At 70.8% G+C, this 43,461-nt stretch carries 30 protein-coding genes, 1 tRNA gene and 2 pseudogenes; 9 read left to right on the forward strand and 24 right to left on the reverse strand.

Annotation, left to right across the window (positions count from 1 at the left end; translation table 11 throughout):
* Positions 1-40 precede the first annotated feature (40 nt).
* The 3 genes and pseudogenes from D3105_RS09540 (at position 41) to D3105_RS09550 (ending at position 7,268) form a co-directional block, all read left to right on the forward strand.
* Positions 41-3,367 (forward strand): FtsX-like permease family protein, encoded by a 3,327-nt coding sequence (locus D3105_RS09540; protein ID WP_118902094.1) that lies wholly within the window; start codon positions 41-43, stop codon positions 3,365-3,367.
* 1 nt (position 3,368) lies between these two features.
* Positions 3,369-6,230 carry an ABC transporter permease gene (locus D3105_RS09545; protein WP_118902096.1) on the forward strand — a complete coding sequence of 954 codons (2,862 nt, stop codon included), beginning with the start codon at positions 3,369-3,371 and terminating at the stop codon, positions 6,228-6,230.
* Positions 6,227-7,268, forward strand: a pseudogene (locus D3105_RS09550) (ABC transporter ATP-binding protein). Before D3105_RS09545 ends, D3105_RS09550 begins: the two are co-directional and overlap by 4 nt.
* A gap of 88 nt (positions 7,269-7,356) precedes the next feature.
* Here D3105_RS09550 and D3105_RS09555 read toward each other — a convergent pair.
* From D3105_RS09555 to D3105_RS09585, 7 genes are all read right to left on the reverse strand, one after another.
* On the reverse strand, positions 7,357-8,073 hold the full coding sequence (locus D3105_RS09555; protein ID WP_118902099.1) for a hypothetical protein: 717 nt from the start codon (positions 8,071-8,073) through the stop codon (positions 7,357-7,359).
* The gene (locus D3105_RS09560) at positions 8,070-8,492 is read right to left on the reverse strand and encodes an acyl-CoA thioesterase (RefSeq protein ID WP_003969105.1); all 423 of its coding nucleotides are present in this window, start codon (positions 8,490-8,492) and stop codon (positions 8,070-8,072) included. Before D3105_RS09560 ends, D3105_RS09555 begins: the two co-directional genes overlap by 4 nt.
* Positions 8,493-8,497: 5 nt before the next feature.
* Complete coding sequence (gene ettA, locus D3105_RS09565; protein ID WP_118902102.1) at positions 8,498-10,162, reverse strand: energy-dependent translational throttle protein EttA; 1,665 nt, start codon at positions 10,160-10,162, stop codon at positions 8,498-8,500.
* 125 nt (positions 10,163-10,287) lie between these two features.
* Positions 10,288-11,781 (reverse strand): Cys-Gln thioester bond-forming surface protein, encoded by a 1,494-nt coding sequence (locus D3105_RS09570; RefSeq protein ID WP_118902105.1) that lies wholly within the window; start codon positions 11,779-11,781, stop codon positions 10,288-10,290.
* A 198-nt stretch (positions 11,782-11,979) separates the two neighbouring features.
* Positions 11,980-12,441: a single-stranded DNA-binding protein gene (locus tag D3105_RS09575; RefSeq protein ID WP_118902108.1), complete on the reverse strand. Its 462-nt coding sequence runs from the start codon at positions 12,439-12,441 to the stop codon at positions 11,980-11,982.
* A 102-nt stretch (positions 12,442-12,543) separates the two neighbouring features.
* Complete coding sequence (locus tag D3105_RS09580) at positions 12,544-14,385, reverse strand: YfjP family GTPase (RefSeq protein ID WP_118902111.1); 1,842 nt, start codon at positions 14,383-14,385, stop codon at positions 12,544-12,546.
* Positions 14,382-16,025 (reverse strand): ATP-binding protein, encoded by a 1,644-nt coding sequence (locus tag D3105_RS09585; protein ID WP_118902114.1) that lies wholly within the window; start codon positions 16,023-16,025, stop codon positions 14,382-14,384. Before D3105_RS09585 ends, D3105_RS09580 begins: the two co-directional genes overlap by 4 nt.
* A 306-nt stretch (positions 16,026-16,331) precedes the next feature.
* On the opposite strand from D3105_RS09585, the gene D3105_RS09590 reads away from it, so the two are divergent.
* Positions 16,332-16,404: transfer RNA gene (locus D3105_RS09590), tRNA-Arg, on the forward strand.
* Between the two features lie 143 nt (positions 16,405-16,547).
* On the opposite strand, the gene D3105_RS09595 is transcribed toward D3105_RS09590, so the two are convergent.
* The gene (locus tag D3105_RS09595) at positions 16,548-19,367 is read right to left on the reverse strand and encodes an ATP-binding protein (protein ID WP_118902117.1); all 2,820 of its coding nucleotides are present in this window, start codon (positions 19,365-19,367) and stop codon (positions 16,548-16,550) included.
* Positions 19,368-19,853: 486 nt separating this feature from the next.
* Positions 19,854-20,414 (reverse strand): NAD(P)H-dependent oxidoreductase, encoded by a 561-nt coding sequence (locus D3105_RS09600; protein WP_118902120.1) that lies wholly within the window; start codon positions 20,412-20,414, stop codon positions 19,854-19,856.
* 116 nt (positions 20,415-20,530) lie between these two features.
* Here D3105_RS09600 and D3105_RS09605 point away from each other — a divergent pair, with 116 nt between their 5' ends.
* A complete protein-coding gene (locus D3105_RS09605) occupies positions 20,531-21,205 on the forward strand; it encodes a TetR/AcrR family transcriptional regulator (RefSeq protein ID WP_118902123.1) in 675 nt (224 codons plus the stop codon).
* A 201-nt stretch (positions 21,206-21,406) separates the two neighbouring features.
* On the opposite strand, the gene D3105_RS09610 is transcribed toward D3105_RS09605, so the two are convergent.
* From D3105_RS09610 to D3105_RS09670, 13 genes are all read right to left on the reverse strand, one after another.
* Positions 21,407-22,456 (reverse strand): methyltransferase, encoded by a 1,050-nt coding sequence (locus D3105_RS09610; protein WP_118902125.1) that lies wholly within the window; start codon positions 22,454-22,456, stop codon positions 21,407-21,409.
* Positions 22,457-22,919: 463 nt separating this feature from the next.
* The gene (locus tag D3105_RS09615) at positions 22,920-24,356 is read right to left on the reverse strand and encodes an MFS transporter (RefSeq protein WP_206272698.1); all 1,437 of its coding nucleotides are present in this window, start codon (positions 24,354-24,356) and stop codon (positions 22,920-22,922) included.
* A gap of 34 nt (positions 24,357-24,390) precedes the next feature.
* Complete coding sequence (locus D3105_RS09620; protein WP_118902131.1) at positions 24,391-26,037, reverse strand: FAD-dependent monooxygenase; 1,647 nt, start codon at positions 26,035-26,037, stop codon at positions 24,391-24,393.
* Between the two features lie 211 nt (positions 26,038-26,248).
* Positions 26,249-26,932 (reverse strand): DsbA family oxidoreductase, encoded by a 684-nt coding sequence (locus D3105_RS09625; protein ID WP_240646852.1) that lies wholly within the window; start codon positions 26,930-26,932, stop codon positions 26,249-26,251.
* Positions 26,933-27,075: 143 nt separating this feature from the next.
* The gene (locus D3105_RS09630) at positions 27,076-27,609 is read right to left on the reverse strand and encodes a cupin domain-containing protein (protein WP_118902133.1); all 534 of its coding nucleotides are present in this window, start codon (positions 27,607-27,609) and stop codon (positions 27,076-27,078) included.
* Positions 27,610-27,641: 32 nt separating this feature from the next.
* Positions 27,642-28,319, reverse strand: a complete 678-nt coding sequence (locus D3105_RS09635) for an isochorismatase family protein (protein ID WP_118902136.1) — start codon at positions 28,317-28,319, stop codon at positions 27,642-27,644.
* A gap of 29 nt (positions 28,320-28,348) precedes the next feature.
* Positions 28,349-29,131, reverse strand: a complete 783-nt coding sequence (locus D3105_RS09640) for a 2,3-dihydro-2,3-dihydroxybenzoate dehydrogenase (RefSeq protein ID WP_240646853.1) — start codon at positions 29,129-29,131, stop codon at positions 28,349-28,351.
* 60 nt (positions 29,132-29,191) lie between these two features.
* Positions 29,192-30,397 carry an FAD-dependent monooxygenase gene (locus D3105_RS09645; protein WP_118902138.1) on the reverse strand — a complete coding sequence of 402 codons (1,206 nt, stop codon included), beginning with the start codon at positions 30,395-30,397 and terminating at the stop codon, positions 29,192-29,194.
* Positions 30,398-30,461: 64 nt separating this feature from the next.
* Positions 30,462-31,784, reverse strand: a complete 1,323-nt coding sequence (locus D3105_RS09650) for a phenylacetate--CoA ligase family protein (RefSeq protein ID WP_118902143.1) — start codon at positions 31,782-31,784, stop codon at positions 30,462-30,464.
* Positions 31,781-32,542, reverse strand: a complete 762-nt coding sequence (locus tag D3105_RS09655; protein WP_118902146.1) for an amidohydrolase family protein — start codon at positions 32,540-32,542, stop codon at positions 31,781-31,783. The genes D3105_RS09650 and D3105_RS09655 overlap by 4 nt, the downstream gene beginning before the upstream one ends.
* A gap of 13 nt (positions 32,543-32,555) precedes the next feature.
* On the reverse strand, positions 32,556-33,662 hold the full coding sequence (locus tag D3105_RS09660) for a 3-dehydroquinate synthase II (RefSeq protein WP_118902149.1): 1,107 nt from the start codon (positions 33,660-33,662) through the stop codon (positions 32,556-32,558).
* 71 nt (positions 33,663-33,733) lie between these two features.
* Positions 33,734-34,498 (reverse strand): 2-amino-3,7-dideoxy-D-threo-hept-6-ulosonate synthase, encoded by a 765-nt coding sequence (locus D3105_RS09665; RefSeq protein WP_412081014.1) that lies wholly within the window; start codon positions 34,496-34,498, stop codon positions 33,734-33,736.
* Between the two features lie 95 nt (positions 34,499-34,593).
* Positions 34,594-35,859 carry an aspartate kinase gene (locus D3105_RS09670; protein ID WP_165890993.1) on the reverse strand — a complete coding sequence of 422 codons (1,266 nt, stop codon included), beginning with the start codon at positions 35,857-35,859 and terminating at the stop codon, positions 34,594-34,596.
* Between the two features lie 278 nt (positions 35,860-36,137).
* Between D3105_RS09670 and D3105_RS09675 the strand changes: the two genes are divergently transcribed.
* From D3105_RS09675 to D3105_RS09690, 4 genes are read left to right on the forward strand one after another with little or no spacing between them, the layout of a single operon-like run.
* The gene (locus tag D3105_RS09675) at positions 36,138-37,769 is read left to right on the forward strand and encodes an FAD-dependent monooxygenase (protein WP_118902172.1); all 1,632 of its coding nucleotides are present in this window, start codon (positions 36,138-36,140) and stop codon (positions 37,767-37,769) included.
* Complete coding sequence (locus tag D3105_RS09680) at positions 37,766-39,736, forward strand: anthranilate synthase family protein (RefSeq protein WP_118902158.1); 1,971 nt, start codon at positions 37,766-37,768, stop codon at positions 39,734-39,736. The genes D3105_RS09675 and D3105_RS09680 overlap by 4 nt, the downstream gene beginning before the upstream one ends.
* 43 nt (positions 39,737-39,779) lie before the next feature.
* Complete coding sequence (locus D3105_RS09685; RefSeq protein ID WP_123947574.1) at positions 39,780-40,853, forward strand: hypothetical protein; 1,074 nt, start codon at positions 39,780-39,782, stop codon at positions 40,851-40,853.
* A 54-nt stretch (positions 40,854-40,907) separates the two neighbouring features.
* Positions 40,908-41,789 carry a 3-deoxy-7-phosphoheptulonate synthase gene (locus tag D3105_RS09690; protein ID WP_118902164.1) on the forward strand — a complete coding sequence of 294 codons (882 nt, stop codon included), beginning with the start codon at positions 40,908-40,910 and terminating at the stop codon, positions 41,787-41,789.
* Here D3105_RS09690 and D3105_RS09695 read toward each other — a convergent pair.
* Both D3105_RS09695 and D3105_RS09700 read right to left on the reverse strand, forming a co-directional pair.
* Positions 41,762-42,226, reverse strand: a complete 465-nt coding sequence (locus D3105_RS09695; protein WP_240646854.1) for an ABC transporter permease subunit — start codon at positions 42,224-42,226, stop codon at positions 41,762-41,764. The genes D3105_RS09690 and D3105_RS09695 overlap by 28 nt on opposite strands.
* Positions 42,227-42,433: 207 nt before the next feature.
* Positions 42,434-43,412: pseudogene (locus D3105_RS09700) on the reverse strand (ATP-binding cassette domain-containing protein).
* Positions 43,413-43,461 lie beyond the last annotated feature (49 nt).

Genomic DNA, 43,461 nt, shown 5'->3' on the forward strand with positions numbered 1-43,461 from the left:
CGGGCGTGGGCATGCGGTGTTTTCGGGGCTGGGGGATCAGGTGACGGGTTTCGTCCTTCTGCGGGTGCGGGCTCATCGCCTGTTGCTCTCCGCGGCCGTCCTCGCCGTCCTGCTGACCACCTCCGTCCTGGCCGCGCTCACCGCGCTCGTAGGTTCCGTGGGGGACGCGGCCCTGCGCCACACGCTCACCCACCGGTCGGCCGCGTCCGCCGCCCTCGTCGTGTCCGCGTCGGTGGACCACGAACAGCGCGCGGAGGCCGACGAGGCCGTCCGCAAGGTCTCCCTCGACGCCTTCGACGGGCTGCCCGTGACCGTGGGGAAGCTGGAGAGTTCGGGGTCGTACGCGCTGCCGCGGAGCCTCCAGGAACCGGCCGCCCGGCGCGGCGATCCGGACCTCACCCACTTCGCCGCCCTCGACCGCGACCGGGTGCGGATCACGGAGGGCAGGGCGCCCGCCGCCTCCGCGGGTACCGGGCCCGTACAGGTCGCGCTGCCCGTCGTCGCCGCCGAGGCGCTGAAGCTGAAGCCCGGCACGCGGTTCACCGTGACCGACCGGCTGCACGACGACAAGAAGCAGCGGGTCCTGGTCACCGGCGTCTACGAGGCGGCCGACCGGTCCGACCCGTACTGGCAGTTGGACCCGCTCGGCGGGCGCGGGGTGCGCAAGCTCGCCTTCACGACGTACGGCCCGCTGCTCACCGACCCCTCGGTCCTCGCCTCGGGCGCACTCGGCGGCGGGCAGACGTCCTGGTTGGCGGCCGCCGACTTCGCCACGCTGACCACCGGCTCCATGGAGGGGCTGCGGGACGCGTCGGCGGGCGCCCCGAAGGCCCTGACGGCCGCACCGGTGTTCAAGGCCGGTGTCACCGCGCGGATGTCGCTGCCGACCGTGCTCGACCAGCTCGACCGGGCGCTGCTGGTCTCCCGTTCCACGCTGATGATCGTCGCGGTGCAGCTGGTACTGCTCGCCGCGTACGCCCTGCTGCTCGTGGCCCGGCTGCTGAACAGCGAGCGGGACGGCGAACGCGAACTGCTGCGGGCCCGGGGCGGATCCCGGGGCCGGATCACCTCGTTCGCCGCGATCGAGGCGCTGCTGCTGGCCGTGCCCGCCGCCGTGGTCGCCCCGCTGCTCGCGGGGCCGCTGACCGGGCTGCTGGCCGAGCGCAGCGCCCTGTCCCGGATCGGTCTGGAGGTCGGCGCGGCCTCGACCGGGACCGTGTGGCTGGTCTCCGCGGCCGTCGCGCTGGCCTGCGCCCTGGCGGTGGTGGCCCCGTCGCTGACGGCCGGGGCGGCTGGGCGCCGGACCAGGGCCGCGTCGCTGCCGGGACCGGTGCGGGCCGGCGCGGACCTCGGGCTGCTGCTGATCGCGGCGGTGGCGTACTGGCAGCTGGACCGGCAGGCCGGCGGCGGGGCGCTCACCGGCGACCGGGCGGGCAACCTCGGCATCGACCCCCTGCTGGTCACCGCCCCCGCCCTCGCGCTGCTCGCCGGCACGGTCCTCACGCTGCGGCTGCTGCCGCCCGCCGCGAGGCTCGCGGAACGGCGTGCGGCCAAGGGCCGGGGGCTGCCCGCGGCCCTGGCCGGCTGGCAGTTCAGCCGCCGCCCGTTGCGCGGCGCGGGTCCGGTGCTGCTGCTCGTCCTGTCGGTCGCGATGGGCATGCTGGCGATCGGGCAGAGCGCCTCGTGGAACCGTTCGCAGTCCGACCAGGCCGATTTCGGCTCCGGCGCGTCGGTCCGGCTGGTGGGCGGGCACGGCAGCGGTCCGGCGTCGGCCGGGATCTACAGCGGCCTGGACGGGGTGCGGCAGGCGGCCCCCGCCCACCGGACGACGGTGGAGGCCTCCGGGGGGCGCACGGCCGAGATCCTCGCCCTGGACACCGCCCACGCGGACGAGGGGATGCTGATGCGCTCCGACCTGGCCGGCGGAAGCCCGCGCCGGGTGTTCGACACCATCGCCCCGAAGCGGGCCCCGCGCCCCGGGCTCGTCCTCCCGAAGGACAGCACCCGGGTCACGATGGACCTGCGGATCACCACGGTGTCGCCGAAGCGCTCCGAGGCAGCCTCCGACACATCGCCGCCGGTGGTCACCGTGCTCCTGGAGGACCGTTACGGCCTCCCCTACCGGTTCCTTGCCGGTCCGGTGCCCGTGGACGGCCGCCCGGTCCCGGTGTCGTTCGCGGTGTCGGCGGCGGGCGGTCTGGCCGTGACCGGCATCGAGGTGGACGACGAACCGCCCTACGGCCGGGCGGAGAAGCGCCGGGTCACGCTGAGCGACGTACGCGTGGTCCCGGGCTCCGGCTCCCCCGGAGGATCTGAAAGCTCCGCAGGCTCCGAAGGCCCGGAACGCCCGGTGCCGGTCTCCGGATCGGTGCGCTGGGACGCGTCGATGGCGCTCACCGAGACGGGTGACAGCCGGCCCGGCACGACGCCGGTGCGCAACGGGGCATCGGGCCTGCCGGACTTCACGTACGACACCGGGGTGAGCAGCGAGGACACCTGGGAGCCGACCACCAGCACCCTCCGGATCACCGCCGCCCGGCCGAAGGCCGCGCCCCTCAAGGCGGTCGCGACGGACGCCTATCTGAAGAGCGCGAACGCGAAGCTGGGCGACGAGATCGACCTCACCCTGGCCGGGAACACCGTCCGGGTGACCCTGGCGGATTCGGTGCGCCGGCTGCCGACCACCGGGGCCGCCGAGCTGTCCGGCACCGCGGACCCGGCGCAGAACGGCGGCGCGCTGCTGCTGGACCTCAAGGCCGTCACCGAGCTCCTGGCCCGGCGGACGACGGCCACCATCGAGGCGACCGAGTGGTGGCTGAGCGCCGGCCCCGGCGACGCCCCGAAGGTCGCCGCCGCCCTGCGCGCGCTGCCGGACACCGACCCGGCCCAGGTGCTGGTCCGGGCCGAGGCCGCCCGGCAACTGGTGGACGACCCGCTGGGCGCGGGGCCGCAGTCGGCGCTGCCGGCCGTCGCGGTGGTCGCCGCCGCGCTGGCGGCGGTCGGCTTCGCGGTCAGCGCATCGGGCTCCCGGCGCGAACGGGCGGCGGAGCTCAGCGTGTTGCGGGCGCTCGGCGCCCCGCGCCGCCAGCTGGCCCGGATGATCGCCGCCGAACAGGGCGTGCTGATCGCTCTCGCCCTGCTGATCGGGCTCGGCATCGGCACGGTGCTGACCCGGGCCGTCGTCCCGCTCATCGTCCTGACCGGGCAGGCGGACCGGCCCGTTCCGCCGGTGCTGGTCGAGCTGCCCGCCGGGCAGGTCGCCGCGCTGCTGGCCGGGGTCGCCGCCCTGCCGCTCGTGATCGTCGCGACGATGGCGCTGCGCCGCGGGGACCCGGCGGTCACACTGCGCCACCAGGGGGACCACTGACATGAGTGACGGCAAGCGGGCGGCGAGCGCCCCCTGGATACGGACCCGGCTGCGTACCGCACCCGGCGCCGCGGTGGCCCTCGCGGTGCTGGTGCTGGTGACGGCGTTCCTCGCCGCGGCGTTCCCGCGGGCCGTGGACGCGTACGAGACGAAGGGGCTGCGCCACGACATCCGGCTGGCCGACGCGGGGCGCAGCGCCGTGGAGGTCTCCCGGCCGCAGCCCGGACTCGAACTGCCGCGGGAGCAGCGGGACGCCGAGGCGCGGAGCCCCGAGCTGACACGGGTCGGCGGGGCGCTGCTGAAGGCGCTGCCCGCGCCGCTGCGCGCGGACCCGTCGTCCGTCGCGTACGGCATACGCACCATGAAGCCGGTCCTCGCGACCGAGCCGTGGCTGCCGAGGCCCGACACGGTGCCGCCGCAGCTCTCGTACACGGCGCAGACGGGGCTGAAGAAGCACGCCCGGCTGGTCTCGGGCGCCTGGCCGACGACGCCCGACGCGGTGACGTCCACCTCGCGTGCGGTGCAGGGCGCGGTCACCGAGGAGACGGCGGCCGCGCTGCACATGAAGGTCGGCTCGACCCTCCAACTGCCCACCGCGGTCGGGGGTCCGCTGACGGTGACCGTCACGGGCATCGTCGCCCCCCGTGACCCGCGCGGCAGCTACTGGTCCGCCGATCCGCTGGTGCGCACCCCTTCCCTGGTCCCGGACCCCGCGAGCCCCTTCCCGCAGAACTACTGGACCGGCACCGTCCTGCTGGCCGAGGACGCCGGGCCCGCGCTCCTGGACACCGCCACCGAACCGTCGCTCTTCTGGCGGTTCCCGCCCGACGCCTCCGAGCTGACCGGCCCCGACGGCTCCCGGCTGACGTCCGTCGTCGACTCGCTGGAGAGCGGCCCCGGGCTGCTGAAGGTGCGGGAGATCGCCGGGGACACCGCGGAGGTCCTCACCGGGCTCGGGCACATCGTGCAGGGCAACGCACGGATGCGCGACGCGATCAGTCCCGTGATCGCGGTCGCCGCCCTCGGCATCGGCTCCGTGGCGGCCGTCGTCCTGGTGATGACGGGCGCCCTGATCGCCGCCCGCCGCAAGGCCGAACTGGCCCTGATGCGCTCGCGTGGCGGCTCGCTGCGCGGCATCGGCGGCCGTCTGCTCGCGGAGACCGCGGTGACCGTGCTGCCCGCGAGCGCGCTCGGACTGCTTCTCGCCGTACTGGCCGTGGGCGAGGGCCGCTGGTGGCCCGCGGCGGGGGCGGCGGCGGGCGTCGGGCTTCTCGTCTGCGTCGCGCTGCCCCTGCGGACGACGCTCCAGCACATCCGGCCCACGCTGCACGGCGCCCGCGAGGACATGGTGAGCGCCCGGCCCTCGCGTCGGCGGACCGTCGCCGAACTGACCCTGCTCGTGCTGGCGGTCGGCGCGGTGACGGCGCTGCGCCGTCGCGGTACGTCCGGGGGCGGCACCGATCTGCTGGTCAGCGCGGCACCCGTGCTGGTGGCGCTGATCGCGGCGCTGGTGCTGGTGCGGCTCTATCCGCTGCCCCTGCGGCTCGCCGCGCGCCCCATGGCCCGGCTGCGCGGGGCGATCGGCTTCCTGTCGCTGGCCCGGGCCGGCCGTTCCTCGGCGGGCGGGGCGTTGCCGCTGCTGGCCCTGCTGCTGGCGCTGGCCACGGCGGCGTTCGGCGGCTCGGTGATCGCCGGGATCGGGGACGCGCGGGACGACGCGGCGCTGGCTTCCGTCGGCGCGGATGCCCGGGTCAGCGGCAAGAGCGAGCGGGCGACCCTGCCCGACGGACTGGTCCGCACGGTGCGCGACCTGGACGGAGTGCGGAGCGCGGCCCCGCTGCGGGTCGAGTTCGGCGTGACCATGCCGGAGACGGCTGCCGATGACGCCCGTGCGGACGGCAGCGGTACGGACACGGGCGCGGACACCGGTGGCGGCGACGCGGCCGGGGCGAGCGGAGCGAGGGCCATGGCCATGGTGGGCGTCGACCCGGCCTCGTACACCCGGCTGGCTCGCGCGACCGGGCTGCCGGACTTTCCGAGCGGCCTGCTGACGGCCACCGGCCCCTCGGCACCGCTGCCCGAAGGCGCGAAGTCCGGACCGGAGCGGGTGCTGCCGGTCATCGCCTCCCCGGCGGTGGCGGCCCGGCTGGGCAGGGAGCAGCACGCGGTCGACACGCTGTCCGGCGACTTCAAGGTCCAGGTGGTGGGGACCGTCGAGCGGGTGGCGTCCCTCGCCTCCACGAACTTCCTGATCGTCAACTCCGCCTCCCTGGAGGAGCGGGCGCCCACCACGCTGCTGCTCACCGGCGCCCCCGACCCGGGGGAGCTGCGCGCGGCGGCCGACGGGAACGGCGGGGAGTTCGTCGTACGGCTGCGGTCCGAGGAGCGCGCGCGGTATGTGAACACCCCGATGCAGGCGGGGGCCGGGCGGATCTATCTGGCGGCCGTGGCGGCGGGTGCCGGATACGCGCTGCTGGCCGTTCTGCTGTCGCTGCTCCAGACCGCGCCCGAGCGCAAGACGCTGCTGGCGCGGCTGCGGACGATGGGGCTCACCACCGGGCAGGGCAGGCGGCTGCTGGCCTTCGAGGCGACACCGCAGGCGCTGCTGGCGGCGGGCGGCGGCCTGCTCACCGGCTGGGCGACCATCGTCCTGCTCTCCCCCGGCATCGATCTGGTGCCGCTGGCGCTCGCGGGCGTCGCCGGGTCGGACACGAGCCCCGTCACGCTGCGCGCCGACCTCTGGTCGCTGGCGCTGCCGGCCGCCGGAGTCGTGGCGCTCGCCGCCGCGGTCGCGGGCGTTCAGGCGTGGTGGGCGAGCCGCCGCGGATCGATCACCGAACTCAGGGCAGGAGACTCCCGATGACCTCGTCCACCGAGACGGCAGGCACGGCCCGCGCGGCCGAGACGACGCTGGCAGAGCTGGAGCGGCGGGCCGTGCCTGCCGTCTCGGTGGACGAGCCCCTCCTACGGGCACGACGCGCTGATCGCCTGCGACCGGGTGGTGCGGATCTTCACCACGGACGGGGTGGAGGTGCAGGCCCTCCAGGGGCTGGATCTACTGGTCACCGAGGGGGAGTTGATGGCCCTGGTGGGGGCGTCGGGCAGCGGCAAGTCGACGCTGATGAACATCCTGGCGGGGCTGGACGTGCCGACGGCGGGCTCGGCGAAGGTCGCGGGGTGCGATCTGCTGTCGATGGGCCCGAAGGAACGGCTGCGCTACCGGCGGGACGTGGTCGGGTTCGTCTGGCAGCAGACCGCCCGCAATCTGCTGCCGTACCTCACTGCCATCCAGAACATCACCCTGCCCATGCAGTTGCGCGGCGGCGGGAGCAAGCGCGAACGGGCCGCCCGGGCCGAGTCGTTGCTCGCCATGCTCGACATCGCGGACTGCCGTGACCGGCGGCCCCAGCAGCTCTCCGGCGGGCAGCAGCAGCGGGTGGCGATCGCGGTGGCGCTGGCCAACAACCCGTCCGTGCTGCTGGCGGACGAGCCGACCGGTGAGCTGGACTCGGCCACCGGGGAGCAGGTCTTCGCCGCGTTCCGGCGCGCCAACGAGGAGTTGGGCACCTCGATCGTGATCGTCACCCATGACCAGGCGGTCGCGAACGAGGTGCGGCGTACGGTCGCGATCCGCGACGGCCGTACGTCCTCCGAGGTGCTGCGCCGTACGGAGGTGGACGCGGCGACGGGCCAGGAGTCGCAGGTGGCCCGGGAGTACGCGATGCTCGACCGGGCCGGGCGGCTCCAGTTGCCGGCGGACTACACGCAGGCGCTGGGCATGGAGCACCGGGTGCTGCTGGAGCTGGAGCAGGACCACATCGGCGTCTGGCCGGACGCGCACGGGGCGTCGCAGGACGGTCCGGCGGAGGGCGGTTCCCCGGAGGGCGCACCGGAGAAGTAGCGGCGGTCGGGCCTGCGGCCTGCGGGGCCGAGACCGGCGAGTCCGAGGATTGAGGAGTCCGGCCGGCTCAGCCGCGCCCGGCGACCCCTCAGCCGCGTCCGACGGAGAGGCTGAGCCCGCCGAGGCCGCCGGCCGGGTCGCGGCGCAGCGCGATGGAGCCGAAGGGCGTCCGCAGCCGCAGCCAGCCGCCCGTGCCACCGGCCGCGAGCAGCGAGACGGGGAAGTCGGGGTCGGGACGGAGGAAGCCGAGGGACTGGGCGGCGTGGACGGCGCGCAGGGGTAGGTCCGTGGTGCCGACCGGCCGGGACCAGATCTCGCGGCCGATCCGGTCGCGCTCGGCGCGGGTGCGCGACTCCTCCGGCAGCGCCTCGTCCCGGGTACGGAATTCGGCGACGGCCTCGTCGAGCGCGACGCGCAGCGCGTCGGGGGCGGGCAGCCCCGCCTGCTCCTGCCAGGGTCCCCGGGGCGGCAGGACGCCGGTCCAGGGCGGCCCGGTGACGGGCGCGGGCAGCGCACCGCCCCGCTCCCCCGGGCCCTCGCCGTCGCCGGAGACATCCAGGGACTCCAGCAGCTCCCCGGCCGACACCGTGACGTCGAGCGTCTCGGGGCGGGCCAGGCGGGCGGTGCGGATGGCGAGGACCTCGAAGGAGGGCGGGCGGCCGAACACGGCCAGCGCGTCGCCGCCGCCCGCCTGCAACCGGACCGCGGCGGCCCGGTCGTAGTGGAGCAGTCGGCCGAGGAAGGCGGCGAGATCCGCCGCCTCCCTCGGGTCGGCGAACAGCAGCGACTGCACGGGCACGGTCATGCCGCGGCGGGCTCCTCTGCCAGGTACTGCTGGAGGAAGAGCTTCTCCTCGGCGGAGATCCGCCGGGGCCGCTCCGCCGCCAGGTCGTACGGCACGACGACGGTCGAGGCGCGTACGTACACCTGCTCGGGGTCCTTGATCTCATAGGCGATCGTCAGGGACGCGGCGCCGATCTTCGTGACCCACGACTCGACGGTCACCGGCTCGTGCCGGTGGACCAGCGGCCGTACGTAGTCGATCTCGTGCCGGGCCACGACGGACCCGCCCGAGAACGACGGGGAACCGTCCCCGGGCGCCAGCCGGAACATGAAGTCGATGCGCGCCTCCTCCAGGTAGCGGAGGAAGACCACGTTGTTGACGTGGCCGAAGGCGTCCATGTCCGACCAGCGCAGGGGGCAGCTGTAGAGGTGACGAGCCAAGACGATCAGCCTCGCGTGAGCTTCTTGTACGTGGCACGGTGCGGGCGGGCCGCGTCCGGGCCGAGGCGGTCGATCTTGTTCTTCTCGTACGACTCGAAGTTGCCCTCGAACCAGTACCACTTGGAGTCACCCTCGTAGGCGAGGATGTGTGTGGCGACGCGGTCCAGGAACCAGCGGTCGTGGGAGATGACCACGGCCGCACCGGGGAACTCCAGCAGCGCGTTCTCGAGCGAGGACAGGGTCTCGACGTCGAGGTCGTTGGTGGGCTCGTCGAGGAGCAGCAGGTTGCCGCCCTCCTTGAGCGTCAGCGCCAGGTTGAGGCGGTTGCGCTCACCACCGGAGAGGACGCCGGCCGGCTTCTGCTGGTCCGGGCCCTTGAAGCCGAACGCGGAGACGTAGGCGCGGGACGGCATCTCGACCTGGCCGACGTTGATGTAGTCCAGCTCGTCCGAGACGACGGCCCAGAGGGTCTTCTTCGGGTCGATGTTGGCGCGGGACTGGTCGACGTAGGAGATCTTGACCGTGTCGCCGATCTTGACCGAGCCGCTGTCGGGGGTCTCCAGGCCCTGGATCATCTTGAACAGCGTGGTCTTGCCCGCGCCGTTCGGACCGATGACGCCGACGATGCCGTTACGGGGCAGCGTGAACGACAGGTCGTCGATGAGGACCTTGTCGCCGAAGGCCTTCGAGAGGTTCTCGACCTCGACGACGATGGAGCCCAGGCGCGGGCCCGGCGGGATCTGGATCTCCTCGAAGTCCAGCTTCCGCATCTTGTCGGCCTCGGCCGCCATCTCCTCGTACCGGGCGAGACGGGCCTTGGACTTGGTCTGGCGCCCCTTGGCGTTCGACCGCACCCACTCCAGCTCCTCCTTGAGGCGCTTCTGGCGCTTCTCGTCCTTGCGGCCCTCGACCTTGAGGCGGGTGGCCTTCTTGTCGAGGTAGGTGGAGTAGTTGCCCTCGTAGGGGATCGCGCGGCCGCGGTCGAGTTCGAGGATCCACTCGGCGACGTTGTTGAGGAAGTACCGGTCGTGGGTGACGGCGACGACGGCACCCGCGTACTTCGAGAGGTGCTGCTCCAGCCAGTTCACCGACTCGGCGTCCAGGTGGTTGGTGGGCTCGTCGAGGAGGAGCAGGTCCGGGGCCTCGATGAGGAGCTTGCAGAGCGCCACGCGGCGCTTCTCGCCACCGGAGAGGTTGGTGACCGGCCAGTCGCCGGGCGGGCAGCCCAGGGCGTCCATGGCCTGCTCCAGCTGGGCGTCCAGGTCCCACGCGCCTGCGTGGTCCAGGTCCTCCTGGAGCTTGCCCATCTCCTCCATCAGCGCGTCGGAGTAGTCGGTCGCCATGAGCTCGGCGACCTCGTTGAAGCGGTGGAGCTTGCCCATGATCTCGGCGGCGCCGTCCTGGACGTTCTCCAGGACGGTCTTCGACTCGTCGAGCTTCGGCTCCTGCATGAGGATGCCGACGGTGAAGCCGGGCGACAGGAACGCGTCGCCGTTGGACGGCTGCTCCAGGCCCGCCATGATCTTCAGCACCGTGGACTTACCGGCGCCGTTGGGGCCCACGACACCGATCTTCGCGCCGGGCAGGAAGTTCAGATTGACGTCATCGAGAATCACCTTGTCGCCGTGCGCTTTGCGCGTCTTGCGCATGGTGTAGATGTACTCAGCCAAGAGAAACCGTCCGGCAGCAATAGAGGTGTGGGCAGATACACCCATCTTGCCTGACACCCGCCCCCGGAAGGAAACCCGTCCACCCACCGGCACCGGAACCCCGGTCACCACTTGTGGACGGGTGTTCACTCACCGTCGGCGTGCGGCTTCTTCCGGCGGAGGGCGAAGACCGCGCCGCCGCCCACGACGAGCAGTCCGATGGCGACGGCGGCGAGCATCGGGGTGGCGCTGGAGCCGCCCGTGGCGGCGAGGTCGCCCTCAAGACCCGACGAGGCGGAGCCGGTCGTGGCCGGGAGGGACTGCTCGGCGCTGCGGGTGCCGACGTCGTTGCCCGCGCCGCCCGCCTCCTCGCTCTCCCGCTCCAGGACGCTGCCGCTGGTGGCGCAGTCCAGCACCCCGGTGAAGGTACGGCTGAACCCGGCGGGCCCGGTGATGGTGAAGTCGTACGCCTGGTCCTCGGCGACGGGCACGGTGACCGTACCGGTCTCCCCGGCGGCGACGGTGTGCTCCTCACCGGCCAGCTCGAACGTGAACGGCTCGTCGCCCCGGTTGGCGGCCGTGACGTCCACCCCGCCCTTCGCGCAGTTCTTCCGGGCGGTCACCGCCGGGGCGGCGCCGGTCTCGGCCCAGGCGGCGGTGGCCCGGGCGGAGACGGTCGACTCGCTGGAGCCGGCCAGGATCTGGGTCTGGGTGCGGCCCGTCCCGGCGAAGGCCCGGCCGACCGGCACGGAGGTGGTGGCCTGGACGGTCAGCGACGCGCTGCCGTCGGCGGTGTCCTTCGGCACGGCGAAGTAGAGCCGGTCCCCGTCGGACGCCTCGGTGACCGGTGCCCCCTTCTTGTCGGTGACCTGGACGCCGCTGGCCGCGGCGTCCACCGGGGGCGACACCGAGACCTGGCCCGCGGCGGTGCGGACGGTCACCGGACCGAGCAGCTCCCCGGTCCGGCCGGAGACGGCGGCCGGCTCCAGGGTCAGCGAGGTCCGGGGCTCCTTCTCCGGGCGCGCGTTGCGCTGGAGCCAGTCGGCGAGCTTCTCCGCCTGCTTGTCCGACGCGGTGACGTCGGCGTTGTCCGAGTAGCGCCAGATCGCGACCTGGGTCCCGGCGGCGGCGGTCCGCTCCGTCAGCGGGCCGGTACCGGCCGCCTCGGCGAGTGCGGCCAGGTCGTCGACCTGGGGGTAGGAGTGCTGGAGGATCCAGCGGATCTTGCCCGCGTTCCGGTTGGTACCGAGCGAGGTCTCGGCCCAGGGGGTCTCCAGGTACTTCGCCTGGTCCTGGGTGGGGTTGTGGAGGTCGATGCAGTAGGTCTTGAGCTTGCCGCCGCCGTCCACGGTCATCTCGAACAGTCCGGCGGGCAGTTCCTGGGTCCGGGCGGGCGCGCCGTCCTCCCCCGCGATGCGGAGCACGGCGCTGTCGAAGGTCTTCAGTCCGTCGAGCGCGGCGGCCGCGCCGCCGTGGTGCCGGCTGGTGTCGTCGGCCGCCGCCGGTCCGGCGCCGACGAGCGCGGCGGCCGCGACGAGACCGGAGACCAGCAGCGCGGCGACGGGGCGGAGGATCCCGCGACCGGGGTCCGCTCCTGCCGTGCCGGACGACGCAGCGGACGCTGAAGGCGCAGAAAACACAGAATTCCCCTCCGGGCGAGGCCCTCGCGCGTGGTGCGCGTGTGGGGAATGCCTCGCCAGCAGACCCAAGTGACCCGTGAGCACTGGGAATCCTAAAGAACGGGCGGAGGCGAGTCCCCCGAACTGCCCTTCGCCAACCATTCCGAATCGGAATCGTTATCGCGGGATGGAGCCCGAACGTGTCGCCGAACAGCCTTTTCAGGACACTGCGGCCATTGCGCCGACCTGTTCCCGTTCTTTCGGCGACTCCTCCGCGTCGCCGTCCGTGACGCGCCCCGGACGCTCCGTCAGATGGGGTTCCATTCTGGGCGCCCGGCGGAAGGCCGCGGTTCCCCGGCTCAGGTCGTGGCCGACGGCGACGGCCTCGACATCGACGAACGTCCTGCGCTGACCGGCCTGTTCCTCCTCGCGGACCTTCAACCGGCCGTGCACGACCAGGGGTTCTCCGACCGAAACGGAACCGGCGAGATTCGCGGCGAGCGTCCGCCAGGACCAGACGGTGTAGAAGCTGGTGCGGCCGTCGGCCCAGAGCTGTTTCTCGCGGTCCCAGCGGCGCGGAGTGACGGCGAAACGGAATCGCGCCATTCCTCCGGTGGCCGTCTCCCGGAAGTCCACCGCGGTCGCCGCGTTACCCACCAGGGTCACCAAGGTCTCGTTCATTTCCCGCCCCGCTTTCCTCGCACCGCGCGTACCTCGTCGTACCGCGGTGTCGTACGCACTCCATGGTGGGCGCCGGAAAGGAATCGCGTCGGGGCCTGTGGACTACCGGCCGGTTGTGGAAAACTCCGTCACCGTCACGTACCGCTCGCGCACTTCCCGGTAGCGCACCAGTTCGGCCGCGACCGGGTCCAGGACCCTGGCCCGGCCGCAGCCGGCCGCCGCCTCGCGCAGCCGCCGCTCGGCGTCCTGCCCGTACCGTCTGGCCGGTCCCCGGATGGCCGCGGCGCAGGCCCACTCGACCAGCGGGCCGCCGACGACACCGGCCAGCATGATGAGCGCGGGGACGACGAGGCCCGGCTCCAGGACGCCGATGATCTGGCCGACCAGCCACAGGCCGCCGAAGATCTGCAGGAGCGTCATCGACACCTGGACCAGCACCGCGGCCGGCCACCACTTCGGCCGGGGCGGCTTGGGCGGCCGCCCGCCGAGCTGGGGGACCGTGCTCTTCCCCGTCTCCGTCCCGCCGCGCTTGGACGTGCCGGGGGCCCCGGCCTTGACCGCCAGTTCGTCCAGCGCCTCGGGCAGCCCCTGCGCCCCGGTGAACGCGGCCTCGCGCACCGCCTGTGCCCAGGGTCCGGGCAGCCCGTCGGCGGCGTCGTCCGCGACGATCCGCACCGCCTGCTCGACCCGCTGCCGGGCCGTCAGCTCCTCCTCTGGCGGGGTGAGCGCCTGGCCCATCCGGTCCAGGCTGCCGGGCAGTCCCCGGTTCTCGTACCAGCGCCAGAGCCGCAGCCACGGCGTCCCGCAGGCCCGGCTCGCGTTGCGGCGCCACTCCCGCTCGGCGGCCTGTCCGGCGGCCGCGGCGCCGACGGCCTCGGCCAGCCGGTCGGTGAACTCCTCGCGGGCCCGCTCGCCGAGACCGGGCCGCCCCTCGGCGACGTACACCTTGCGCAGGCGGGCCGCCGCCGCGTCGACGTCGGCGGAGAGGCGGCGGGTGGCGGCGGTGCGGTCCGAGACGAACCGGCCGATCAGCTCGCGGAGTTCGGGGACCCCGTCGCCGGTGAGCGCGGACAGGGACATGACGGTGGCGCCGGGTTCGCCGTGCTCGCCGAGCGCGATGCCGTCCTCGTCGAGGAGGCGGCGGAGGTCGTCGAGGACGAGGTCGGCGGCCTCGCCGGGGAGCCGGTCGGTCTGGTTGAGGACGACGAAGGTGACCTCCGCGTGTCCGGCGAGCGGGCGCAGATAGCGTTCGTGGAGGGCGGCGTCGGCGTACTTCTCCGGGTCCACCACCCAGATCACCGCGTCGACCAGGGCCAGGACCCGGTCCACCTGGTCGCGGTGCTCGGTGGCCGCCGAGTCGTGGTCGGGCAGGTCGACCAGGACGAGCCCCTGGAGCGCCTCGTCGAACGCGGCGGGTCCCGGGTGGGGCCTGCGGCGCAGCCGCCCGGGGATGGCGAGGCGGTCCAGCAGTCCCGCCGCCCCGTCGGTCCAGCTGCACGCGATGGGCTGGGAGGTGGTGGGGCGGCGCAGCCCGGTGTCGGAGATCGGGGCCCCGGCGAGCGCGTTGAACAGGGTCGACTTCCCGCTGCCGGTGGCTCCGGCGACGGCGATGACCGTGTGCCGGGAGGAGAGCCGCTGTCTGGCCGCGGCCTCGTCCAGGACGCGTCCCGCCTCGGCGAGGGCGTCCCGGTCGAGCCGGGCGCGCGAGAGTCCGACGAGTTCGCGCAGGGCGTCGAGCCGGGCGGGCAGCGGCCCGTCGGCGGGGGCGTACGCCTCGACCTGCGGATCCGCGTCGTCCTCGGCGGGCGGGGGCGGCGCGGTCTCCTCGGCTTCGCGGGCCTCGGCCGCCGCCGCGCGCCGGGCGATGAGCCCGTCGTCCCAGCGCCCGTCCGGCTTCCCCGCGTTGTCGCCCTTGCCGTGGTCCTCGTCCGTGACGGCAGTCATCGCTGCCACCTCTCCTTCTGCAGTACGGAAAGCGCGGCGATCAGTTCGGCCTGGGGCTCGGGGGAGACGTCGAGCGCGTCGAGCGGGGCGAGGCGGCGTTCGCGTTCGCCGCCGAGGAGCTGGTCGAGGCAGCTCGTCAGCAGCTCGCCGCCCTTGTCACGGAGGCGCAGCGCACCCTGGGCGCCGATGCGTTCGGCGAGCTGCTCCCCCGCCGCACGGGCGCGCCGCCCGCCCAGCAGGGCGGCCGCGAGGAGGGCCGCGACGTTCTCGGGGGCGGGCGCCACGCTGCGGTCGAGCTGGCGCACCTCCTCCTCGGCCAGCTCCTCCAGCACCCGGCGCCACCGGCGTACGGCGACGGCGATCCGCCCTTCGACGTCCTCGGCCGGCCCCCAGCCCCCGGCTTCCCGTCCGGCGCCCTCGAACCGGAACAGGGCCCCGGCGGGTTCGCGGCGCCAGTGGGTGCGGATCTGTTCGTCGGCGGCGGAGACCGAGCACTGGAGCAGGGCCACCAGGCTGTCGACGAGGGCTTCGAGGAGTTCCTCGGGCGAGCTGTAGAGGGGGTAGCCGCGCCACCGGGTCCGCGCGTCCCCGGAGAGCACCGCACCGTTCTTCAGCCGCCGGCGGATCCGGGTGGCCTCCTTGCCGTACGCCTCGTCGACCGCCCCGGTGAGCCGTACGGAGGCGGCGTACTGGGCGGCGACGGCGGAGGCCAGGGCGGGCATCCGTACGTTGAGCGACTCGATGACGCCGGAGGCGGTGCGTCCCACCGCCTGCTGCCGGGCGGCGGGGTCCTGGGCCCGGTGGGCGAGCCAGGCGCGGAGCGGAGCGACGGCGCTGGTGGGGAGCAGTCCGCTGCCGCCGCCGGTGGACTCGGGCAGTTCGGGGATGGTGAACCGGGGTACGTCCCCGAGTCCGGACCGGGTCAACAGGGCCGCGTACTGCCGGGACACCTCGGCGATCACCTGGTGGGGCACCCGGTCGAGGACGGTGACGAGGGCGGCGTCGTACTCCTTCGCGGTGCGCAGCAGGTGCCAGGGCACGGCGTCGGCGTAGCGCGATGCGGTGGTGACCATGACCCAGACGTCGGCGGCGCAGATGAGTTCGGCGGCGAGGACGCGGTTGCGGACGACGAGCGAGTCGATGTCGGGGGCGTCCAGGAGGGCGAGCCCGCGGGGCAGGCTGACCGCGGTCTCCACCCGCAGGGCGGCCTCCCCGTCCTCTCCGCGTGCGGCGAGGTCGTCGAGCCCGTCGGGGTCGGGCGTCTGGCCCGGCGGCAGCCAGATCCGGGTGAGCTGCGGCAGCACCCGTACACCCGCGAACCAGTGGTGGTCGTCCGGGTGGCAGACCAGCACCGGGGTCCGGGTGGTGGGCCGCAGCACTCCGGCCTCGCTGACCCGGCACCCCACCAGCGAGTTGACCAGGGTGGACTTCCCGGCCCCGGTGGATCCGCCGATCACGGCGAGCAGCGGCGCCTCGGGGTCCTTGAGGCGTGGCAGGAGGTAGTCGTCGAGCTGGGCGAGGAGTTCGACCCTGGTCTGCCGGGCGCGTTCGGCCCCCGGCAGGGGCAGTGGGAGACGCACGGCGGCGACACGGTCGCGCAGGGCGGAAAGTGCGTCGATGAGCTGAGGCCGTACGTCCATGGTCACCACATGCGAAGAATGCCCAATTTTGGAGCCTTTTTGAAGCGTATAGACCCCTCTGCGCGGCGGATCCACCCTCTGGACAGAGTCAGGACAGAGGGGACGAGTGGGGCGGGGGCATAACGAGTGCACAACACCCGGCGCGCAGTGGGCGAAAAGCGCTGCGGGAATCGCACCTACCTGCGATTATCGGTTCGCTTCACTGAACCTCCACATCGTGCCACGCAGGTGAAGCAACCGGGTCCAGGGGATCGGAGCCCTATCCTTGTCCCGGCACGGCCACGGAACCACCGATCAGGACTCCCGGCCCCCGTAGCTCAGTGGATAGAGCAGGCGCCTTCTAAGCGCTTGGCCGCAGGTTCGAGTCCTGCCGGGGGCGCAAGACAGATGGGGAACGAGAACAGGGCCCCTGCGGGCCCTGTTCGGCGCGTCAGATGTTCGCGCTGTCGGTTCCTGAACATCGTGGGCACGCCTGCCGGTCCGTGCGGGCAGGGCCTGTCGCCGCCCTTGGACCAGCAGTCGTCAGACCTCCGCCTTTTTGGCCGTGTCCTGCTCGATCACCCACCGGGTCAGCGCCACCCGGCTGGAGAGCCCGAGCTTGGAGAAGATGTGGCGCAGGTGACTGTCCACCGTATGCGGGGACAGGAAGAGCCTCGTCGCCACCTCGCGGTTGGTGAGGCCCTCGGCGACCAGCTGGGCCACCTTGACCTCCGACAGGGTCAGCTGGCTCCAGGCCAGGGGCACGCGCCGAGATGGCTGCGGTGCGGGCCGGGCGTTCTGCGGGCGGTCGAGTCGCTCGCAGACCCGGTCTGCGTCGATACGCATGCCGGCCGCGGTGAACAGGCCATGGGCCTCACGGATGAAGTCCACCGCCTCGTGGCGATGGCCCGAACGCTGCAGCGCCCTACCCAGATCCTCCAGTGCCTCGGCTCTCAGAGGCGTCCTTGAGCTGTCCTGGTAGGCCTCGACGGCGGCCCGCAGCATCGCAGTGTCGTCCTCCAGCAGTCCACGGGTGTGGGCGTCCGCAGCGGCCAGGGACGGGCAGCCAGGATTGCGTCGGGACAGCGCGCTGAAAGCGTCCGCGACCGCGCACGCGACGTCCCTGGCACCGGCCTTCAGCGCCAACCGCACCAGTCGGGGGGCAGCACCGGGCTCCTGCGTGAACAGGAGCACTCGGGTCGGCAGAGCCGCGATCAGGGGTTTGAGCGTCGCCACCGCCCCCTCCGGGTGGCCTTCGGCTTCCTGGAGGAGTGCGGTGGTCCACGTCAGGTCCTCGATCCGCGAGCCGATGCCTTGTTCGGCGAGCCGACGGGCGCCGTCGAGACGGGCACGTGCCAGCGCCAGGTCGCCCGAAAGCAGTGCCAGGCGGGACAGGATGGCCAGCAGCGGCACACCCATGGCCATCGTGGTGAGCCGTTCGGCGATGCGCAGGCCGGCCTCGGCCTCGACCACCGCATCGTCGAGCAGGCCGCGGGCCAGCCACAGTTCGGCACGGTGGTAATGCCACAGAGGGTGCGACCACGCTGTGCCGAACCGGTGGGCCTCGCGCTGGCCGTACTCGTACACGGCGGCGGCTTCCGTGAAACGGTCAGCCGCCGTCATGGCGGAGCCCAGCCACAGACGCGGGTGGATCTGTGCCACCGCGCCGCCGTGCTCGTCGGCGACCTGTACCGCCTCGCCGGCCAGAGTGATGGCGGTGGAGATGTCTCCGGAAGCCTGCGCGGAGATACTCTGCGCTGCGATCCCGAGGGCCACCGACGGGTTCTCCGTGGAACTACGAGCGATCTGGACTGCCTGATCCGCCGCCGACCTCGCCTCCTCCAGGGTCCCCACGTTGAGCAGGGCGTGGGCCTGGATGGCCAGCACCTGCGCACGGACCAGGGTGGCTACGTTCGGCAGTTCGAGGGCCCGCCGTGTATAGCGGACAGCCGTGTCGTCCCGGCCGGCGTGCTTGAACGCGGAGGCGACGCCGTACAGCAGCATGGCCTCCGTCTCCGGGGGCATGCCCGCTTCGAGGGTCGCCTCGCCGAGCTCCTGCGCCTCGGCCAGCCGACCGGCGGCGGCCAGCAGGACAACCGCCTCCGCGGCGAGATGCGGCCGCGCGGTGTGATGGTCACCGATGGCCTTCAACGTGCGCAGCGCCAGGTCGGCGGCCGTGCTGGGAGCGGTGCGCGCAAGTTGGCGAATGGTGGAGTGCAGCGCGTCCACGGTCTGGCTGTTCCACTGCGAACTCCCGTAAAGGAGGTGCTCGGCGATCTCACTGGCAGGCCGGTTCTCGGCGCGTAAGACGGTGACCGCCTCGCGATGGAGCACCTTGCGCACCGGACCGGGCATGGCGCTGAGCACCGACTCGCGGATCAGGTCGTGGCGGAACGAAAGCTCGGTTCCGGTCTCCATGAGCGCGTCCTGGCGCAGTGCCTCCTCGGCGGCGGCGACGAGTTCAACGGCCCGTCTGCCCCAGAGTCCCGCCGCCTCGTGCACGGTGAAGGGACGGCCGAGTACGGCTCCCGCTTCGAGCAGCCGGTGGGCATCGGGCGAGAGGCACTGCAAGTGGCGTTGGACCGCCTTGACGAAGCCGGCCGAGAGGTCGGGGGCGCCAACACGCTCGCCGCCGGAAGGAAGGTCTTCGGCCCGTTGCACCGACCGTCGGAGGTCCACCTGACGGCTCAGCAGCTCCTCGATCAGGAAGGGGTTTCCGGCGCTGCGGCGGGCCAGGCCGAGCAGGCGCCGGTCGGGTCTCGAACCGAGGAGCACCGCGCACAGCGTCTGCACCGCCTCGTCGTCGAGCGGGCCGAGCTCCATCGGCTCGACACCTTCCTGGATCAGGAGGTCCACGGCGCTGCGTCCGGGCGAACCGGTGGCTGCCGTCCTGCAGGACAGCAGCCAGAACACCGGGGACGAGGCGAGCGAGGGGACCAGCAGGCGCAGCGCCAATGCGGTCAGCTCGTCGGCCCATTGGACGTTGTCGATCACGATGAGCAGCGGACACCGGGTGACGTAGCGTTCGAGCCGTCCGCCAAGCTGGTCGATCAGCCAGAACCGGTTGACGGCCGGGTCACCGAGCTGGTCGAAGTCGTCGATCACTACCGACGAGTCGTCCCTGAACGCACCCAGGAGAGTACTCAAGGGCGCAATGTGATCAAGCGTGGTGGCCCGGCCGACAGCCGTGGCCACGCCCAGCTCGGTTGCGTAGACAGTCGCGGCGGTCAGGAGTCGGCTCTTACCGATTCCCGGTGCACCCTCGACAACCAAACACCCCCCGGTGCCGGCCGCCACCTTGTCAAGCCCTGTGCGGATGCGTGCCATCTCCGCATCTCTGCCGACCATACGTGTCTGTGCCATTCGCGTGTCATCCCCCAACTTCACGCACCGCGCTGCCCAGTACCTCGCGGCGTGTTACTCAACTCACACCTCGACTGCACGCGTGTAAACGTACTGTTCGAGCGGCTCAACAGCGACCGCTCCCAGGAGGTGTGACCTACGCAATAGCGAGGATGATTGAATCGTGAATCGATCTCGACTCGCGATGGCACGGAGGCGACAACGAAGGCGCCGCCATGGTGAGGTTCAGGGGCGCATCCTGACGCTCAGTTCCTGCTGCGGTTCCATGAAAAACACGCATGTCGGCTTTTGGCTGCGCCGTACACAGCCGGAGCCACCGGGTAGTGGGAATTCACTGCCAAGATTCCCCGCGAGCACTCCCATTGCCGCGAGTATCGACTTCCGGCCCACACCGCGCCGGGCCGTCCGGGGCGGCGCCGTCCGGCGCCCCCGCCGCTCCAGCGAGGAGACCGTGCGGGACGATCCTGGATCGGCAGGGGCGCTCCTTCAGGCGGCGGCCGGTGCGGCGGCCCGGGACAGCTGCTCGATGACCTTGGTCAGACCCTCGACGACCTCTGCGTCGTCGGCCGGGTGCGTGGTGGCGAAGCGATTCACGGAGCCGGGGATGGACAGCTTGGCGTCCTCGACGACGCGGGCACCGGCGATGCCGGCCGCCTTGCGGGTCTCGTCCTGGGCCCACAGGCCACCGTGCTGACTGAACGCGGTCCCGACGACGGCAACCGGCTTGCCGGTCAGCGCCCCACTGCCGTACGGGCGGGACAGCCAGTCGATGGCGTTCTTCAGGGCCGCGGGGATCGTGCCGTTGTACTCCGGAGAGAAGAGCAGCAGCGCGTCGGCCTGGGCCACGGCGGCGCGCAGAGCGGCCGCCGCCTCGTGCACGCCGCCCTCGACGTCGATGTCCTCGTTGTAGAAGGGGATATCGCTCAGCCCTTCGTGGATGACCACCTCGACGCCCTGAGGGGCGTGCTTCACAGAGGCCTCGGCCAACTGCCGGTTGTGGGAACCCGAACGAAGGCTGCCGACCAGGGCGAGGATACGGATGGACATGCAGACTCCCAAGTGTGTGATCAGTACGCCCGAAGATAAATGGACCGTGGTCCACTTAGAGGTCCAGAGTAACGGACCACGGTCCGCTTGTCTGCCCTCGGCGTATTCTTGTACTCATGACCGAGCCGCGAACGCCCTCGTCCACGCCGGCGCGAACCACCCCCGTCGGACCGGCCGACCTTGCCCTCCCCTCGGCCGGCGGGACGACCCGGTTGCGTGCCGACGCCGCGCGCAACCGCAGCCGACTGCTCGAGGTGGCCGACCGCCTCGCCGCCGCGCATGGCATCGAGAACGTGACCATGGACGACATCGCCAGCGGCGCCGGCGTCGGCAAGGGCACTGTCTTCCGCCGGTTCGGCGACCGTGTGGGGCTGATGGCGGAGCTGCTCAGCCATCACGAGGAGCGGCTCCAGGAGGGCTTCCTCTCCGGACCGCCGCCGCTCGGCCCGGGTGCGCGGCCCGATGAGCGGATGCGGGCCTTCGGCCTGGCCGTCATCCGCCATGAGCACGCGCACCGGGACCTGTACCTGGCTGCACACCGGGACCTGGACCGTCGGCGAACGGGTCCGTCGTACCAGCTTCGGCTGGCGCACCTGTGCATGCTGCTGCGGGAGGTACGACCGGACAGCGACACCGAGCTCGTCGCGCACACGCTGCTCGGATATCTCGAAACGGTGCTCGTCGACCACCTCCTGACCCGCCGCGGGATGAGCCCCGAACGGGTCGAGGCCGGGTGGTGTGACCTGGTGGACCGGTATTCGGGGAGATGTACCGGCCGATGTATCGACTGACCTGCGCCTTGATCCTGTCGGGTGCGGGTCCCGGATCGCACCCCGCCGGGGCCCGGCCCAGCTCAATGCGCCGGCCCCACGCGCACGAACGTGTCGGGGCCGGCTGCCACCCACTTCCCCGGGACGAGCACCGGAGGTGCGCGACCGGCACCGGGCACCTGCCCGCACGGCGTCACGGGGAAGCGGGCATCGGTTCCTGCTTCAGCGCTTGACGCCGGTGATGACGGCGTCGCCGATGCCGACGGAGAGACGACCGGTCGCCTCGAATCCGACCTCGGAGGCCCACTCCTCGTACTCACGCATGGTGTAGACCATGCCCTCACCGGACGCGATGGTGAGAAAGTACGCGGACAGCGCGGCCGCCACGTCCGGGCCGGTCTCGTCGTCGTAGGCCTCGGGCGTGGCGACGAAAAGGCTGGCGCCGGGCTCGACGGCGCGGGCCGCCTTGGCGATCAGCTCGCGGTTGCGCTCGATGGACCAGATCTCCAGGAAGTGACCGAAGAGGACGGCGTCGCAGCCCTTCGGGAACTCGTCCTTGAAGACGTCGAGGCCGACTGCGCGGACCCGGTCGCTCAGACCGAGCGAGGCGATCTTCTCGTTCGCCCGCTCCGCGACGGTGGGGAGGTCGGCGATGGTGATCTGCAGGTGCGGCCAGCGGCGTGCGAGGTGTGTCGCGTTGACCGCGGTGCCGCCGCCGATGTCAAGGAGGTGGGTGACCTTGGAAAGGTCCAGTCGGTCGACCAGCTCCTCGGCCATGACCCGGCTCACGGAGCCCATCATGTTGTGGAAGACGGTCTCCTTGGCAGGATCCTCGGCGAGCCGACCGTACAGTGTCGGCGAGTCGCCCGGGATCTCGCGCTGCAGACCGACGTTGCTGTACTCCTTCAGCGACTCGTAGAACCAGAACATCGGCCGGTAGTTGATCTGCTGCTCCCACGGCACGAACGCCGCCGGGATGTCGTCCAGCTTGCCGGCGAGCGGCTCGGAGACCGGTGTGTTGAAGTAACGGTCCTCCTCCTTGCGCAGCAGGCCGGCGCTGGTGCATCCGAGGAGCAGGATGCGGGCCGGCTGCTCCTGGATCCCCAGGCGCTCGGCCACCTCCTTACGGGTGATGCCCGGCTCGCGGCCCAGCAGCTCGAACAGTCCGAACTGGCAGGCGGCGCTCAGGTACTGGAACCGGTAGTGCCCGTAGAAGAGCTCGCGCAGGGGCTCGATGGAATTCGTCGAGGTGTCGATCTGTGTGTCCGACATTCTTTTTTCGCTCCCAGGTTCAGTGCGTTGTGAATATCCGGTCGTACTCCAGACGCGGCCGACAGTCGAACCACGAATCCCAGCACCGGGCTTGGCGATAGCGGCCCTGAAAAGCGCTGCGGATTCAAGGGAACCGTGATCAGTGCATCCAACCGGCCACTCGGCGGAGACGTGGATACAGGCTGGCTCACGGGGATACGCGGAGCATCACGTATTCATGCGATCTTAGGTACGTCGCATAACGCCCTTTCGTGACACGGCTCCAGACACGCAGGGACGACCGAATGCGCCTCGACCCAGGACACCCGGGCAGCAGAAGACCCCCTGCGGGAAAACACGCTCCCGCAGGGGTCTTTCGGCTTGCTCGTCGCAGAGCGCGGCAAAAGGCCCGCGCTCCTGTCCGCGGCATGATGTGAACAGCGGACAGGAGCGAACAGAGCCTGGTGTGCCGGAGCTCCAGCGGTCAGGCGCGCTCCTTCCGGGGCACGAGCAGGCTGAGGAGACCAATGGCGACGGCGAGGCCCGCCGCCATGAGGAAGACCACCTCGTAACCGGCGGCGAGGGCGTCCACCTCGGAGGTCCCCTCGTCGGCCCGATCGGTCGTGGCGCCCGCGGCGGTCGCGAGCACAGCCAGGAAGAAGGCGCCGCCCACCTGGTTGCCGGTGCCCGCCAGGCCACCGACGATCCCGGCGTCACCCTCGGGAGCGTCAGCGGTGGACGCAGCCATGAAGGTGGGGAAGGTCAGACCGATACCCGCCGAGATGAGCAGCGTGGGCCCGAGCACACTGGCCGCGTACCCGCTGCCGGCAGAGGCCAGGGAAAGCCAGCCGAAGCCCGCCACGAAGCAGGCACTGCCGGCCAGTACCAGCGGACGCACACCGAAGCGGGGCAGCCAGGCGGACGCATAGCGCGCGACGAGCATGAAGCCCACCGCGGCGGGAGTCTGCCCGAGCCCGGCCTCCAGCGCGCTGAATCCAAGGACGTTCTGCAGGAAGAGCGAGGTGAAGTACCACATTCCGATGGCGATTCCACCGAACAGGAACAGCATGGCGTTACCTACCGCGATGCCACGGATCTTGAAGAGCCGCAGAGGCACCATCGGGTTGGCTGTGCGCGACTCCACCCCGAGGAAGACAACGAGCAGCAGCACGCCCGCCAGTGCGGGGCCGACGACGAGGCCGGACGTCCAGCCGTAGTCGGCGATGTGCATGACGCCGAACACCAGGGCTGCCAGGCCGACCGTTCCTGTGAGAGCGCCGACGATGTCGAGCGACTCCCGCTCGCCGTTGCGTGCGGCCGCGGTCAGCGACATCACCGCCACGGTGATCAGCAGCGCGCCGATCGGCACGTTGATCAGGAAGACCCACCGCCACGAAAGGCTGGTCGTCAGAGCCCCGCCCACGAGAGCGCCGGCCAGGCCGCCGATCCCGCCGGAGGAGGCCCACGCCCCGAACGCCTTGGCGCGTGCGCCGGGTTCGGTGAAGACGGTGTTGATGACAGCGAGCGTCGCCGGAGCCATCATGGCGGCCCCGATGCCCTGCGCGACGCGCGCCCCCACCAGGACCTCCGGAGTGGTTGCCAGTCCACCGACGAGACTGGAAACGGAGAACACCACGAGTCCGCAGTTCAACAGTCGACGTGGACCGAAGAGATCGGCCGCGCGCCCGCCGAGCAGCATGAATCCGGCAAAGGTGAGCAGATAGCCGTTCACGACCCAAGCCAGGCCGGTGTTGGAGAATCCGAGGTCATCGCGGACCGCGGGCAAGGCGACGTTGACGATGGCCGAGTCAAGGATCACCATGAACTGGCAGGCGCATACCAGCGCCAGGACCAGCCACGCCCGCCTGTTCCCGCCCACGTCGCCAGGGGTCGTACTGTTCTTCAATTGTTCGGTCGCCACTGACGCCTCCATAAAAGCGAATATCTGATACCCGTCACGAGCGTGCTGTCGACAGCGTATTGTCGCTCGCTGCGCCTCTGACCCGATCAACGACCTCGAAAGGGTCGGCGGGGGAAAAGTCCCCGCGCCAGGCAATATGCTGGTCCGGGCGTACCAGCGCCAGGTCGCAATCCCACAATTCACGCACCCGGGCTTCTTCGACCACGATATGCCTGACCGGCAGACCTCGTTCTGCTGCGGCGGCCAACAAGGGGCCGGCCCTCCCGTCACCCACCATGTCCAGGAGGGTGAACTCGCGCCCGAACAGGTCGAACAGCTGGTCCCCGTTCTCCAGGATCAGACTCGGCGGACGGCTGCCCGGCCAGGTACTGGGGATGTACCGCAGCAGGTCGGATGGCGGCTCCGCGGCCCCATCGGGGCAGACAATGGGGGATCCGGCGTACCGGTAGTCCAGATAGATCCCCTCGTAGGTGTTCTCGCCCGGCTGGGCGGAGAGGAACCGGCCCTGCTCCTGCGCCGTCCCGCCCTCGCGGCCGATGCGCATGAACTGGAAGTGCACGTCCAGGTGCTGGCGGGACATGGCCATGTTGCGCAGACCGACCGGCCGCCGCTCCGCTTCGTAACTGTCGAGCAGGTGCGGCCCGCCGTACCCGTTGACCACCGCTGCCAGCTTCCACCCCAGGTCGACGGCGTCACCGGCTCCGGTGTTCATTCCGTGGCTGCCGGAAGGGAACATCTGATGCGCGGCGTCGCCGGCCAGGAGCACCCGGCCGGCCCGGTACCGGTCGGCAATCAGGTAGCGAGGTGTCCACCGTGAGGTGACGCGCACCTCGTCGATGTCGACGTCGACGTTGAGCTGGGCACGTATCCACGCCGCGGGATCGGCCGGCGGCGTGGAGAAGTCTTCCTGCCGCAGGGAGTGGAAAGCCCACGTTCCGGCTTCGTCGAGCGAGATCAGTACGTAACGGTTGGTGAAGTAGTGCCAAAAATATCCGTGCCGGAACAGGCTCTTGGTGTCCGAGCTGCGGAAAGTCACCGAGAAGGCCTCCGGCAGTTCACGGACACCGCCTCCTTCGCCGTCCGCGATACCGCCGTCGCTCAACGGAATCCCGACGGCTCGGCGAATCTGGCTGCCTGCGCCGTCGCAGGCAGCCAGGTACTCGGACCGCACTGCCCGGGGGGAGTCGGTCGCCAGGTCGTGGAACCTGGTGGTGACCCGGTCGCCCTGCTGTTCGAGTGACTCGAACCGCCAGCGCAGCCGAACGTCGATCAGAGGGTGACGCCGACAGTGTTCGAGGAGGACCGGCTCCAGATCGGCTTGCGATATTCGCTGGTATGGCTGACTGGGCTGTCCACCGTCCCCGTCTTCTCTGATCTGCTTCCATTTCTGCTCGACGGAGGGCTGCTCCCAGACCGCGAGCTGTTCGCCGTCGAGGCCGGTGGACCAGAGGACGTCGAAAGGGTACTCGGCGGGTACGCCGGCCCGTCGGATGTCGTCGGCGGTCCCCAGTCTTGCGTGATGCTCCATGGTTCTGGGGTTGGTGAATTCCATCTTCGGATGCACGGCGGGCCCGGAATTCTGTTCGGCGAGCAGGCATGCCACACCATGGTGGGCCAATTCCAGCGCCGTCATCATCCCGACCGGGCCGGCACCGACCACAACTACGGGGACGTTGTTCATACTCTCCAAACCTCCGCTAGCGAGGAGACGTACGCAGCCTCCCCGCCCTGACGTGCCGTCGCATCACGCGTTCGCGGGATCTTGATCGCACTCGGGAACCTGGGAGGGGGCTACGTTTTGGCCGGAAGGCCGAAAGCAGCTGGCGGATCCGCATGACGATCAGCATCCGGCCGGGTCGCTGCCGGAGAGCACACGCCCGCCATGGCCTGCCTCAGGCCTTGGCGTCCACCAGTGCGGCAACCCAGTCACGGCTGTAGCCCTCCAGCACCGGGAACCCTCCGTCCAGGGGGGTGACGTCCTTCGACCAGCGGTACTCGACGCCCGGGTTGTGCAGCGGCTCCGCATCCGCGCCGAACAGGGTCGCGCTGCCCTGGACGGAGATTCGTCGGGCCTCGGCCCAGTCGCGGTAGACCTCGGCCCGGCCCTTGCCCTGCGCGATCGCGTCGGCCAGCCGGTCACTGTCGACGAGCGGGCACTGGCCGGCCACGTCGAGGATCACCGACGGGAGGCTCACACACCGGCTGTCCACGAGGAACGCACGCCGCAGCGCGGTGTCGAGCTGGTCACTGGCGGCCAGTCCCCCCACCACGGGGTCCTTCGCGGCCTGCACCGCCTCCATCGCCGGGAGCATGGTGACCGGGTACGTGTGCGCGGGCGCGTTCCACAACCGCCATCCGAGGTCCGGCAGTTGTCCGGCGATGGCCACGATCTCGCTCTCCACGATGTGCTTCGGAGTGGCCATCTTGTTGAAGAGTTCCAGCGGGAACACCCGGTGATCAACGACCACCTCGGCGTCGAGCCGCTGTGCCTCGGCGTGCAGTGTGTCCAGTGCGAGCGTCGCCCACGGACAGCTCAGATCGGACCACATGGTGATGGTGATGGGTTGATCGGGCACGGATCACGCCTCCTGTGGTGGGGATACTCCACGGAGCATCCGCCATCCGAGGTCGTCGGGGCATCGCGCGACCACGTGATTTCGGAAAGCCGGCACGGCTGCCAGGAGGCGGTCCCCCGGCAGCCGTGTCATGGCCAGGTGCTTCACATGTCCGAGGGCGCCCGGACCGCCGGCGTGAGCTGGTTGGTGTGGTGCCGCCGCCGGATATCCTCCACCGCGCGACGCAGCTCCTCCTCGTCAGAGGGCGGCGATGCCAACAGGTCCGCTATCTCCTGTTGGTAGTTCTCATGACCCGCCGGCGTTCCCACCAGCAGGAACCGCATGGGCACGTCCCCCGGGTTCCTGAAGCCGTGCGGGCAGCCCTTCGGCACGTACAGCACCGTTCCGGGGGTGGCTCGGGTGACTTTCTGGCCGGTCTTGGACTCCCAAGTCGTCCATGAGCCGGGCGCGGATGTCAGCACCTTCGGCTCGAAGGCGAAAAACTCCACTTCGCCCTCGAGGACATAGAAGATCTCCTCATGGGTGGAGTGGCTGTGTGCCCCGACGTCGAAACCGGGCGCGAATTCACATTCCACTGCCAGCAGGTTCGGCGTGTGGACCTGGCCCACCTTCAAGTTGACCTGGTGGCCGATGGGCCTGCCCTCGCCCGGTGCCAGGGCGAATCCGTCGAAGCTCATGTCTGCATACCTTTCGTTTCACTCGTCACGTGTCACCGCAGCAGCGCGGATTCTCCGACCTCACGGCCGCTGCCCGCTCGCAGCGTCTGCACTGCGTGATGGGTGGTCAGCACTGCCGCACAGCGGTCCGCCGCATGCTCCAGCGCCTGTCGGTGCTCGGCCGGCCCGAAGTCGCCCAACGCGTCTGCGATCAGGAAGGGCTGGATGTCGTTGGCGAAGGCGTCGTACGCGGAGGCCAGGCACCCGATGTGGGCGTAGACGCCCGCCACGAGAAGCTGATCCCTCCCCCGGCGCTCCATCAGGTCGAGGAGGCCCGTGCGGTGAAAGGCGCTGTACCGCCACTTCGTCAGCACGACGTCGTCACCGGTGGGCGCGATCTCCGGGACCAGTTCGCGGTCCTTCGGCGCGCTGCTCATGCCCTGCCCCCAGAAGTCGTAGAGCAGTCCACGCTGCGCGCGGTCCATGTCGCCCGGCTGGGCGGTGTAGACAACGGGCATTCCCGTGGCGCGCGCCGTGTCGAGCAACGCACGGACGTTGCTGAGCAGCGGACCGGCGGGCTCGCCCGTGCGGTCGAAGGGCGCCAGGAAGTAGCGCTGCATGTCGTGTACCAGCAACGCAGCCCGGTCGGCCGACGGCTGCCAGGAGACGCGGTTCTGCGGCAGCTCGCCTTCCGTGGGCAGCGGATAGGGAGGGATCGGCGGGATCGCCATCTCAATTCTCCTTCGCAGAGCGGCTTCGGTCAGCCGAGAGCTGCTCCGCCGTCGACGTAGAGGTCCTGCAGGGTGATGTGGGACGCCTGGTCGGAGAGCAGAAAGAGGACGGCTTGGGCAACCTGCTCGGGTGTTCCGACACGGCCGAGCGGAATCCCGACGCGGAAGGCATCAAGGGAACCGCGCACCGTGGCCTCGGTCGCCCCTTCGCCGGCCGCGTCCCACATGTCCCGCAGCATCGGGGTGTCCGTGGAGCCAGGAGAGACCACGTTGCAGCGCACGCCCTGCGTGGCCAGTTCGAGGCCCAGGGACTTGGTGAGCATGGAGGATGCCGCCTTGGATGCGGCGTAGGCACCCATACCCGTGCGCGGCACGCCGCCTGCGTTGGAGGCGACGGTCACGACGGCCCCGTGGCCACGGCGGGCCATCCGGCCGGCGACCGAGCGGCTGACCGTGAAGACTCCGCGTACGTTGACCGCGAAGATCTCGTCCCATTCCTCATCGGTGAACTCCATCAGAGCGCCGGTGCGCAGCATGCCTGCCACGTTGACCAGGAGGTCCACCGGCCCGAGTGTGTGCTCGACCTGGACGGTCGCCGCCTCAACCGCGGCGCTGTCCCGGACATCCACGCACACGGCGGTGGCCTTCACTCCGGCGGCGTCGAGTTCCGAGGCGACTTCGGTGACCGTCACCGGGTCCGTGTCCCAGAGCGCCACCTGAGCACCGTGGCGCCCGAGCAGTCGGGCGACGGCCGCCCCGATACCTCGGCCCGCGCCCGTCACCACCACGACACGGCCGGTGATCCCTGGCATCTCGATTGTTTCCGCAGTACGCATCACCAGTTCTGCCTTCCCGTTCGGAGGTGTTGCTCGTTACCGCACCGGTGCGACGACGTTGCTGGTGGCCTCGGCCGCCGCGTCGTGGCCGAACAGCCAGGCCCTCTGTCGCAGACCGAAGTCCGTGTCGAGGGCGGCATCCCGTTCACGCTGCCCGTCACCGTCGTCGACATGATGGTTGCGTTCGTTCTCCCGGATGAACCGGTGCACCTGCTCGGTCCTCGGACGGCGCAGCGCCTCGTACCGGCGCAAGGCGTCCGGGACCGTACTGGCGGTGGCGTTCTGGAGACAGATCGCCAGGGTCAGCGCGTCCTCCAGCCCCAGCGAGGCGCCCTGGGCCCCGAAGGGCAGCATCGGATGTGCCGCGTCACCGATCAACGTCACCCGCTCGTTGCTCCAGCGGTCCACCGGATCGCGGTCGTACAGCGCCCAGCGGGTGACGCTCGGCGCCGCGGACAGCAACGACAACAGTTCCGGCGCCCAGCCGGCGTAGGCGTCGAGGAGCTCCCCCTTCGAGCCCTCGGCAGACCATGACTCCCGGCGCCAGTCGCCGGCCTCTGCTGTGGCGGCGACACTGACCGAGGCACCTCCCGAGATGGGGTAGGCCACACAGTGCTGGCCGGGCCCCATCCAGATGGAGACATGCGGTCGCTCGTTCGCTGTCGGCCATGCCTCCGCCGGCACGACGGCACGGTAGATGGACTGCCCGGAGAACCGCGGCTCATCACCGATCATCAGCTGACGGACCGCCGAGCGGATGCCGTCAGCGCCGATGACCACGTCCGCCCGGGTCTCGAAACCGTCCGCGCACCGAATCGCCACCTCGTCCTCGACCTGGGTGATCTCGACGCACTCCAAACCCAAGTGCAGTACGGATTCCGGTAGTTGCTCCACCAGTGCGCTGTGCAGGTCGGCCCGGTGGAGGGCGAGGTACGGCGCCCCGTACATCTGCTCGCATGCCTGGCCGAGGGGGGTGCGGGCCAGAGTCCTGCCGTCAGCCCAGTTGCGTACGTCGATGGAGTCCGGGCGCACTCCTCTGCGCTCCAGGCAGCGGCCGATGCCGAGGTCCTGGAGCAGCCGCGACCCGTTGGGCGATATCTGGATTCCCGCACCGATCTCCCGGAGATTCCGGGTCTTCTCGAAGACATTGCAGGCCAGGCCGCGCTGGGACAGCGCGGCGGCAAGGGCCACTCCGGCGATGCCGGCACCAACGATGGCGACCCTTGGAGGTACCTCCGCCACTGCTGTGCTCCTTTCACGCTCCCGGCAGAAGGAACGGCCGGGACGGTTGGGGTTTACGGGTTGCTCAGTAGTAGAGGAGCGCCTTGCTCCAGTCCTCGTCCGGACCGAACAGGCTGCGCGGCTTCACGACGTCGTGGACGCCGGTGAGTGCCTCCGTGGGCACGAGAGTGCCCACGGGAACGCCGTCGACCCGCGCCGGAATGTCCCCGCAAGCCGCCTTGACCGCTGCCGTGAGCGCGGCGCACGCGGCTTCCCGGTGCGGAGCCGCCACCTCGATCTCGATCTCCAGCAGATCGGCCCGGGCCCGGGCCCGCCAGAACATCACGCCGTGTTCGAGGGGCAGCCCGAAGACCAGTTCCTCCAGTCGGGCCTGGGTGATGGTTGCGGGACCGACCCGGTGACCGAAGGCGGAACGTCCGAGCACACGCACCGTGGGCAGTCGCCAGCCGCACGGGCACGGATCGAGTGAGACCTCAACGTTGTCCTCCAGGTTGTACCGCAGCAGCGGCATCGCCTGGCGGTACAGCGGGGTGACCACCAACTGTCCGGCACCGGAGGCCGACAGGGCGCCGGTCCGCGGGTCGAGCACCTCGAAGACGGCGCGGTCGGCCCACAGATGCAGATGGCCTTCGGGGCACTCGCCGGCCAGGCTGCCGGTCTCGGTGGACCCGTACTCCTCGACCACCGGTACGCCCCAGATCTCGCTGATCCGGGCCCGGCGTGCTGGACTGAGCGGTTCCCCACCGACGAACAGCGCACGGAGCGAGGAGAAGTCGCGGTTCGGTACCAGCCCCGCCGCACGCGCGGCCGCCGCCCACAGCAGGGTCTCCGTCGGCATCGACCAGGTCAGACTCACGCCGAGGTCGTGCAGCACACGCACCACCCGCGAGTAGGGCATGGCCAGCGAACGGTTGTCGCCGGGGACGACCGTGGCCCCGCGCGTCCGGGCCGCCGCATGTGCCAGATGGCCGGTGATCATCAGCGCGTACGGAGTGCGAACCAGAAAGACGTCATCCGGCTCGATGCTCACCCACTTGCGGGCGTATCGCTCCGCCAGATCCGTCCAGTCGGCTTCGGTGTAGTACGAGGGAGTCGGGCTCCCCGCCGTCCCGCTGGACTCGTGGTAGGTGGCCAGCTCGCCCCTGGGAACGGCCAGCATGCCGAACGGGTAGGCATCCCTGAGGTCTTGCTTACTGGTCAGGCCGAGGTCCTCGAAGTCACCGCGCGAGGCGGGCGCCGCCCCGTCACCGAAGCGCTTCCGGTAGAAGGGGGACTGCCGTGCCCATACGAGCAGCTCACGGAGCTGATCGTCCTGCATTTTGCGCAGTTGTTCGTGGTCGCGCCAGTCGCCCAGTTGAGGGAGGCGCTCGGAAGGTGGGCGGCTCATGGTGACTCCAGTCGGAGAATGCGGTGGGCGTTCTGCCACAGAACCTGCTGCAGCACGGCGTGCGGAAGACCGAGTGCCTGGTACTTGGCCAGCTCCACCGCCGGGTCCTGAAGCGGGTGCTCCGCGGCGAAGAGCACTCGTTCGGCTCCGAGTCGCTCGATGGCGACGCGGACCGTGAAGCCGAAGCCTCCGGAGGTCTCGACGACGACGTTCGGAACGGGGCGCACGATGTCTATTGCGTAGGTGTCGATCAGGCCGATGCCGAGGTGGCCGAGGACGAACACCGTCTGCGGGCGCTTCGCCGCCTGTACGGCCAGGTCCGAGACCCGGCAGCCGTCCCGGTCGATGCACACGACGTAGACCGGGTGTCCGAACTCCTCGGCGAGATCCAGAAAGGCGGTGGTGCGTGGATCGTCCAGAGAAACTCCGTGCACCGCGGGGGAGAGTTCCAGGGCGGCGCACTCGGCGCCGTGCGCACCGTAGTCCGCCGTCCCCTGATGCGGGTTGCCGAACCAGAACGCCGTCAGACGGCCCGCAGAGCCACGAGCAGCGTCCAGCACGATGCCGTTGTCGGGGTCGGAGGTCACATGACCGCCCTCCACGAGCTGGCGGGCAAGCACGTCGAGATCGACCACACCACCCGCCGCGACCCCGGCGCGCTCGACCCCGCTCCTGTCCATCGCGGACAGCAGACGGTCGAGTGCCCCGGGGGCGCCGGTCAACCGGGCGTGGAAGTCGAAGACCGGTTGCCGTTCCATCGGCTGGTCGTCCCTACTTCTCTATGCAGAACTCGTCGATGGCGTAGCCGACATGACGGTCTGCGGTCGGCAGGTAGCCAAGGACCTTGTCGCCGGGCTTGAGCTCCGTGCTGTTGAGCACCGCGCCGCCGGGGCCCAGGACCCGAACGTGCCAGTCGTCCTGCAGGATCAGATTGGCGGTCCGCCCGTCGGGCGCGACCGCGTCGATGGAGATCAGCGGACGGGACTCGATCTTCACCCGCCCGACGGTCACCACACGGGTCTGGCCCTTGACGTCGACGGCCAGGACCTTGCTGCCGGCCTCGAGCTCGCTCAGATAGTTGGTGCGGTCGTTCTCACCGGAGATGGTGTACGACATGATCGCGCCGGCGTTGACGCGGAACGGCCGGGTCGGCATGTAGGGGAGCGGGTGCGTTTCGCTGACGCAGAGGATCATGCCCTTGGAATGCGAGCCGACCAGGATGCCCTCGTCCTCACGGAAGTGTGAGCAGGTGTCCACACAGGCACGCTCACCCATTCCGATGTGGGCGGTGCTCACCACCTCCAGTTCAGTGAGCTGGAGTTCGCCGGGCTGGGCCATCGCGGCGGCCTTGAGCTGAGTGGCGTCACCCACCTTGCCCGGGGCCACCATCACGCCCTCCGAGCCGTGCTCCAGAACACCGAAGATGATGGTGGCCTCCTCCACGTCCGTGGCGACCGTGATGATGTTCCCTTCGGCGCGGGCAGCGGCGGCGAGCACGATCTCCAACGGGATCTTGGTGGGGTCGCGGAAGAGCAGGACGGCCCACTTCTCCTGGCGGGAGGCCTCGCAGGCCTCCTCCAGGGTCTCGGCGTCGATGATCTCGACGAAGCGGCCGAACTCGATGGTCGGGTGAGCCTTGGCGAGCTCCGTGCGCTCGCCCTGGCGGTCGTCGGACAGGATCACGACGTCGGCCGGGCCCATTTCGGCCGGAAGCTCCTTCCCCTGCGGGAAGAAGACCTTCTTCACGGTCGGCGGCAGCCCCTTGAGGTCCGAGAGACTGTTACTGACGACGCCGTCGATCCGCTGGTGCACGGACTCCTCGATGATGGCCTTCTTGGCGCCCTTCAGCGAGCGGACGTCGATCCAGGTGAGCTTCACGGGTACACGACTCCTCAGACATAGCGCTTGGCGTTCTTCTGGCATGTGCCGGTTGATGAACAGGCAGTCGGTCAGGCCTGGACTGCGCCGGACGGCACGGCTTCGCGGCGCGGCTCAGGTACGGCGTGAACCTTGTCGCCGCCGTGCACGACCCGGGAGATCTTGCGCGCCATCGCCCCGGGATCCGGCGCCTGGAAGACGTTGCGGCCCATGGCCACTCCCGCGGCCCCGCCGCAGATCGCGTCGTTCACAAAGCGCAGAACCTGCCCCTCGGTGTCCATCCGCACCCCGCCGGCGACGATCACCGGGACGGGGCACGCGGCGACGACATCGGCCATCTCGTCGGATGTGCCGGTGTACACCACCTTCACGATGTCCGCGCCGAGGTCGGCGGCGAGGGAGGCGGTGTGCACGACCAGGCCGGGATCGCGTGGATCGCTGATCCTCGGTCCCCGCGGGTACATCATGGCGAGCAGAGGCACATTCCAGCGGTCGCACACGGCCGCCACGGCGCCCAGGTCGACGACCTGCTGGCGTTCGTCCTCGGAGCCGATGTTGACGTGCACGCTGACCGCATCGGCGCCCAGACGTACCGATTCCTCGACGCTCGTGACCAGGTACTTGGCGTCCGGGTCCGGCGCGTGCATGGTGCTGGCGCTCAGGTGGATGATCAGCGACATGTCGGTGAACCGGTCGGTCTCGATATGGCGCAAGCTGCCCTTGTGCAGCACGACCGCGTCCACGCCGTTGCCGACCAACTGCCCGACCAGGGCGTCGATGCCGCCGCGTGGTGCGATCGGGCCGTCCGAGATCGAGTGGTCCAACGGCACGACCATCAGCCGTTCGTCTCCATGACGGAAGAGACGCTTCAACCTCAGACTGCGGGCGAAATGATTGACTGACACTTTTTGGCCCTCCCTGATTCGGTGGCTCAAAGTGCCACTGTCTGCTCGGTGTCGGCGCATTCCTCGGTCTGTCCGAACTCCTTGTGCAGCAGGCACAGTGCCTGCACGCGGCGGTCCGCGGGCACGGTTACGGAGGCCCGGAGCTGGGAGGACGAAACCCAGCTCGTGGCGATGCCGGCCGCGGCGAGCACCGCGGTCATGCGGGCCACGTACTCGGGACGGTTGAGCAGCCCCATGCCGATGAGCGAGACCTTGGCCACGTCCGGGTCGATCCGGACCTCACCGCCGTGAACGGCGATGGCCTTGTCCAGCGCCGGTCCGATGTCCGCCACGTCACTCCTGCGGACGGTGAAACCCATCCGGAACTCTTCCTCGTTGGGACCCGACCGGGCGACCAGATCCATCGGCACAGCATGCTGAGCCAGGATCGACAACACCTCGGCCGCGAGATCGCTGCGCCCTCTGGCATGCACCAGAACCCTGGCCACGTCGGGATCCGACGTGATGGCAACGACCGCGCCCCCCGTCTCCAGTGAGGTCATAAAGTCCTTCTCCTCTCCGACAACCGTTCCCTCCTGAGTTCCGAGCGACGTACGGACATGCAGTTCGACTCCTTGTAACGTGGCGAGTTCAACCGCCCTGGGATGAAGGACCTTGGCCCCGGCGAACGCCATCTCCGCCATCACGGCGGCAGGGACGAAGGGGAGTTTGCGTGCGTCCGGGACATGCGTCGGATCTGCGCTGTAGACCCCGTCGACATCGGTGAAGATCTCACAGCGCTCCGCGCCCAGAGCGGCAGCCAGCGCGACGGCGCTGGTGTCCGAGCCACCCCGGCCCAGGGTGACCGTGTCCCCGTCGGCGTTCTGGCCCTGGAAGCCTGTGACCACGACGACGTTGCCTTCGTCCAACAACTCGTCGATCCGGGTGACGTCGATGCGGTCGACGATTCCCGCACCGGGTTTGCCCACTATGGACATGCCTGCCTGCGCTCCCGTCAGCGAGACCGCCGGGACGCCGAGGCCCAGCAGGGTCAGGGCCAGCAGCGAGGCGGAGGCGGTCTCGCCGGTCGCGAGCAACTGATCGGTTTCACGTAGCCGTTGGGCCCCGAATGCGGGGCCGGCCGCTGCGGCGGCCTGAGCCAGCAACTCATCGGTGGCGCCACCACGGGCAGATACCACGACGACGGTCGCCGCTCCGCTGTGATGAGTTGCGGCAACCCTCGAAGCCACCGCGCTGAGGCGCTCCGTGTCGGCCAAGGAGCTGCCACCGTACTTCTGCACCAGCACGCCCATGTCGACCCCCGTCGGCAGTGTCTGTCGGCTGTCTCGATGTCTCCGGGTATCGGCACCCCGTTGCCGCATCAGGCATTCGTTCGAACAGCGATTGCCAGCCTTGCCCAGCTCAGGGATTCGGTCATCGCCGTTTCACGGGATATCCGGGATCCACGTCGCGGCGGGGTATCACGAGAAGTCGTGATCCCTGGGCACGCGGCGCCTGGCAAGGATTGACGTCAACGTCGCGTGTCCAACGGGGGGCCGTGCAGGAACTGAAGGAGCCGTTCGGCGTGGGTATGAATCAGCCAAGGTCTCACATCCGGGACGAGACACGTGTATTGGTGGCCGGTGCCGGCCCGGTTGGCGCGATCCTGGCGCTCGAGCTGGCCCGGCACGGTGTTCGCAGCCTTGTGGTCGACCGTGCCGTGGCGCCACCGCTGTTCCCGAAGATGGACTACATCAACGCTCGCAGCATGGAGCTGCTGCGCAGGCTCGGCCTGGCGGACGAGGTGCGGAAGGGGGCCGTTCCCGCCGACTTCGATGCCGATTTCATGTTCACCCCGGACCTGAGCCGGCCGCCTGTGGCGGTGTGGCGGCAGCCGTCGCCCCGCGCGCAGGCCGATCGATTCGCCACGACCGTGGACGGCACCGGTGCCGCCGAACCGTACTCGCGGATCACCGGCTCCCTGCTGGAGGACGTCCTGCGCCGGGCTCTGCGGGCGAACGCCCTTGTGGACTTCGAGGAAGGCGTCGAGTTCACCGGCGCGGAGCAGGACGCGGACGGAGTCACCGTCACTCTGGTCGACCACAGGAAAGAGGCGCCCGACACCGGTCAACGAGTCCGGGTGGACTACCTGGTCGGCTGTGACGGCGGGGGCAGCACACTCCGGCGCGCGCTCGGCATCGGCCTGCCTGTCAGCGGCCCTTCCACCAGCCGCTGCTCAGTCTATTTCCGGAGTTCCGACCCGCTGCTTCGGCGCTACGGGCGAGCGTTCATCACCACCAGCGCCCGGGGCATCACCCTGGTCTCCCGGGACGAGGGCGAGCTGTGGACCGCCTCCTTCCAGATACCCGACGGCACGCGTTTCGAAGGCGACCCGGTGGCCGCCATGTCGGAGAAGCTCGGCGAGAAGCTGACGGTGGACGAGGTCCTGACAGTCAGTCACTGGACCGGCACACTGGCCGTCGCCGACCGCTACCGCAGCGGACGTGCCTTCCTCGCGGGCGACTCGGCCCACCAGTTCTACCCCTTCGGCGGCCACGGAGCGAACACCGGCATCGCGGACGCCGTGAACCTCGGCTGGAAGCTCGCCGCCCGCCTCGGCGGCTGGGGAGGCGAGGCACTCCTGGACAGCTACGAGGCCGAACGGCGCCCGGTCGCCCTGTTCAACAAGGAGATGTCGAGCAACCTGCTGGAGGTCTGGCGGCGCTTCGGACAGCTTGCCCGGGACGGGGCCTCCCGCGAGCAGCTCGCCGGGTTCCTGCACCGTGAGTCCTACCAGGTCGACAACTCCGGCATCCACTTCGATCATCGCTATCACCAGTCCGCCGTGATCGCCGCCGAACCGGGCCCCGCCCCCGAGTGGGACTGGACGGGGATCACCCCGAGCGTCTGGCCCGGCGGTCGGGTGCCCGCGCTCCGCCTGTCCGACGGCTCCGAACTGTTCGACCGGTTGGGTCCCGCGTTCACCCTGGTCGATCTGTCGGGTTCCGGTGCCGGCGCGCCGTGGGCCGAGCTGGCCATCGAGAAGGGAGTGCCCATGAAGCACCTCGCGCTGGACGCCCCTGCGGTTCGCGCGGTCTGGGGTGCTGACCTGGTTCTTGTCCGGCCCGACCAGCACGCCGCCTGGCGCGGGGACCGGCTTCCCGAGGAAGGCTCGGCGCTGCTCGACCTTGTCCTGGGCCGTGCGCAGGAGGTGCCGGCATGAGTGACCTGTTGGACCTGCTGCTGAGCACCGCCCGGAACGCCGCGAAGACGGCGCCCGCCTCAAACGAACCCACTCCGCCCGAGGCCTTCGCCCTCCTGTACCGGCCCGAGCGCACCGGCGACCAGGTGGAGATCCTGCTCGGCGATCCGGGGACGGCGGGACTGCTGTCCGAGCTGCCGACGGCACACCGCGGTCCGGAGGTTCCGGGCGGGGCCCGGCACGATCTGTTGGCGCTCATCCCCTACCGCCAGATCACCGAGCGCGGCTTCGCCTGCCAGGACGACCAGGTACCGATCCGCACCCTGGCGGTCCGCCGACAGGGCAGCGTCCCCCTCGCGGACGCCCTGCGACGCCTGCCGCGGACACCCGTCGGGCTGCGGAACGCTCGTTTCGATCTGCAGGACGAGGAATACGAGCGCATCGTCCGCGACGTGATCGAGCAGGAGATCGGTACCGGCGAGGGCGCCAACTTCGTCATCCGCCGCACCTTCACCGCGGAGCTCCCCGGCTTCGGTACGGAGGAGGCTCTGTCGGTCTACCGGCGACTGCTCGAGCGCAGCCGGGGCGCGTACTGGGTGTTCCTGGTGCACACCGGCGACCACATGCTGATCGGCGCCACCCCGGAACGGCACATCAGTGTGGCCGCCGGCACCGCGGTGATGAACCCGATCAGCGGCACCTACCGCTACCCCGCGCTCGGACCGGAGCTCGACGAGTTGGCGACGTTCCTCCGGGACCGCAAAGAAGCCGACGAGCTGCTGATGGTGGTGGACGAGGAGCTGAAGATGATCGCCGGCTTCTGTCCGGACGGCGGCATCGTCCAGGGGCCGTACCTCAAGGAGATGGCCCGGCTCGCGCACACCGAGTACCTGATCGAGGGACGGACCCAGGCGGACACCGACGCGATTCTCCGGGGCAGCCTGTTCGCCCCGACGGTCACCGGCAGCCCCCTGGAGAACGCGTGCCGGGTCATCGCCCGCCACGAGCACGGTGGCCGCGGCTACTACAGCGGCGTGGCCGCGCTGATCGGTCGTGACCCTCTGGGAGAGGTGGTGCTGGACTCCGCCATCGTCATCCGCACCGCCGAGGTGGATGCCGAGCGGCGCCTGCGGCTGGGCGTCGGGGCCACGTTGGTCCGGCTGTCCGACCCGGCCGCCGAAGCCGCCGAGACACGGGCCAAAGCCGCAGGACTTCTCGCTGCCTTCGGCCTGGACGAGGACGAGGGCGGCGGCGGGGAAGCGGCCCCGTCCGCCGAGAGGACCGGTGCCTTCTCCGAGCATCCGGTGGTCCGCGAACTGCTGAGCGAGCGCAACCGATCGCTCGCACGTTTCTGGCTGGAACCGGGGCGCGGCGAGACTCCCGACCGGCCGGAGCTCAAGGGCCTGCGCGGACTGGTCATCGAGGCCGAGGACATGTTCACCGCCATGCTGGCTCGGCAACTGCAGGAACTCGGGTGCCGGATCGAGGTGCGTTCCTGGCGCGACCGACCCGACCCGACCGACTACGACTTCGCCGTTGTCGGCCCGGGCCCGGGCGACCCACGGGACCTCGCCGACCCGAAGATCGCAGCCCTGCGCCAGACGGTCCGCGGCCTGCTCGCCAAGGACCTGCCCTTCCTCGGAATCTGCCTCGGGCACCAAGTGGTGTCCGGGGTACTCGGCCTGGAGCTCGTACGCCGGGAGCGCCCGAACCAGGGTCTGCAACTGCCGGTGCGGCTGCCCTGGGGCGAGGAACTGGTCGGCTTCTACAACACCTTCGCAGCGGTCAGCCCGGCGGACAGCTTCGAGCTCCCCGGACTGTGCGGGCCTGTCCGCTTGTCCCGTGATCCCGTAACGAGCCAGATACACGCCCTGCACGGACCCGGCTTCGCCACCGCGCAGTTCCATCCCGAGTCCGTCCTCACCGAGCACGGCACCCGGATCCTCAGTGAGCTGCTGTGCGGGGTTCTGGCCCCCGTGCCCGTCTGATCGCGCCCGCGCACAACCGAGGACGAGAACAGCGAGGAATCCCATGCCGAAGTTTTCCACCGACAGGCCGGGCGGCGCGCCGCCCGGCAGTCCGCCCACATCGCCGGAGAGTCTCAGCCGTTCCGCGACCGTGTGGCTGGCCCAACATCTCCTCGACCGTGAGGAGGGCGGTGTGCACCGCGCCGCGCCCTCGGTCGGCGGCCCTCCGATCACCGGCCGTAAGCACCTCTCCGATCAGTCCGCCGCAGTGCTGGCGCTGGCCGACAACGCGCCGCAGGAGCTTCCGGTCGCGCTCCGGGGTCTGTACGCCCTGCTCGACAGGGACGGTCTGCCCGGCTTCTCGGAGCTGGCGGACCGTTCCTGGCGAGCTCAGCCCACAGGGCGCCCGCGAACGCTCCGCCATCAGTTCCACGCGGCTGCCGCACTACTGGTCGGCAGTCTGCACACCGCCGACCAGGTCGCCCGCGTCCGGGCACTCGACCTGCTCAACCGCTGCCTCAGCACCTGCGTGAACGGGGTCTTCCCCAGCCGGGTCAGCCAGGAGTGGAGGCAGACGGTGGATGGCACTCCCTCTCCGCTCACCACAGCCTCCGCCCTGCGCGCGCTGGCCATCGCGGACGCGCTCGGAGAGCCGGACGTGGACACGGAGCAACTGCCGCAGATGGTCGTGTTCCTGAACCGACACGTCCGTGAGCGGCCCTCGCCCGGCGGTGACCCGCGGATCGCACTCGCCATGGCCCACGCCGCCCGACTGCTGGACTCCGCGGAGCACATCGACGCCGCGCACCGAGTCCTCGACATGACTGTGCGTCACTTCTCCCGGCGTCACGACACGGGGGGTATCAGCGCCATCGACACCGCGTACCTGCTGCTCGCAGGCTCCGTGCTCCGCTCCCGAGGCCATGACGACCGCGGTGCCACCGCGGTCTCCCGAGCGGCGATCGGCCGTCTGGCCGACCATCGGCACGGTGGCTTCCATACGGTCCTGGCGCCGACCGGCGTCACACCGACCGTCAAGTACGCGCAGGCCCAGTCCGCCCTGGCCGGCGCTCTGTGTGCCACGTCCGCCCTTCCCATCTCCCGACAGGGCTGGCCCGCCGATGACCATGATGAATGAGCAGCCCGCAGCCCCCGTCGCGTCCACCTCCTCCTCGCACGCCGAGACGCGCCGGTGGACCACCGGCCCGGCTCGCCGAGCAAGCAGCAGTNTGCCCTGACAGCGGCCCCTGGGCTCGTCCGGCCCGACGACCTGTTACGGGTGCGGGCTGCGCTCGCGCGCGTCGCGAGCGGGGAAGCGGTGATGATCCAGGCCGGTGACTGCGCCGAGAGCTTCTACGCGTGCACGCCGGAGGCGGTCGACGCCCGCATGGAGATGCTGGACCGGTTCGCCGGGGCGCTGGGAGAACGGACCGGCCGTCCTGTCCTGCGCGTCGGCCGCATCGGCGGCCAGTACGCCAAGCCCCGGTCGAAGCCGGTGGAGCGGGTGGGAGACCGGATGTTGCCGTCCTTCCGCGGGCATCTGATCAACTCCGAGCTGCCGAGCCGGGCCGCGCGCCAGGCCGATCCGCGGCGCATGCTGTGGGCGTACCGGGCCGCGTCCCGGACTCTCGGACAGGTGGACGGCCACCGGTCGGCCAGGGAGGCGGTCGCCCGGACCGCCGACCACGGCGAGCCGTCGCTCGGACCGTGGTCCATGGGCCGTGATCGAGCCGCCGACTCCCTCCCCCGCCTGGTCGCCGCCGTCAAGGAGAGCGGGCATCCTGCCGTGTGGGTCTGTGACCCCATGCACGGGAACACGGTCACCGCGGCCAACGGTCTGAAGACCCGCTACCTCGACACCCTCGTCGAGGAGGTGCGGATCTTCCTTCGTGTGCTGGACGACCAAGGGGTGCCCCCGGGCGGACTCCACCTGGAGGCCGCGGGCGAGCAGGTGACCGAGTGCATCGGCGGCCCCGTGGTGGGCGAGGATGACCTGAGGCGCCGCTACACCACCCTGTGCGACCCGCGGCTCAGCCCGAAGCAAGGTCAGCTTCTGATCGAGAGCTGCTTCTGAGCGCAACGATCCCCGGCCTCGAAAAGCTTCTCCAGGGCGGCCGTCGGGGAGAGGCCGGCGATCCAGCGTTCCGCGTCGCCGAAGAGCGGGCCGAACAGGGACGGCAGGAGCAGCAGGCCGATCACCGTGGTGACCGCGCCGGCGGAGTGGCGTACGAGGGTGCCGACGGCGAGGCCCAGCACGGCGGCCACCGCGAAGGAACCGGCGATGCCGAACAGGGCGGGCAGCGGCTCGCCCCGGGCGTACCGGCCCTCGGGCAGCAGGGCGTCCCCGACCAGGTAGGCGAGCGTGCAGGAGGCCAGGGCGAGGACGTACATCACGCCCGCTACCAGCACGGCCTTGGCGGCGAGGACCGTGGAGCGGCGGGGGCGGGCCGCGAACGTCGTCCGGATGGTGCCGCTGCTGTACTCCCCCGTCATCACCAGCGCACCCACCACCGCCGCCAGCATCTGGGCGACGACGGAGAGCGTGAGGCTGCCCCCCCAGGACCGTGTCGTCGGACTGGAGGCTTCCGGTCGTGGCGACGAACACCGCGCCCAGAACGGGCAGTACGGCGGTCGCCGCCGTCGTCCACACCGTGGAGCGCACACTGCGGAACTTGATCCACTCGTGGGCCAGGGCCTGGGTTCCGAGAACGGGTGTCGTCATCGGACTGTCTCCTTCCGGCTGGGCGCGGCGGGGTGGTCGTCGGTCCGGTCCTCGGTGCGGTACTCGGTGCGGTATTCCACCGAGGACCGCGAGAGCGCCGTGTAGACCTCCTCCAGGGAGGAGTGGGCGGGGGTGAGTTCGTGGACGGCGACGCCGTGGTCGCGGGCCAGGTCGCCGATGGTGGCGGCGTCCGGCCCTTCGACCCGCCAGCCGCCCGTGGGCTCCAGGCGGACCTGCGCCCCCGCCGTTTCCAGCAGGGCCCGGAGCTTCTCCGGTTCGGGGGACCGTACGAGCGTGTGCGCGCGGGAGTTGGTCTCGATGAAGTCCCGCATGGTCGTGTCGGCGAGGAGCCGGCCCTGTCCGATCACGACGATGTGGTCGGCCGTCAGTTCCATCTCGCTCATGACGTGGCTGGAGAGGAAGACCGTGCGGCCCTCCGCCGCCAGCGACCGCATCAGCCCCCGGATCCAGCGGATGCCCTCGGTGTCGAGGCCGTTGACCGGTTCGTCGAGGATCAGCACCTCCGGGTCCCCGATCAGCGCCGCCGCGATCCCGAGCCGCTGGCCCATGCCGAGCGAGAAGCCCTTGNAAGCCCTTGGTGCGCCGGCGGGCCGTCTCCTCGGGCAGCCCGACCAGGTCGAGGACCTCCTCGACGCGGCGGCGCGGGATGCCGTTGCTCGCGGCGAGTCCGGCCAGGTGGTGGTAGGCGGAGCGGCCGCCGTGGACGCCCGTGGCGTCCAGCAGGGAGCCGACCGCCCGCAGCGGTACGGGCAGGTCCGCGTAGGCCTTGCCGCCCACGGTGACCCGTCCCGCGCTCGCGGAGTCCAGGCCGAGGATCAGGCGCATGGTGGTCGATTTCCCTGCGCCGTTCGGGCCGAGGAAGCCCGTCACGCGGCCGGGCCGGACGGTGAACGACAGCCGGTCGACGGCGGTCCGGTCGCCGTAGCGTTTGGTGAGTTCCGTTGCTTCGATCATGCGGCCGACGCTACGAGCGTGCCCCCGGTCGCGAATCCTCCGGCGGGAG

The sequence above is a fragment of the Streptomyces globisporus genome, assembly GCF_003501885.1.
In the GTDB taxonomy this organism is placed as follows: Bacteria; Actinomycetota; Actinomycetes; order Streptomycetales; family Streptomycetaceae; genus Streptomyces; species Streptomyces globisporus_D.

What these genes read in the sequence shown, in the direction of transcription:
- D3105_RS09545 (WP_118902096.1), top strand. Translation starts at nt 3,369, where the DNA reads ATGAGTGACGGCAAGCGGGCGGCGAGCGCCCCCTGGATACGGACCCGG.
- D3105_RS09555 (WP_118902099.1), bottom strand. Translation starts at nt 8,073, where the DNA reads ATGACCGTGCCCGTGCAGTCGCTGCTGTTCGCCGACCCGAGGGAGGCG.
- D3105_RS09575 (WP_118902108.1), bottom strand. Translation starts at nt 12,441, where the DNA reads ATGAACGAGACCTTGGTGACCCTGGTGGGTAACGCGGCGACCGCGGTG.
- D3105_RS09580 (WP_118902111.1), bottom strand. Translation starts at nt 14,385, where the DNA reads ATGACTGCCGTCACGGACGAGGACCACGGCAAGGGCGACAACGCGGGG.
- D3105_RS09585 (WP_118902114.1), bottom strand. Translation starts at nt 16,025, where the DNA reads ATGGACGTACGGCCTCAGCTCATCGACGCACTTTCCGCCCTGCGCGAC.
- D3105_RS09595 (WP_118902117.1), bottom strand. Translation starts at nt 19,367, where the DNA reads ATGGCACAGACACGTATGGTCGGCAGAGATGCGGAGATGGCACGCATC.
- D3105_RS09600 (WP_118902120.1), bottom strand. Translation starts at nt 20,414, where the DNA reads ATGTCCATCCGTATCCTCGCCCTGGTCGGCAGCCTTCGTTCGGGTTCC.
- D3105_RS09605 (WP_118902123.1), top strand. Translation starts at nt 20,531, where the DNA reads ATGACCGAGCCGCGAACGCCCTCGTCCACGCCGGCGCGAACCACCCCC.
- D3105_RS09610 (WP_118902125.1), bottom strand. Translation starts at nt 22,456, where the DNA reads ATGTCGGACACACAGATCGACACCTCGACGAATTCCATCGAGCCCCTG.
- D3105_RS09620 (WP_118902131.1), bottom strand. Translation starts at nt 26,037, where the DNA reads ATGAACAACGTCCCCGTAGTTGTGGTCGGTGCCGGCCCGGTCGGGATG.
- D3105_RS09630 (WP_118902133.1), bottom strand. Translation starts at nt 27,609, where the DNA reads ATGAGCTTCGACGGATTCGCCCTGGCACCGGGCGAGGGCAGGCCCATC.
- D3105_RS09635 (WP_118902136.1), bottom strand. Translation starts at nt 28,319, where the DNA reads ATGGCGATCCCGCCGATCCCTCCCTATCCGCTGCCCACGGAAGGCGAG.
- D3105_RS09640 (WP_240646853.1), bottom strand. Translation starts at nt 29,131, where the DNA reads ATGCCAGGGATCACCGGCCGTGTCGTGGTGGTGACGGGCGCGGGCCGA.
- D3105_RS09650 (WP_118902143.1), bottom strand. Translation starts at nt 31,784, where the DNA reads ATGAGCCGCCCACCTTCCGAGCGCCTCCCTCAACTGGGCGACTGGCGC.
- D3105_RS09655 (WP_118902146.1), bottom strand. Translation starts at nt 32,542, where the DNA reads ATGGAACGGCAACCGGTCTTCGACTTCCACGCCCGGTTGACCGGCGCC.
- D3105_RS09665 (WP_412081014.1), bottom strand. Translation starts at nt 34,498, where the DNA reads ATGGTCGTGCCGTTGGACCACTCGATCTCGGACGGCCCGATCGCACCA.
- D3105_RS09670 (WP_165890993.1), bottom strand. Translation starts at nt 35,859, where the DNA reads ATGGGCGTGCTGGTGCAGAAGTACGGTGGCAGCTCCTTGGCCGACACG.
- D3105_RS09675 (WP_118902172.1), top strand. Translation starts at nt 36,138, where the DNA reads ATGAATCAGCCAAGGTCTCACATCCGGGACGAGACACGTGTATTGGTG.
- D3105_RS09680 (WP_118902158.1), top strand. Translation starts at nt 37,766, where the DNA reads ATGAGTGACCTGTTGGACCTGCTGCTGAGCACCGCCCGGAACGCCGCG.
- D3105_RS09685 (WP_123947574.1), top strand. Translation starts at nt 39,780, where the DNA reads ATGCCGAAGTTTTCCACCGACAGGCCGGGCGGCGCGCCGCCCGGCAGT.